Below are 55,280 nucleotides of genomic sequence, written 5' to 3'. Positions count from 1 at the left end.
CGCCGGCAAGGGGTTTGAAACCCTGGCCGAGCCGCTGCACCTGAGCGGTGGGCCGTACGCCAACCCGTACGAGCTGATGAGCTTCTACGACAACCACGACATGCCGCGGCTGCAGGCCAGCGACAACGGCTTCATCGATGCGCACAACTGGCTGTTCACCGCGCGCGGTATTCCGGTGGTCTATTACGGCTCGGAAACCGGCTTCATGCGTGGTCGCGCCGAGCATGCCGGCAATCGTGCCTACTTCGGTCAGCCGCGCGTGGACGCTGCCCCGCAGAGCCCGATCTTCGCGCCGCTGCAGCGCATCGCCAGGCTGCGCGCAGCCACCCCGGCCCTGCAGCGCGGCCTGCAGGTGAACGAACGCCTGCAGGGCGACGAGGCGGTGTTCTTCCGCGTGCTGCAGCAGGGCGACGTGGCGCAGACCGCGCTGGTGCTGCTGAACAAGGGCGACCAAGCCAGGACTCTCACCGTGGCGCGTTACGTCCAGGCCGGCCGCTGGCGTGATGCACTGGACGGCGGTTCGTTGCAGGTGGATGCCTCCCTGAAGGCCGACGTGCCCGCGCACGGCGTGAAGGTCTACGTGCTGGACGCCGCCGTGCAGCAGCCGGCATTGCAGGCCGAGCTGGACAAGGCGATGGCCGACCAGCGGGCGCGGGACCAGCGACTGTGACGGTAGTGCCGGCCGCTGGCCGGCAACCCATGAATCCATGGCACCTTCAGGTGCCGGCCAGCGGCCGGCACTACCTGGTTTGGCTGCATCCGGCACAATAGGCATCCCTCACGCCCCGCCGTACCGCCATGACCGACCTCGCCCCGCAGACCCCGATTGAAACCCTGCTGAAGGCGGCGATGGACGGGACGGTGCCGATCCGCGCCTTCATGGAGGCCTTCGTCGCCTCCGAGGTGGTGCTGCTGACCGGCAGTCTGGTCACCCCGGACGGCAGCGGCTTCGACCCGCTGCTGTTCGACAAGCAGGGCACCCTGCACGTGGCCGTGTTCACCGACCCGTCGCGGGTGGGCATCTACAGCCAGCAGGCCGAACACCAGATCCGCTGGCGGATGCTGGATGTACTGCGCCGCGTGCCGGGTGGCTATGGCGTGGTGATCAACCCGGGTACTTCGTTGGGCTTTGAGATCTCGCCCAGCGGCATCGGCGAGATCCTGAAGGACTTCGCCCAACGCTGAGCGGCCACCGCGCTATATTTGTAGTGTCGAGCCACGCTCGACTGCCTTTCGCGCAGTGCCAGATCAGTCGAGCAAGGCTCGACTCTACAGAACGCTTCCCCATCGAGGCATTGCCATGGAATTCAGGGTACTACCCGCCGATGCACCGGAACGGCAGCAGTTGGCCCGGTGGTACCACGCCGAATGGGGCCGCGACGCTGGCCTGTCGCTGGAACAGGAACTTCAGCGGCTGAACCCGCCACAGGATGCCGAAGGTTTCCCGCACCTGATCGCTGCCTTCGATGACGGTCAGGTGGTCGGTGCGGTGCAGCTCAAGCGCCGGGAGATGCAGGCCTTCCCGCAGTACGAGCACTGGCTGGGCAGCGTGTTCGTGGCCGATAGTCATCGCGGGCGTGGGCTGGCTGGCGGCCTGGTCGAGCAGGCAGCGGCGCAGGCGGTGTGGATGGGTGTGTCCGACCTGTATCTGCAGACCGAGGCCCTGGATGGTGGGCTGTACGCGCGGCTGGGCTGGAAGCCGCTGCAGGAAGCCGACAACCGCAGCTATCGCGTGCTGGTGATGGTGCGCAGGCTGGCCGCATGAGCGCCGCAACGGCCCGGCACTCCCGCTCCGCGCTGATCTTCCTGATCGCGGCCATCGTCGTCGCGCTGGTGTCCATGCCCGTGCTGCGCGCGATAGGCATGGTGCTGTGGCCGGTGTTCGCCATTGCCTGGCTGATCAACCTGGGCGCGGCCTGGCATCTGGCGCAGTGGGCACGTCAGCAGGGCCGTGCAGCGTGGGTATACGGATTGCCGGCAGCGCTCGGTACCGTCGCCTCGATCGTGGTCTATGTGCTGCTGGCGTTGCTGGGGCCGAAGGCAGCAGTGCGTTGAGACTGCGCGGTGGATGACGATGGTGTGCCGAGCATGGCTCGGCACTACAGCGGGGCGGGGTAGTAGAGCAGGGCAGAGCCGGCTTCCAGCGCTTCTTCGTAGAAGACAGCAAAGCCGCGGTAGGCATCGGTGTTGAGTACATCGACCTGCAGATGGCCACAGCGTAGATCCCGGATTTCATCGAAGCCGAAACGGAAGCATTCGGCCAACGCGAGGTCGAATGCATGGCGTTCATCGTCCTGCAGCAGGAACAGCATTGCCTGATGGTGTGCTCCGACGCTGGGTGCGTTCCACTCGAATTCGGCGTTGCCGGTGTATCGACCAGTGAAACCGTAGATCATGACCGGCACGGCAGTTCCCCACAGAGTCCATGTGCTCGAAGCAGCTCCGCCAGCGATGATGCCGGCCGCTCGACCGGCATCACCTCGTCCTTCACATCGTCACCTTGCGCCGGTTGTCATCGCTCACCCGGTCGATCAGCTTGTTGTACGGGTCGAAGCCCGCTTCATCCGGCTTTTCATCCACGGTTACCGTGATCTTCGGCGCGGCGCTGGTGATGTGGTGGCGCTGCAGGTACAGCACCTTCTGGTCGCGCTCCTTGCCCGACGGCCCGTTGGCGAACACGCCGATCTCGATCCAGTCATCCATCGTGCCGTCGCTCTCCTTGCCCTTGCCGTCGGCGTACTGCTTGGCGGCGTGCAGGTCCAGGGTCACCTCGTAGCGGCCGTCATCACGCTTGCGGGCGCTGGCGGCCATCACCCGGTTGTCGTAGAAGCTGATCTTCTCGAACAGGTCGGTGACCAGCTGCTGGCGGTCGGCCGGGGTCTCCGCCCGGATGTAGTCCAGCAGCTCGCGTGAGGTGGTGTACGGCGGTTGCTGATAGCCCTTGTCCTGCAGGAAGCGCTTCAACGCGCGGTTCAGCGCCTGCTCGCCGATTTCCTCGCGCAGCCGGTAGAACACCAGCGAACCCTTCTGGTAGTGGATGTACTGCTGGTTCTCCACGCGCTCCAGCGGCTGCTCCTCGATGGCCTCGCCACCGCGTCCAGACAGGTAGCCATCCAGCTCGCGCTTGAGGAACTGGCGCATGTGCTGGCGGCCGTACTCCTGCTCCATCACCATCAGCGCAGAGTACTGCGACAACGATTCGGACAGCACCGTCGCGCCCTGCACGTTGGCACCGATCACCTGGTGCGCCCACCACTGGTGCGCGATCTCGTGCGCGGTCACGTAGAACACGTAGTCCACCTTGTCCGGATCGCGCAGGTCGGCGATGAAGCCGATGGCCTCGGAGTAGGGGATGGTGTTGGCGAACGACTGCGCGAAACGCGCATAGCCCGGGAACTCGATGATGCGTACCTGGCGGTGCTGGTAAGGCGTGAAGTTGGCTTCATAGTAGGCCAGCGACTTCTGCACCGCTTCGATCATCCGGTCCACGTTGTAGCCGTGCGCCGGGTCGAAGTAGACCTCCACCGGGATGTCCTTGTACTTCGCCCTGCGCACCTCCCAGCGTGCCGACAGGTAGGCGTAGAAGTTCAACATCGGCCGGTCCATGGCGTAGCTGAAGCAGCGGCGGCCATTCACCGTGGTCTCCTTCTGCAGGTAGCCCGGCGCCAACGCCACCTGGTCCGGTGCGGTGCAGACCGTGGTGCGGAAATCGAGCCAGTCGGCGTCGTTGGAAATGTAGGTGTTGGCGCGCGCGGCTTCGTCTTCCAGCTTGGGCATGCGCCGCGGCTCGCCGAGGCCGCGCTTGCGGCGTTCGTTGCGGTCGCTGATCTCGGCACCCTCGTTGTAGCCGAAGGACGGCAGCACGCGGCTGTTGAAGAAGGTGCCGTTGTCGACGATGTTGCTTGGTGCCTGGCCGGCGGTGATGCCGTTGGGTTTCTGCACCACCCGGAAGTGGACGTTGCGGCTTTCACCCGGTTGCAGTGGCGTGGCCAGGCGGTAGATGCGGTAGCCAAGGTCGGCGTCGTGCATCGACAAGGTCTGCCCACCCAGGTCAACCGCGACCAGCTGCTTGTCGTCGCCCATCGAGACATGCACGTCCTGGATCGGCACGGCATGCGTGTTGCGCACCGTCCAGTTTGCATCGATCACCATCGACTGCGATTCGGGGAACAGGTCCACGCGGTTGTCCACCGCCACGATGCGAGGCTGCGGCAGAGAGCGGTACTTCGACAGTTCACGCTCGTAGCGCGCCTGCAGGTCCAGCTGTTGGTCGGGCGAGATGAACTCGTTGCGGATGTTGGTGCTCCAGTACAGCCAGCCGCCCACGCCGATGAAGGCCAAGGCCGCTACGCCAGCGAAGACGCCGGTCGGACCGCGCAGGCGGCGGCCGGCCAGGGCCAGGCGCTGGCGGAGCCCTTGGCTGACGCCGCGCACCCAGAATGCCGACGCCAGGCACATCAACGTCAGCAGGAACAACGCCCAGTAGCCCTGGAACGCCAGCTGACCGGTCAGGAAGTGGCCGTAGCCGTTCATGTCCGAATAGGGCGCGTTGGGCCAGCTGCCGAAGTTGTACAGGTTCTGCGTGTAGTCGAGCAGGCCGAGCACACCCTGGCCGATCATCACCACGATCAGCAGCGCGTAGCCGACGAACTTGTTGTTGGTGAGTACCTGCAGCACCAGCGCCAGGCCGCCCATCAGGATGTAGACCACTGAATCCAGCGCCAGGCTGCGCAGGTACAGCAGCGGCTCAAGATGCGTGTAGCCCTTGGCCAGCTGCACGCCCATCGCCGCCATCGCACCGGCGGCCTGGAAGCAGACGATCACCGCGAGTAGTGCGGTGAACTTGGCCAGCAGCGGCACCCAGTTCGGCACCGGCATGGCGTCCGTCACTTCGTTGATGCGCGCGCTGCGTTCCTTCCAGACCAGCTCGCCGGCGAAGAACAGCACGATGATCACCAGCAGCCAGCTGAAGGCGCCCTGCAGGCCCATGATCATCTGCGAGGTGACCGGCCAGATCGAGGTGCCGTACAGCGTCTGCCGGAACAGCGCGCTGGGCAGGAAGTTGGCCAGGCCCAGTACCAGCAGCACGATGAACGGCACGCTGCGCAGAACGCCGCGTGTATCGAAACGGACCTGGCGCAGGAACTGCTGCCACGCCGTGGTGGCAGTGAACGCCGGCACCACGCGCGGCAGCGGTGCGCGGGTGGGGCGGACTGCCACCGCATCAGCAACCGGAAGCACCTGCCTGCGGCCCCAGCGGCGGCGGCCACTGCCGCTGCGCTCGGTACGGAACAGCGCGAACGTGGCAGCGAACAGCACCGCCGCTACGCCGAGCCACAGGGCGCGGTTGGCCAGCAGATAGCCGGCCAGCTCAGGAATTCCACTGTTGCGCTCAGCGGTGGACCAGTAGCGGATCGTGCGGCTGAGTGCGCGCATGCCCAGCGGCTCGCTCAGCACTGCGATCCACGTGTTGTCGATGTCGCGCAGCAGGGCTGCACTGACGCCATACAGCACGAGGTAGGCCACCAGGCCGATGTAGACCCACAGGATCGAACGGGTCAGCGCCGCCAGCAGTGACAGCAGTGCCGTGGTGAACAACAGATTGGGAATGACGATGACCGCGAACGTCCAGGCATAGCCCTGCCAGCTGATCGGGCCCATGCGTTCGGGGTCGACCCACGGCATGAACGGCGCCAGCCACAGGCCGAACGCAATCACGACGTAGACCAGCACGCCGGCCGCCAGGGCGGCGGCGATGCGTCCGGCCAGGTAGTCGCGGCGCTTCACCGGGCTGGCGAAGATCAGTTCGGCGGTGCCGAGCTCGAAGTCACGCAGCAGCGCATTGCTGACAAACAGCGCAGTGACCAGCATGCCGAGCAGGGTGAAGATGCCCAGCATCTGCGCGATCACGGTGGGCGCGTTGCCGTGCACGTTGCCGCTGCCGCCACCGATCTGCACGGCGTCGCTGGAGGCGGCGGCGAAGGCGAGCAGGGCGAACAGCCCGGCCAGCAGCCACAGCAGCGGGGAACGCAGCTGTTCGCGCAGCTCGAATCGGAAGAAGTTGAGGATCATGGCGCGCTCCGCTCAGGCTGCCGCGCGGGCACGGGCCTGCAGGCGCAGGCGCTGGAAGTACACGTCCTCGAGGTCGGGCGCCACGGCCGCAAAGCCGTCACCGGGGTCGTTGGCGCTGTGCACGTGGATCACCGGGCGGCCACCGACCAGGCGCGTGGACAGCACCACGTAGCGCGCTTCGTGGTCGGCCAGTTCCGAAGGATCGACCTGCTTGCGCCAGACCTGGTGCTGCAGGGCGTCGATGGCCTCGGCAGGGCGGCCGGTCAGCAGTACCTGGCCCTTGTTCATGATCGCCATCGTCGGGCACAGGTCGGTCACGTCCTCGACGATGTGGGTGGACAGGATCACTGCCACGTTCTCGCCGATCGCCGCCAGCAGGTTGAGGAAGCGGTTGCGCTCTTCCGGGTCGAGGCCGGCGGTGGGTTCATCGACGATCACCAGCCGCGGGTCCCCCAGCAGCGCCTGGGCGATGCCGAAGCGCTGGCGCATGCCGCCGGAGTACGTGCCCAGCTTGCGCTTGCGCGCGTCCCACAGATTCACCTGCTGCAGCAGCCCATCGACCACCTCGCGGCGCTGGGCGCGCTGGGTCAGGCCCTTGAGCACCGCGAAATGTTCCAGCAGGTCCAGCGCGCTGACTTTCGGGTACACGCCGAAATCCTGCGGCAGGTAGCCCAGCCGGCGGCGCACCGCGTCCTTGTCGCGCAGCACGTCGATCGACGCTTCGCCCGGAATGCTGAGCGTGGCCGTGCCGCTGTCGGCTTCCTGCAGGGTGGACAGCGTGCGCATCAGCGACGACTTGCCGGCGCCGTTCGGGCCGAGCAGGCCGAACATGCCGCGCGGGATGTCCAGGGTGACGTTGTTGAGGGCATGCACGCCGTTGGCGTACGTCTTGGACAGCGAATCGATCTTCAGCATGCGACGTACACCTTTCCATGGGCGATGTCTGCGCGTTATCCGCGCATCAGCGTCCGTGCGCATCCGCCGTTGGTCATGGGGGGAGAATCCGGCCGTCGTGCGTTGGCAGGGGCGCCGGCCCTGCGGTGCCTACCCGCGCAGCGACGATTCCCGCACCACCAGCTTCACCGGGATGCTCTGGCTCTCCACCGGCTGCCGGCCGATCAGTGCCAGCAGGCGCTCCACCAGCAGCTGGCCGGCCTGCTTGGTGTCCTGCTGCACCGTTGTCAGCGCCGGGGACACAGAGGCTGCCAGTGGAATGTCGTCGAACCCGGTCACCGCGACGTCCTGTGGCACCTGCAGGCCGGCCTCGCGCAGGGCCCGCATCGCGCCGATGGCGATCAGGTCGCTGGCTGCGCAGATGGCGTCGATCGGCGCGTTGCGAGCCAGCAGGGCCTGGCAGGCTTCCTGGCCCGACGCCTCGGTGGTGATCGCATCGTGCTGCAGCGCCGGCTCCGCAGCCAGGCCGTGTTCCTGCAGGGCCGCGACATGGCCGCGGTAGCGCTCCTGGAACTCGGGGTAGTGGCTGGAGGCATGACCGAGGAAGGCAATGCGGCGGCAGCCCTGCTGCAGCAGGTGGGTGGTGATGTCGTGCCCGCCCTGGAAGTTGTCGCTGCCGATCGACACGCCGGGCTGGCCGGGCAGGGCGGCGCCCCAGCGCACGAAGTGCGTGCCCTGTTCGACCAGCCGCTGCAGGCGGTCGCGCGATTCGTGGTAGTCGCCGTAGCCGAGCAGGATGATGCCATCGGCCTTGTTGCTGTCCTCGTAATCGGCCTGCCAGTCGGTGGACAGCTGCTGGAACGAGACCAGCAGGTCCTGCCCGTGCAGCGCGCAGGCGCGGGTGATCGAGCCCAGCATCGAATGGAAGAACGGGTTGATCAGCGAGTCGTCGTTGGTCGGGTCTTCGAAGAACAGCAGGGCCAGCGTGCCGGCATTGCGCAGGCGCAGGCTGGAGGCGTTCTTGTCGACCTTGTAGTTCAGCTCGCGGGCGATGCGCAGGATGCGCTCGCGGGTCTCTGCGTTGACCATCGGGCTGCCCCGCAGGGCCCGCGACACGGTCGGCTGGGAGACCCCGGCCAGGTGGGCGATGTCCAGGGAGGTGGCTTTGCCTTTGATGGTCATGGGCACGCGGGAGGGGGCAGGGTGGAAGGTGCCTGGGCATGATGCCATGCGGTGGCTGCTGGCCGTCCTGACCGTCACTGCTTGTGGCCACGGTCGCGGTCGTGCGACGGTCAACACCATAGCCTGATGGAGCCAAGCGGTGACCTTTCGCCTGTACCCGGGTGTCCCCGACGATTTCGAGGCGCGGATCCGCATCCTTGCGCCAGAGGAGGGGGGGCGTCGCAGCCCCGCCCGGAATGGTATCCGCTGGGATTTTGCCTATGCCGATGACGCCGGGACACCCGAGCTGTTCATGATCTGGCCCGACTTCCGGCACGCTGAGGGCGACAGCTGGGCGACCGAGCTGCCGCTGCCGGTGGGAGAGTCCCTGTTGGCCGGCCTGACCGTGGTCAATGAGGTGCTGAGGGCGGGGCTGCACCGGGAGCGTATCCGGCCGGGCGTGCGCTTCCACTGCCATGAAGGGCCCAAGGTGGTGGCGGTGGGGGAGGTTACGCGGGTCACTGGCCTGCTGCTGGATCGCCCCATGCTTCGTTGAGGCCGGTTCCGACCCGTATCGGCCGGATTCCCGACGGGCCGGGGGCGAAGGGAATGGTAAGATGCCTCGTTCCGATATCCCCCATTCGCAACCGTGGGAGGTCCAGCGTATCGGCACCCCGTCGGGTGTGCTATCACTGGTCCAGCCCCGGACAACGGAAGAATCCATCTATGGCGCGCGGCATCAACAAAGTCATCCTGGTCGGCAACCTCGGCAACGACCCGGACGTGAAGTACACCCAGAGCGGCATGGCGATCACCCGCATCAGCCTGGCCACCACCAGCGTCCGCAAGGACAAGGATGGCAACCAGCAGGAACGTACCGAATGGCACCGCGTGGTGTTCTTCGGCAAGCTCGGCGAGATCGCCGGCGAGTACCTGCGCAAGGGCAGCTCGGTCTACGTCGAAGGCAGCCTGCGCTACGACAAGTACACCGGCCAGGACGGCGTGGAGAAGTACTCCACCGACATCGTTGCCGATGAAATGCAGATGCTGGGCGGCCGTGGTGAAGGCGGCGGTGGCGGCGGTGGTGGCAACTACGGTGGCGATCGCCCGCAGCGCCAGCAGGCCCCGCGCCAGGAGTACGGCGGCGGTGGCGGCGGCCAGCGTGGCGGCCAGGGCGGTGGCTATGGCAACCAGGGCGGCAACCAGGGCGGCGGTTACGGCAACCAGGGTGGCAACCAGCGTCCGCAGCCGCAGCAGGCGCCGCCGATGGACGACTTCGCTGACGACGATATTCCGTTCTGATCGGACGCTCGCCTGCAGCACAAAAGAAAGCCCCGCTCATGCGGGGCTTTTCTTTGTCCGCGATTCCTGCGGAGTTGTGCCCCGCAGCATTGAATTTTCGTGCACCGCGACTTGCAATCAGGCAATTTCCTCCCCTATGGTGCAATCGATTGCATTGCGGTGAATCGTTGCGTTTGATACCGGTTGGGAGGCCGGCAGGTGGATGTCCATCCATTCGATCAGACCGGCTCCGGCGACGGGCCTCACGCGGCGCGATGCGTTGCGCATGGCGGTTGCTGGAGGCGTAGCTCTGGGTACTGCGGGAGCGTTGCCTGCATTCGCCGCCACCGCAGCGCTCAAGGGCAACCTGAAGCACTCCGTGGCCCGCTGGACCTTCCCGCAGCTGTCGGTCGCCCAGCTCTGCACGACGGTAAAGGACATCGGTTTTGCCGCCATCGATCTGGTCGGCCCGGAAGACTGGCCCACGCTGAAGGCCAATGGCGTGTACAGCTCGATGTGCAACGGCGCGGAGCTGGGCCTGACCAAGGGCTTCGCCGGCCGCGAATTCCACGGCCAGCTGGTGGAGCGCTACACGCAGCACATCGACCTGGTGGCTGACGCCGGCTACCGCAACCTGATCTGCTTCTCCGGCAATCGCAACGGCATGGACCCCGCCGAAGGCATGGCCAATGCCGAGGCCGGCCTCAAGCGCATCCTCGGGCATGCCGAGAAGCGCGGGGTGGTGCTGGTGATGGAACTGCTGAATTCCAAGGTCGATCATCGCGACTACCTGTGCGACCACTCGGCCTGGGGCGTGGAGCTGTGCCAGCGGCTCGGCTCGGACAACTTCGGCCTGCTCTACGACATCTACCACATGCAGATCATGGAGGGCGACATCATCGCCACCATCGGCAAGCATCACGCCTGCTTCAAGCATTACCACACCGCAGGCGTGCCTGGCCGGAACGAGATCGGAGACCAGCAGGAGCTCCACTATCCGGCCATCTGCCGCGCGATCCGCGATACCGGTTTCAAGGGGTATCTGGCGCAGGAGTTCACGCCTGCAGCGCCCGATCCCGTTGCCTCATTGCGCGAGGCGATCCGCCTCTGCGACGTCTGAAACGATATCCACCCAGGTGAGAAACCCATGGCAGATAATCACTACGACGCCATTGTTGTTGGCTCGGGAATCAGTGGCGGTTGGGCGGCGAAGGAGCTGACCGAAAAGGGCCTTAAGGTCCTGATGCTGGAGCGCGGGCGCAACATCGAGCACGTCAAGGACTACGTCAATGCGATGAAGGAAGCGTGGGACTTCCCGCACCGCAACCGGCCAACGCAGGCGATGAAGGCCGAGTTCCCGGTGCTGATGCGCGACTACGGACTGGCCGAGAACCTGGAAGGGATGTGGGCCAACGAACAGGACTCGCCCTACATCGAGACCAAACGTTTCGACTGGTTCCGTGGCTACCACGTGGGCGGCCGCTCGCTGCTGTGGGGACGGCAGAGCTATCGCTTCTCCGACCTGGACTTCGAGGCGAACCTCAAGGACGGTATCGCCGCTGATTGGCCGATCCGCTACGCCGACATCGCGCCATGGTACGACCATGTGGAAAAGTTCGCCGGCATCGCCGGCACGCGCGAAGGACTGGACGTGTTGCCGGATGGTGAGTTTCTGCCGCCGATCCCGTTGAACATCGTCGAGAAGGACGTAGCTGCACGGATAAAAAAGGCGTTCGGCGGTACCCGGCACATGATCCACTCGCGCACCGCCAACATCACCAAGCCGATGCCCGAGCAGGGGCGCGTCAACTGCCAGTACCGCAACAAGTGCATCCTTGGCTGCCCCTTCGGTGCCTACTTCTCGACCCAGGCGGCGACGCTGCCGGCGGCGATGAAGACCGGCAACCTGACCTTGCGGCCGTTCTCGATCGTCAAGGAAGTGCTCTACGACAAGGACCGCAAGCGTGCCCGCGGCGTGGAGGTCATCGACGCCGAGACCGGCCAGACCTACCAGTACACGGCCAAGGTGATCTTCCTCAACGCGTCGTCGTTCAACTCGACGTGGCTGTTGATGAACTCGGCCACCGATGTGTGGGAGGGCGGGCTGGGGTCCTCGTCGGGCGAGCTCGGGCACAACGTGATGGACCATCATTTCGGGGCGGGCGCCTCGGGCCGGGTCGAGGGCTATGAAGACAAGTACTACTTCGGCCGTCGTCCCTGCGGCTTCTACATTCCGCGTTTCCGCAACGTTGCGGCCGACAAGCGCGGCTACCTGCGCGGGTTCGGTTACCAGGGTGGTGCCAGCCGCACCGGCTGGTCGCGCGAGATCGCCGAGCTGAACATCGGTGCCGACCTGAAGGAGGCGCTGACCGTGCCCGGTGACTGGCGCATCGGCATGACCGGGTTCGGTGAAATGCTGCCGCACCACGACAACACGATCCGCCTGGACCGCGACCGCAAGGACAAGTGGGGGCTGCCGGTGCTGGCGATGGACGTTGCCATGCGCGCCAACGAACTGGCGATGCGCAAGGACATGGCCGCCGATGCCGCCGAGATGCTGGAGGCGGCCGGCGTCAAGGACGTGAAGATGCACGACAACGACTACGCCCCGGGCAAGGGCATCCACGAAATGGGGACCGCGCGCATGGGACGTGATCGGAAGAGCTCGGTGCTGAACCCGCACAACCAGGTCTGGGATGCACCCAACGTCTATGTGACCGACGGGGCCTGCATGACCTCCAGCGCCTGCGTGAATCCTTCGTTGACCTACATGGCGCTGGCCGCGCGCGCGGCCGACCACGCGGTGCGCGAACTGAAAGCGGGGAACCTCTGATGGATCGCCGCGAACTGCTGAAAATGATCGTCGCCGCCACCGGTGCGGCCATGGTCGGCCTGCCTGCGCTTGTGCAGGGGCAGGCACCGGCCGCCGCCACCAAGATTCATTTCTCCGATGCCGATGTCGGCACGCTGGACGAGATCGCAGAGACCATCCTGCCGCGGACCCGGACGCCAGGGGCGAAGGATGCCGGTGCCGGCCTGTTCATGGCGACGTTCGTCAGCGACTGCTATACCGCCCGGCAGCAGGCGACGTTCCGCGCAGGGCTGGCCGACATCGACAAACGCGCCGGCGGCCGCTTCGCGTCGCTCACGCCGGAAGCCCGCACCGAATTGCTGCGCACGCTGGACGCCGAAGCCAAGGCACGCCATGCCGATGTGACCGAAACCGGTACGCCTGAAGAGGGCGAGGCGATGCCGCATTACTTCACGATGCTCAAGCAGCTGGCCATCTTCGGCTTCTTCACCTCCAAGGTCGGCGCGACCGGAGTGCTGCAGTACGTTGCGGTGCCGGGGCGCTACGACGGCGATCTCGCCTATGTTCCCGGCACGCCCGCCTGGGGGACCAGCTGATGGAGCGCAACAGAATGATCAAGCCGCTGCTGATCGCGGCCACCGCGCTGGCCGCCGCACCCGTGTTCGCGCAGAACGGTGCCGACGCCGCGCGCGACCCGAAGAAGACCGAGGTGTGGACGCCGGTGCCTGCGACCGTGGCTACGCCGCCAGGCAAGGCCCCGTCCGATGCAATCGTGCTGTTCGATGGCAAGGATGTCTCCGCGTGGGAGTCGGAGCAGGGCGGACGCGTGCCCTGGAAGGTTGCCGATGGCGCCATGACCGTCGTGCCCGGCAGCAAGGGCATTCGCACCAGGCAACGCTTCTGCGACGTCCAGCTGCATGTCGAGTGGCGCACGCCCACCGACACGAAGGGCTTCGACGGACAGAACCGCGGCAACAGCGGCATCTTCCTGCAGGAGCTGTACGAGCTGCAGGTGCTCGACAGCTACAACAACCCGACCTATGCCAATGGCCAGGCGGGCTCGATCTACAAGCAGGCCATGCCGTTGGTGAACGCCTCGCGCGCACCGGGACAGTGGCAGGCCTACGACATCCTCTGGAAGGCGCCACGTTTCTCGCAGGGCGGCGGGCTTGTGTCGCCCGCGCGCATCACGGTGCTGCACAACGGCGTGCTGGTGCAGGACGACACCGTGCTGGCAGGCAGGACCGAATACATCGGTGCGCCTTCCTACGCGCCGCATGCGTGTGCGCCGCTCTATCTGCAGGAACATGACGCCAGGGTCAGCTACCGCAACATCTGGGTGCGCGAGTTGTAGTGGCAGGCGGCCAGCGTGGTCGCCGGCCGCTTACTTCGCCAGGTAGCTGGCGATGTCATTGATCTCCTGCTGTGACAGCTGGGAGAAGGGCGGCATCAGCCCACCGCCCTTGCTGATCTTCTCCTTGATCTGCGCAGGTGCCATGCGCTTGCCGATGTCGGTGAGCGCCGGGAACGCGCCCGGCATGCCCGCGCGATCGGCGCCGTGGCAGGCCACGCAGTTCGCGGTGTAGAGCTTTGCACCCGCAGCCGGATCGTCCTTGCACCAGGCGGTTGTCGCAGCGCTCATGCCGCCCAGGGCCACCGCCATTGCCAGGATCATTTTCATGTGGGGCTCCTTGATGCGTCAGCGCCGCGCACGGGCGGGCACGCGGGTGGTCAGGTGTTCACGCAGATAGTCCGCACCGGTCTGGATGACCTTGGCCGGATCGCGCGGCTGGTCGTGCTCGATGATGTACCAGTGCACGCCGGCGGCTGCCGCAGCAGGCAGGATCGCGTTCCAGTCCAGCACGCCCTGGCCCACCGCAGCGAATCCGCCTTCGTCTTCGGCCTGGCCCTTGGGCGCATTGTCCTTGGCGTGCACCGCGAATACGTGGCCGCGGAACTTTGCCAGCATCACCGCCGGGTCCAGGCCCGCACGCGCGACCCAGGCCAGGTCCAGCTCGGTCTGCAGGTCGGGACCGGCGGCGGCGAACAGCAGCTCCAGTCCGGTCCTGCCGTCGAAGTCGGCCAGTTCGAAGTCGTGATTGTGATAGGCCAGGCGCATGCCCTTGCCACGCACCTGTTTTGCGATGCGGCCCAGTTCCTGGCCCAGGGCGGTCCAGCCGGCGGCATCGATCGGGCGATCCTTCTTGTCCAGGTACGGCACCACCAGCGTCGTGTTGCCGATCGACCGGTTGAAGGTCACCACCCCGTCCAGATTGCTGCGCAGCTCGGCCAGCGGCACATGCGATGAAACCGCCCTGATCGAATACCGGTCCAGCAGCTGCTTGAGTTCGGCCGCGCTGGTGTTCTGCGTGCCGACCGTTTCCACCGCATGGACGCCTGCGTCGTGGACGATCTTCAACTGCTGCTCGAGCGAGCCGGCATCGCGCAGGGTGTACATCTGCACCGCGATCGGTTGCTGCGTGCTGGCGGCTTCGACTGCGAAAGCGGGCAGGGCGGCGAGCAGCAGGACGAGGCTTGCAGTTCCATGGACAAGGGCTTTCATCAACAGATCCTCCCGGGATTCAACCGATGGCAGTCCAGGCGCGCGACCTGGCCGATGCAATGACACGATCGACGATCTGCGCCGAGCGCACGCCGTCCTCGAAGGTGGGCAGGCCCTGCGGTCGCTCGCTGCCGATGGCGCGATAGGTGTCGGCGACAAACGCTTCGAAGCACTGGGCGTAGCCCTGCGCGTGCCCGGCCGGCAACACCGACAGCCGGCGCTGTTCGGCACCGCCGGCGCCCGGTCCGCGCACGAAGATCTCCTCGCGCTGGTCGGGCAGGCCGATCCACAGCCGCTCGGCATCCTCCTGGTTGAAGGCCACGCTGGCCTTTGCGCCATCGATCTCGAACCAGAGGCGATTGTGGCGTCCGGCCGAGACCTGGCTGACCGTCAGAGATGCCAGCGTACCGGCACCGGTCCTGAACATCGCCGCAGCCACGTCCTCGCTCGTTACCTCCTGCATTGCGCTGGCTGCGGTTGGCGTGCTGAAGCTCTGTCCGCTGACGGCGCCGCGCTCGGCGATGACCGTAGAGAACGCCGCGCTGACCTCGACGAAGCGTTCGCCGCTGACCCATTCCACCAGGTCGCACCAGTGCGAGCCGATGTCGGCGAATACGCGCGACGTGCCGCCCAACGCCGGGTCCACGCGCCAGTTGTTGCTGGCCGGGTCCAGCAGCCAGTCCTGCAGGTAGCTGCCGTGGATCAGGTGCAGCGGCCCCAGATCGCCTTGGGCGATGCGTGCGCGCGCTTCGCGGATCACCGGGTGGTAGCGGTAGACGAAGGGTACCGTGGCGACGAGTCCGTTCGACGTGGCCAACGCCGCCAGCGCCTGCGCATCGTCCAGCGTGGTCGCCAGCGGTTTCTCGCAGATCACGTGCTTGCCGGCTTCCAGTGCGGCCTGCGCCATCGCGCGGTGCAGATGGTTGGGCGTGCAGACATGCACGACCTGCACCTGCGGATCGGCGATCACCTCTTCGATATCCCGATAGGCGCGCGGGACATTCCACAGCTGCGCCATCTCACGCGCGCGCTGCGCTGACGAAGCGGCAACGCCGCGTACCTCGGCACCGGCGAGCAAGGCCGCGCGGCGGTGCACGGCGCCGATCATGCCGGCGCCGACGATGGCGATTCCAAGCGTTGGCATCGGCTCGAATCCTCAGCGTGTGGAAGATGCGGCGGCCACGGCGGGCCGGTCGCGGAACAGCAGCAGGAAGGCGATCAGAACCACCAGCGCGACGCCAGCCGGGAACAGCCAGATCTGCTGCCAGTCGGGGCCGGCCTCGGTGGTGAAGTGCTCCACCACCGCGCCGGACAGGAAGGTGCCGATCAGCATGCCCACGCCGTACGTGGCCAGGGTGATGAAGCCCTGCGCGCTGCTGCGCACGGCGGGGCCGGCATGGGCATCGGTGTAGATCTGGCCGGTGACGAAGAAGAAGTCGTAGCAGATGCCGTGCAGCACGATGCCGATCACCAGCAGCGGGAAGCCGCTGCCCGCATCGCCGAAGGCGAACAGGACATAGCGCACCACCCACGCCGCCATGCCGACCGCCAGCATGGTCTTCACCCCCAGCCGCACGAACAGGAATGGCATGGCCAGCATCAGCAGCACCTCGGAAACCTGGCCCAGCGACTGCAGGCCCGCGGCGCCGCGCACGCCCAGGTCGTTGAGATACGGATTGGTGAAGTTGTAGTAGAACGACAGCGGGATGCAGATGGCGATGGAGGCCAGGAAGAACACCAGGTAGGCGCGCGACTTCAGCAGCCGCAGCGAGTCCAGCCCCAGGATCTGCCCCAGCCCGGCATCGCGCTGCTGTGCCAGTGGCGGCGTGTGCGGCAGGGTGAACGCATACAGGCCCAGTACCAGCGATGCCAGCGCCGCCATGCGGAAGGTCAGCTCAAGCCGATGGGCCTGCTCCCACCCCAGCCAGCCGATCAGCACGCCTGCGACGATCCAGCCGATGCTGCCGGCCACGCGTACCAGCGGGAACTGTTTCTCGGGCGACTGCATGTGCCGCATCGCCACGCTGTTGGCCAGTGCCAGCGTCGGCATGAACAGCAGCATGTAGCCCATCACGCAGGCCGAGAACACACTGAAGCTGGTGGCGGTGGACGCCAGCCACATCAGTACCGCGCCGGCCAGGTGCAGCACCGCGAGGATGCGCTGCGCGGCGAAGTAGCGATCGGCGATCAGGCCGACCAGGAACGGCGCCACGATCGCGCCGATCGACTGGCTGAGGAAGGCGGTGGCCACCTGGCTGGCGCTGGCCTGCAGCGGGCCCTGCACCAGGTACGTCCCGAGGGTCACGAACCACGCTCCCCAGATGAAGAACTGCAGAAACATCATCGCGCCCAAGCGCGACATGGCGTGCGACATGGCTTGCCCTCCCGGGGCGGTAATGGCTCAGATTCCCAGCATGTGGCGCAGTGATGCGGCGTCCGTGCCACTGTCGGCAAAGTCATCGAAGGCGCGCTCGGTCACCCGGATGATGTGGTCGCGGATGAAGGCGGCACCTTCGCGTGCGCCGTCCTCCGGGTGCTTCAGGCAGCACTCCCATTCCAGTACCGCCCATCCGGGGAAGTCGTACTGGGCGAACTTGGAGAAGATCGCCTTGAAGTCGATCTGGCCATCACCGGGCGAACGGAACCGGCCCGGGCGATCGATCCAGTCCTGGTAGCCGCCATACACGCCGCTGCTCGCGCTGGCGTGATACTCGGCGTCCTTGACGTGGAAGATGCCGATGCGCGCGTGGTAGCGGTCAATGAAACCCAGGTAGTCCATCTGCTGCAGCAGCAGGTGGCTGGGGTCGTACAGGATCTTCGCGCGGGGGTGATGGTCCACCACGTCGAGGAAGCGTTCGAAGGTCACGCCGTCGTGCAGGTCCTCACCCGGGTGGATCTCGAAGCACAGGTCCACGCCGCAGGCGTCGAACGCATCCAGGATCGGGCGCCAGCGGCGGCCGAGTTCGGCGAAGGCTTCTTCCACCAGTCCCGGTGGACGCTGCGGCCAGGGATAGAAATAGGGCCAGGCCAATGCGCCGGAGAACGTGGCATGCGCGGTCAGCCCCAGGCGCTGGCTGGCTTTGGCGGCCAGCAGAAGCTGCTCGACTGCCCAAGCCTGGCGGGCAGCCGGATCGCCGCGCTTGTCCGCCGGCGCGAATCCGTCGAACAGGCTGTCGTAGGCCGGATGGACCGCGACCAGCTGCCCCTGCAGATGGGTGGACAGCTCGGTGATCTGCAGGCCATGACCGGCCAGCATGCCGGCGACGTCATCGCAGTACGCCTGGCTGCGCGCGGCCTCGGGCAGGTCGAACAGGTGGGGCGCGCTGGTGGGGACTTGTACGCCAGAATAGCCCAGGCCCGCGGCCCACCCGGCCAGCGTGTCCAGCCGATCAAAAGGAGTCGTGTCGCCGATGAACTGCGCCAGGAACAGCGCTGGACCCTTGAGCGTCTTCAACGTGATTCGCCCTCGATGCAATCGATTGCATTATCCTAGCAGGGGCTCACGCAGGACCTGTTGTGCACTGCACAGCAGACAGGAGAACTAACGCCATGGCCACCATCTACGACATCGCAAAGCACGTCGGCGTCTCCGCAGGCACCGTGTCGCGGGCGCTTTCGCGACCGGACAAAGTGCTGCCCGCCACCCGCGCGCGCATCGAGCAGGCCGCTGCCGCGCTGGGGTATGTGCCCAACACGGTGGCCCGCACGCTGAAGACCCAGCGCAGCGGCAAGATCCTGGTCACCGTCCCGGACATCGCCAATCCGTTCTTCGCGCAGATCCTGCAGGGCGCGGAGGACGCCGCACAGGCGGTCGGCTACGCAGTGCTGCTGGGCGATACCCAGCATCAACCCGATCGCGAGGAGCGCTACGCGCAGATGCTCCGGCGCAACGAGGCCGACGGCATGATCGTGCTGGGGCACCGGCTGCCGCCGACGGCGCGCGAGATCGTCGAGCAGCGCGGTGCCGCCGCGCCGGTGATCAACGGCTGCGAGTTCGACCCCGCGCTGGGCATTCCCAGTGTCCATATCGATAACGCCGCGGCCGCGCGCGTGGTCATGGAACATCTGTATGCGCTGGGACACGAGCGGATCGCCGTGGTCGGCGGACCGCCGGACAATCCGCTGCACCAGCAACGGCTGGAAGGGGCACGGGCGGCCGGCAAGGTGCGTGGCCGCCTGCGCCAGCTGAGCATCGTGCCGGGGGATTTTTCCGTGGAATCCGGCCATGCGGCTGCCATGGCGCTGCTGGACGGCAGGTCCGCACCAACGGCGATCTTCTGCTTCAGCGACCAGATGGCGCTGGGTGCGCTGGCGGCCTGCCGCGATCTGGGCATCCGCGTGCCGGAGGACCTGTCCATCGTCGGCTTCGATGATCTGGCATCTTCCCGCTACCTCACGCCGCCATTGACCACCATCCGGCAACCGATGCGGGAGATCGGTGAGCGGGCGGTCCATCTGCTGCTCGCCATCATCGAACATGTCGACATGCCGCTGCAGCAGACGCTGGATTTCAGCCTGATGCTGCGGGGTTCAACGGCGCCACCCAGGCGTGGGTGAGGCAGGGTGGCCGCCGTGAATCCTTGATCCCGAATTGACGCAGAGCTGTCAGACTCACCACAGGCCGCCCGGCAAGGGCGTGCGATCGCGCAAGGGGGTCGGCAATGCCGTTCTTGACGGACTCGACGGAAGTCGCGGTCGAAGGCATCGGCGCGGCACGTCGCATCGGCTGGATGCGCTTCGTCGGCAATGGCCTGGGCGCGATTCCCATCGCCTCGATCATTCTCGAACGCCAGGACGGTGTGTTGGCCTGGGCGTTGCTGCTGCTCAATGCGCTGGCCTGGCCGGCGCTCGCGCTGGTGCTGACCCAGCGCGCCCGCCTGCCCGCACAGGCGCAGTTCCGCTGCATGGTCGCCGACTCCTTCTTCGGCGGCGGCTGGATCGCCTTCATGGCGCTGAGTGCGGTTCCCAGTGCGCTGTTCGCCGCATTGCTGGTCGCCGACAAGATCGCTGCCGGCGGCGTGCGCCTGGCGATGCGGGCCACGTTGGCACTGCTGCTGGGTTTCGCGATCACCTGGTGGGCGCTCGGCTTCCCTTACCAACCCGTTTCCTCGCAGCGCACGATCGTGCTCAGCGTGCCGTTCCTGTTCGTCTACGGCATCGGGCTGAGCATCCTCAGCTGGCAGCTGGCGCGCCGGGTCAAATCGCAGAACCGGCAGCTGCAGCGGCTGAGCCGGATGGATCCGCTGGTGGAGCTGGCCAACCGCGGCTTCCTGATCCTTCGCGCGCAGCAGGTGCTGGACAGGGCGCAGGGGCAGGGGGGCCTGGCCTGCCTGCTGATGCTTGATGTGGATGATTTCAAGCACATCAATGATTCACACGGCCACCGCGCCGGGGATGAGGTGTTGCGCCAGATCGCTGCCACATTGCGCGAATTCGCGCGCCCCGGCGATACGCCTGCGAGGCTGGGCGGCGATGAGTTCGTCGTGCTGCTGCGCGACTGTGCGCCCAGTGACGCGATGCATGTGGCCGAACGGGTCCGCCTGCACCTGCTGGAAGCCGCGCGACAGGCGACGCCGGGTATCGAGTTCAGCGTCAGCATCGGCATTGCGGCAACGCCGGGCCAGGGCAGTGTGGAAGACTGGCTGGCCACGGCAGACAAGGCTCTCTATCACGCCAAGCGGCAAGGCAAGAACACCGCCAGCTGGGGGGACTGACGCGCAGCCGTGCGTGGCATGCGCACGTGGCGGCTGTCAGAGCGCCCGTTCCCAGACCTGGCCGAGCAGGTCATGGCCAAAGCTGTGGTGGGGGGCTTCCTGTACAAGCTGGAAACCGGCACGTTCGTACAGGCGCCGGGCATCGGCCAGCACGCTGTTGGTCCAGAGCGTCATCCGCGTGTAGCCGACGGACACCGCAAACGCGATGCACTCCTCGACCAGGCGGGCACCGATGCCCATGCCGCGTGCGGTGGCATCCACATAGAGCAGGCGCAGCTTGGCGGTGGTGTCGTCCTGCCGGACCACGAACACCGAGCCGACCATGTCGCCGTCCTTCTCGGCAATCCAGCAGCGTTCGCGCGCCGGGTCCAGCTCGCGCAGGTACTTGGCGACGATTTCCGATACCAGTGCTTCGTACTCCGCGTTCCAGCCGAATTCGCGGGCGTACAGCGCGGCTTGCCGCGAGACCACCAGCCCCATGTCGCCCGGCCGCGGGTCACGCAGCAGGTACGAGGGCGGGCTGTCGCCCAGCACGCTTTCGATCTGGCCCATGGCCGCAAGCAGTTTCACCTGCGCCATGTCGGGCAGCGCCGCCAGCAGATCGATCATCTCCTGCCGCGAGGTCTCTTCCAGCGGCGCGAACACGCTCTGCCCCAGCGCCGTCAGGGTCAGAACGACCACGCGCGCGTCCTCGGCCGAGCGCTCCTTTCGGAGGTAGCCCTGCCGCTCGAACCTGGCGGTTACCCGGCTCACGTAGCCAGCGTCCAGGCCCAGCTCGCGGCACAGGTCCGAGGGCGACAGCGGTGCATGGTGGGCCAGTTCGTACAGGATGCGGACTTCGGTGAGGGACAGGCCGCTGCGCAGCAGTGATTCCTGCAGCACGCCGATCTGCCGCGTGTAGAAGCGGTTGAAGCGCCGCACCGCGTCGGCGCGTTCGGAAAGGGTGCCCGTCGACATGGCAGGTCCATATATTTGACTTGGGCAAATAATTGCTTGCCAAAGTCAAATAATCAAGCGCCGGGCCGATCTTTGCTGGCGGGGTCGTCAGGACATGGCTGCGCTTGCCCGGTGCCACCTGCGCAGCGAAGGAGCGCGGCTGCCAGTGCGGGATGCTGGCTGCGCACGGCCAGCTGCAGCGTTGTGGTCGGCATCCCCAGCTGCAGCGCCACGAAGGCGAGGCCGGGCCGGTGCAGGTTCTGCATCGAGGCCGGCACGATGGCGATGCCCAATCCGGCGGCGGCGAGATTGATGGCGGAGGCGACCTGCGGCGCTTCCTGCTGGATGGTGGGCGTGAAGCCCTGGCTGCGGCAGGCCGCGACCACGTCTGCACTCAGGCCATAGCCTGATTTCCGCGAGAAAAGAATGAAGCGCTCGTCGCGCAGCTCGGCCAACGCGATGCTCCCGCGGCCGGCCAACGGGTGGTCGGCGGGGAGTACCGCCACCAGGGGCTCGGCACTGAGCTGCTGGATCACCAGTTCGCCAGGATGCGAGTACGGTGGACGCATGATCGCCGCGTCCAGTTCGCCGTCATCCAACCGCCGGACCAGCGATTCACTGCCATCTTCGACCAGCTGCAGCTGCACGGCGGGATGCGCCTGCTTGAACCTGCGCAGCAGTGTGGTCACTGCTTCATTGAACGAGGCCGATTCGGTCAGGCCCAAGGTCAGGATGCCGGCCTCACCATGCGCGGCGCGCAACGCATCCTCCTTGGCGCGGTCGACACGGGCGAGGATGTCGACTGCCGCTGACCAGAACACGCGGCCCGCATCGCTGAGCACGACGCCGCGCCCCTGGCGATGGAACAGCGGCGTACCGATCTCCTCCTCCAATGCACGGATCTGCTGCCCCAGCGGCGGCTGGGCAATGTGCAGCGCCTCGGCTGCCCGGGTGAAGCTCTGCAGCTGGGCAGTCATGACGAAGTAGCGCAGGTGCCGCAGTTCCATTGGAACCTCAAACGTTCTGGTGCTGTACGAACACGGTATTGGACGGTCGCCGGTGGCGGCAACATCATCGGTATCCCACGACAGAAGTCCAACGACAAGGGAGACCCCATGAAAAAGACACGTCGGCTGCGCGATCTGCTCCGCCAGGGCAGCGTGATTGCGCCGGGCGCATTCGATGGATTGTCAGCACGCCTGGTGGAGCTGGCCGGCTTCGATGCGGTCTATGCCAGCGGCGGGGCCATCGCGCGTTCGGCCGGTGTGCCGGACATCGGCCTGCTCGGTCTCAGCGAAGTGCTGGCACAGGTTGAGCGGATCGTCGATGCCTGCGACCTGCCGGTGATCGCCGACGCTGACACCGGCTTCGGCGGCACGGCGAATGTTGAACGCACGGTGCGCGCATTTGAAAGAGCAGGCGTCGCCGCCCTGCATATCGAGGACCAGGCCTTCCCCAAGCGCTGTGGTCACCTGGATGACAAGATGCTGATCGACGCGGGTGAGATGTGCACCAAGATCCGCGTCGCCTGCCAGTCGCGGATCGATCCGGAACTGATGATCGTCGCGCGTACCGACGCCATCGCCTGCGAGGGCCTGGGGGCGGCGATCGCCCGCGCTCGGGCGTATGTCGAGGCGGGCGCGGACATGATCTTCGTCGAGGCACCGGAAACACTGGAGCAGATCGAGGTGATCTCGCAGCAGGTTCCCGGCCCGAAGCTGATCAACATGTTCCACAGCGGGAAGACACCGCTGGTGCCGGCGCAACGGCTTGCCGAACTCGACTACCGGCTGGTGATCATCCCCTCGGACCTGCAGCGGGCCGCGATCCGGGCCATGCAGCGCACGCTGCAGGAGATTGCCGCGACCGGCGACAGTGGGCGCATTGCCGGCGAGCTGGCCAGCTTCGGCGAACGTGAAACGATCGTGCGCACGGCGCGGTACCTGGCACTGGACCGGGCCTGATCCGGGCAGTGAACCCGTTGCGGCCGGTGCCGTAGCGTAATGGCCATTCAGGCTGCACGCGGAATCGTCCTGGCAATCCTCTACCATGGGCCACCCTGCCCGGACGTGCCGCCCATGCAAGACGCCCTCGTTGCCCAGCCCAAGCCCCCTGTTCCGAGGATCGCGGCCTGGCTGATGATGCTGCTGGGCATGTGGCTGGCGCTGAAACTGGGCCTGGTGGTGACCCTGCTGTCCGGCCTGCTGGTGTTCCAGCTGACCCACCTGCTGGCCTCCACCGTGGAAGGCAGGTTGCCGCCGGGCAGAGCACGGGCCATCGCGGTGATCGTGCTGTCGGCGGTGATCATCAGCGCGCTGGTGCTGGCCGGGATCGGCGTGGCCTCGTTTTTCCGCAACGAGACCGGCGGCCCGGACGCGTTGCTGGCGCGGCTGATGGACATCCTCAATTCGTCCCGGCACCAGGTGCCCGCGCTGCTGCAACCCTATATTCCTGAAGACATGCCGGCGCTGCGCACGGCGCTGAACGACTGGGCCGCCGAGCATCAGCGCCAGCTGGGCGTGGCCGGTACCTCGGTGGTGCAGGTGGGTGTACGCGTACTGATCGGTATGGTGCTGGGCGCGATGATCGCGCTGTATGACGAACTGCCGCTGCCGAAGATGGGACCATTGGCGCAGGAGCTGATCGGGCGTACCAGCCGCCTGGCCACCGCGTTCCGCCAGGTGGTGTTCGCGCAGGTGAAGATCTCGCTGCTCAACACCGTGTTCACCGCCATCTTCCTGCTGGGCGTACTGCCGTTGTTCGGCGTGCACCTGCCGCTGTCCAAGACCCTGGTGCTGATCACCTTCATCGCCGGCCTGCTGCCGGTGGTGGGCAACATCATTTCCAACACCATCATCACCATCGTTGCGCTGTCGGTCTCGTTCTACGTAGCCGTTGCGGCACTGCTGTACCTGATCGTGATCCACAAGCTGGAGTACTTCCTCAACGCGCGCATTGTCGGTGGCGAGATCCAGGCGCGTGCCTGGGAGCTGCTGCTGGCGATGTTGGTGATGGAGGCGGCGTTCGGCCTGCCGGGCCTGGTTGCCGCGCCGGTGTTCTACGCCTACGTGAAGCGCGAGCTGGTGGACCAGCGCTGGATCTGACGCGGCGCGATGTGACGCAATTGCCACGGTGAGGTCGCCGCGTCCATCTTGTCGGCGCGTTCGCAATGGCTGGGGTATATGCAGGGGCGGGGTGCACGTGGCGCTGGCTTGGCACTGCCGGAACCGCTCAGTACAGTTGTCCGCACGTCAGGGGAAATTTGAATGGCCGGCAAGGCATCACCCATCGGGTTGCGGACCTGGGTCTGGATCCTGGCGGGGCTGTTCGTGGTCTGTACGCTGCCGTTGATGGCCATCGCCCTGATCCAGGGCACGCTGCGCTATTCCGCCGCCGAGGACAACCTGGTCAGCCTGCGCCAGCTGCGGCAGACCTTCGATCTCGCCAACCTGGTCTCTGCCGAGCGCGGCCCGGCCAACAGCCTGCTCGGTGCCGACCCGGCCGATGCCGGCGAGCATGCACGGCTTGGCATGCAGCTGGCCGTGGCGCGCAGGCGTGTGGACACCGCGCTGCAGCAGCTGGATACCGTGTTCAAGGCCGATCCGGGCGTGGTGGATGAGCATGGAATGCTGGCCGATGCACAACGTCGCCTGCAATCGGCACGTGCAGGCGTGGACCGGGTGGCGGCGCAACCGCGTGACGCGCGGCGCGTCGAAGACGTTGAACGCGCGATCAGTAGCATGTTCGCCGTGGTCGATCGCCTGCACCTGCTGACCTCGGCGCAGATCAACGTACTGGTCCGAGCGGACCGCGAAGCGGCGATTCCAGCCATGCAGGGCCAGGTGCTGATCGACCTGCGCGAGCACGGGGGGCGTCTGGCATCCAACGTGATGGCACCGGTGGCGGTACCGGGGGCCTGGCGCAACGAGCAGGTGCGCGCGGCGCTGCAGACCGAGGGTCGCCTGCTGGAGCTGTGGCGGTTGGCCGGCAGCCACGAGTCGGTGTTCCGCAGTGATCCTACGCTGTCCTGGCATTGGGACATGGCGCGACGGCAGTTCTTCGGTGAGTCGCTGCCGATGATCGAACAACTGATCGAAGACGGACGGCGTGGCCTGCCGCCGCCGTGGACCGCTGCCGAGTTCACCCGGCGCTACGTGCCGACCCTGCAGTCGCTGGAAGCGCTTCGCGACGGTTACCTGAGTGTGTCCATCGCCCGGTTCGAACGCACCCGCAACCGCGAGGCGACACGGCTGGCGGTGCTGGTGGCGACGGCACTGGGGACTCTGGTGGTGCTGGGCGTGGCGCTGCGCATCGCGCACCTGCAGATCCTGCGGCCTCTGCTGCAGGCACAACGGCAGGTGATCCAGATCGCCTCTGAAGCGCCGGGACCGGAGCAGCACGTCACCCATCCGCTGGCCGAGATGCAGCGCCTGTTCGATGCCATCGAGGTGCTGCGCGAGAAGTCGCGCGAGCGTTCGGCGCTGACCAGCGAGCTGCGCCAGCTGGCCGGTACCGACGAGCTGACCGGTCTTCTGAACCGGCGTGCGCTGGACGAGGTGGTACAGCAGCGGCATGCCGAGGGCGGCGCCAGTGCGGTGGTGATCCTGTTGGACGTTGACCGTTTCAAATCGATCAATGATGGCCATGGCCATGATGCCGGCGACGAAGTGCTGGTGCAGGTGGCACAGCTGCTGCAGCGCCACCTCCGTCGCAGCGACAGCATTGCCCGCTACGGTGGCGAGGAGTTCCTGGTGCTGTTGGCCGACGGCGACCTGGCGGGTGGCCGCCAGCTGGCCGAATCGCTGCGGCTTGCATTGCAGCAGCTGGATATCGTGGTGGCCGGCGGCACCGCGTTGCGGGTGACCGCCAGCTTCGGCGTGGCCGAGGGTGGCACCGATGCGCTGGGCTGGCGGACCTTGATGCGTGCTGCCGACACTGCCATGTACCAGGCCAAGGCACAGGGCCGCGACCGCGTGCGGGTGGCAGGCGGAGGCCGCATCACGCGCTGACCCGCGATGTTCATCACCGGCGCACGTGGCGCCCCCTAGACTGGGTGTCCGACCGCTGCTGGAGTCCGCCATGACCGTGCGTCCCATTGCCACCGCCGTGCTGCTCGTTGGGCTGCTTGCCGGCTGCGCTACCCCCGCATCAAAGACCGTCGCCGACCCGCCGCGTCATCCTTCCATTGCGGCCGGCATGAGTCCGGTGCCTGCCTTCACCGGTGGCGGGGCGGGTTGGAGCATCGAGATCGCTTCCACCGGCCAGGGCAACCACGATGCCAGCCTCAGCGCTGACGGCCGCACCCACAAGGGCAGTCTGCGCTATCTCGGCCAGCCGGCCGATGCGCCGAGTTCGCTGATCGTGCTCAACGGCGAGCTTGGCAGGCAGCCGGCCATTGTCGAGATCAAGCGCGAGTCGTGCCGCAATGCCGAGGGTGTGGACACCATGGCCAGTGTGCAGGTGACGATGGAAGGACAACCGCAGCGTCGTGGCTGCGGCCACCTGGCCGTGTACTGAGTCGCTGCCCAACATGCTCGAGATTCCTACCCTGCACACCGCACGCTTGCGGCTGCGCCCGCAGCAGCTGGATGACTTCAGCGTCTACGCGGCGTTCCTGGCGTCGCCGCGCGCGCTGGGCATGGGCGGACCGTTTGGCGAGGTGGCCGCATGGGGCCAGTTCTGCCACGACCTCGCCAGCTGGCATCTGTTCGGCCATGGCGCATTGATGATCGAGCGCGCCGACACGGGGGCCTGTATCGGCCAGGTCGGGATCAACCATGGCCCACTGTTTCCGGAGAAGGAACTGGGCTGGCTGCTGTATGACGGCCACGAAGGGCAGGGCTTCGCTACCGAAGCGGCCGGTGCATTGCGCGACTGGGCCTTCGTGGTGGCGCAGCTGCCGACCCTGGTCAGTTACATGGCGCCGGACAACCAGGCGTCGCAGGCAGTTGCACAGCGGCTGGGCGGCGTGCTCGATGCACAGGCGGTTCGCAGTGACGCGGAGGATCTGGTGTACCGCTACCAGGCATGACGCCTAGCGGCGGGTGGCCGGGGCCTGCACTGCGCGGCCAAGTGCCTTGGCGACGCCTTCGCGCTTCTCGATCAGGAATTCCATCAGGGCGCGCACCCGCGGTGGCATCTGCTCGCGCGAAGGCACGTACAGGTAGAAGCCGGGGAACGGTGCCGACCACTCCGGCATCAGGCGGACCAGACGCCCGTCCGCCAGCATTGGCTGCAATGACAGATCGATGTGCTGCATCACGCCGAGTCCCTGCAGCGCGGCGCGGATCATCCCTTCATCGTCGTTGGTGACATAGCGTCCGCGCGGTTCCACTTCAAAGTCATGACCGGGCTGGCCCGGCGTGCTGAACTCCCAGGCATAGACGCTGCCACTGCCGGTCTGCCGGTAGCCCAGGCACTCATGGGCGGCCAGTTCAGCGGGCGTAGTGGGCGTGCCATGCTGGGCCAGGTAGGCCGGCGAGGCGACGACGACCATTTCCAGCATCGGTGTGACTGGAACCGCAATCATGCCTTCGGCCAGGCGTTCACCTAGGCGGATGCCGGCGTCGCAGCCGTCGGCAATGATGCTGGACAGGCCGTCGTCCATCACCAGCTCGATGCGCAGCTCGGGGTAGCGCGCGAAGAACTCCGGCAGATGCGGTTCGATCAGCGTCTTGGCGGTCAGGCGCGCGGTGTTGATGCGCAGCAGGCCAGAAGGTACATCGTGGCTGGCGCGCAGGTTGTGCACGGCTGCCTCGATGGTGCCCAGTGACGGCCGCAGTGCGTCGAACAGGCGCTGGCCTTCTTCGGTCAGCGACATCTCACGGGTGGTCCGGTGCAGCAGGCGCACGCCCAGCTGCCTTTCCAGGGTCTTCAGGTTCTGCGACAGCGCTGGACGCGAGATGCCCAGCTCTTCGGCGGCCCGGGTGAAGCTGCGGTGGTGGGCAATGTGGGCGAAGCCGGCCAGGTGCGGCAGCAGGGCGGGGCTGAATGGGGTGGCTGGATTCATCGGGAAAGCCCCTGCTGACTGGTAATTCCAGCTTACTACTGTGGTCAGCATTGTCGGCTTTTTCCGGTCCAATGCCAGGCCTATCGTGTTGGCAACGGCGACACCCGGTCGCCCTTTCGCCGCGCAGAGGAAACGCTCATGGAAACCGTCAGCATCCAGAATCCGGACATGGCCTGGCAGATTGCCGCCGACCTGTATTTCCCGCCGGGCTTCGATCGCCAGCGCAGCTATCCTGCCATCATCAGCATGCACCCGATCGGCAGCTGCAAGGAGCAGACCTCGGGCAACATCTACGGTGAGGCCCTGGCTCGCGAGGGCTACGTGGTGATCGCCTATGACGCCAGCTTCCAGGGCGCCAGCGGCGGCGAGCCGCGGCGGATCGAAGACCCGACCCAGCGCGTGGAGGATGTACGCCGGGTGGTCGACTATCTGGTCACCCTGCCGTACGTGGACGCCGAACGCATCGGCGTACTGGGCATCTGTGGCGGTGGTGGCTACGCGATCAACGCCACCATGACCGAGCGCCGCATCAAGGCGGTCACCAGCATCACCGGAGTCAACTTCGGCCGGCTCAGTCGTGAGGGCTTTGGCGGTTTCGATCCGATCGGCACGCTGGAGGCCATCGCTGCCCAGCGCACCGCCGAGATGCGCGGCGGTGAGGCCCGTGTGGACCTGTTCCTGCCGGCTTCGGTGGAACAGGGGCGCGCTGCCGGCATCACCGATATCGACGTGCTGGAGGCCACGGACTATTACCGCACGCGCGGGCCGCAGCCCAATGGCGTGGTCAGTGCGTTGTTTTCGCATCGCGGTGCAGCGGTGGGCTGGGATGCCTTCCACCTGGCCGAAGTCCTGCTGACCCAGCCGCTGCTGGTGGTGATCGGCGACAAGCCGGGCGGCTTTGGCGCCTACCGCGATGGTCTGGAGATCCATGGCCGTGCGGCGTCGAAGCACAAGCAGTTGAAGGTCGTGGAAGGCTGGTCGCACTACGATCTGTATGACAAGCCGGAGCCGGTGCATCAGGCGCTGTCGGCCATCATTCCCTTCTTTAGGCAGCACATCTGACGTCCTTCGAGGAGATCCTCCATGAGCACGATCACTTTCAGCAGCCGCAGCGGCCAGGACATCACGCTGGCAGCGGTGCTTGAGCTGCCGCCGGGCTTTGACGAGCACCAGCAATACCCAGCGGTGGTTGTTGCGCATCCGGGAGGCGGCGTGAAGGAACAGACGGCCGGCCTGTATGCACGCAAGCTTGCCGCGCAGGGACTCGTGGCCATCGCCTTCGATGCCTCCTACCAGGGCGAAAGCACCGGCATGCCGCGGCAGCTGGAGAACCCGTACATCCGCACCGAGGACATCAGCGCGGTGATCGATTACCTGACCACGCTGCCATATGTCGACAACGCGCGTATCGGAGGCATGGGCATCTGCGCGGGCGGAGGCTACATCGCCAACGCCGCGATCAATGATCGTCGCCTGAAAGCGATCGCCACGGTCAGCGCGGTCAACATTGGTTCGATGTTCCGCAATGGGTGGGACAACTCGCTGACTGATGCAGCAGCGATTCCCGCATTGCAGGGTGGCTCTGATGCACGAACGGCAGAGGCCGGCGGTGCCGATACCGTGAGGATTCCGTTGGCCCCGATGCGCCGCGAGGATGCGCCCAACCAGGAGCTGGAAGAGGCGTGGGAGTACTATCACACGTCGCGTTGCGCGCACCCCAATGCTCCGGGTTTCGCCACCGCACGCAGCCTCAACCAGATCATCACCTACGACGCCTACAACAGGGCCGAGGCCTTCCTGACCCAGCCGCTGCTGTGCATCGCCGGCAGCATGGCCGGCAGCAAGTGGATGAGTGACGATCTGTTCGCGCGTGCGGCCAGCCAGGACAAGCGCTTCCACATCGTGGAGGGGGCCAATCACATGTCGTTGTATGACGTGCCACAGTTCGTGGACGAAGCGGTGGCGCAGCTGGTGCCGTTCTTCAACGACGTACTGTAGGTCCCGATGGTGCCGGCCACCGGCCGGTGTCATCCATGTGTACGCTGCACGGCCCAGTCATCGAGATCGGCCAGTTCCGGCGCCAGTGCATGTTCCACCGCCCGGCGCAGCAGCGCCGGTGCAACGTAGTGCCGGTGCGTGGCATCGATCAGCGCCATGTAGATGCGGCCGAACGCGTTGCGGGTCTGCACGCGCGAACCGAGGCTGATCTCGACGCCTCCATCCGCATGCAGCTGCACGCGCACGCTGCTGCGGAAACGCAGGTGGCGATCGTCGGCGCCGAGCAACACTTCGGCGCAGTTGTCCTCGGCATCGATGTGCGCATCCAGCACCGGGTAGCGGCCGGCGAACAACCGGCTGCGATCGGTGGACAGCAGCGACGATACCGGGCAGCCCAACGGGGAGGTGCGCAGCCGCAGCGGTGCTACCAGACGGTTGCGCAGTGCCATCAGGTGGCCCACGCCGGTGGGCGGATTGCGCAGGAAGCCTTCCAGTACATCGGCCAGCAGTACCGACGCGGAACGATGGGTGACCTGGGTGTTGTCCAGGCGCAGGGTGGTCAGATCCCGGTAGTGGCTGTGCGGCAGGGCCGCCAGCAGCAGGCCGTCGTTGGTGGCGGCCTGCGAGTGGACGGGATAGGCCGGCGTTGCGCGTTCGACGAAGCCGCGCAAGCGCCGCAATGAAATCCTGCGCAGCGGCCCCAACAGGGCGCGGGTACGTGCGCACAGGTGGGCGCACAGGCTGGGAGGTGCTGCCTGCAGCGACAGCTGCAGCAGGGGCGCGGCCGCGAGGCTTGCGGCCGTGGGCCAGTGTGGTTCGGGCAGTACGTCGGTCAGGCTGGGAATATCGGCGGCATTGCGTTGCACCTGCGCGCGGGCCTGCTCGCTCATCGCACCGGCCAGTTCATTGCTGTGGCAGGACAACGCGAACAGCGCCGGATGTGCGCGATGGTTCGATGCGAACTGGTGCCACGTCCCGCCACCGAAGCGCACCGTGAACAGGCAATCCGGTGGGATACGGATGCGCCGCAGGGTGCGGGCGAAGGCGCCGGGATCGTTCGCCAGCTGCGCATCGGACGCGGTGGCGAAGCGCAGTTCGGCGCCCGCGCTGCCGGCGATGGCAGTGAACATGCGCGGCCCGGCATGGCGATGGAAGGGATGGCCGCCGGCGCCGACAGTGAAGCTGTACAGCGACGAGGCGTCGCCATGCTGCAGGTGCATGCCGCCGAGCCGTGCCGAAGGCTCGTCCAGCGCGTCGATGAAGGCCGGGTGGTGGCGCTGGCGCTGGCTGGCGTCGGCAACCAGCGCATCGCCGGCGCCAATGCTGAGCTGTGCGATCAGCGTGACTTCGGTCGGGCTGCCACCCTCCTGTGCGGGAAGCTGTACGCCTGGAAACGAACGGCGGTCGCGGGTCGAACCAGGCATCGTCATGCTCCTTGGCAGGCAGGATCAGCGGGCAGGGGACTTGCGGCGGGCACGGGCTTCGCGCTTGAGCGGGCCACCGACCGGACAGACTTCGGCCGCCCAGGAAAACAGCGTGTTCGCCAGGCGGTCAGGCACCTGCCGGAAGTACACGAACTGGCCGCGCTTTTCGCGCTCGATCAGCCCGGCTTCCTCAAGGATGCGCAGGTGGCTGGACAGCGCGGGCTTGCTGAAGTCGAAGCGCTCGGCCAGCTCACCCGCACTGAGTTCACCGGCGCTGAGATAGGCCAGGATCTGGCGGCGGGCAGTGGAGGCGAGGGCTTCGAAGATGCGGTCCATGGCTAGGCAATTAGCTAATTCGTTAATTAATGGTCTTCCTGTGCAGGGCGGCTGTCAAGCGCCCGTTGCCTGCCGTGCTCGCGATTCAGCCTTTCACGCCGCATGTGGTATATCGTTTATCGATAAATCCACCCCGGGGCGGCGATGCTGCCTCAATGCCGGAGGCCGCTTGACCGCTCGTCCCGCCCGCGCCAGACCCGCGCGAGGCTTGTTCACCCTGGCCCAGGCCGCCGTACAGGCCGTCCGGGCGATGTGCTGGCTGGGCATCCTGGCCGCACTGCTGGCCGTGCCACTGGTCGCCCACGACCGCCGCTGGCTGCTCGACAGCGTGCACGACACCGCTGCCGCCGCCGCACATGGCAATGATCTGTTCCTGCATTTCTGCCTGGGCCTGGGCGCGATCGTCGCGTTGCTGGTGCTGTGCCTGCTGTTCCTGCGCCACCTGCTGCGGCTGCTGAGGTCGGCGGCGCGCGAGCGGCCGTTCACCCACGCCAATGCACAACGGCTGCAACGCATGGCGTGGCTGATGCTGGCAATGGAGCTGCTGTCGATCCTGATCGGCGCCTACGCGGCCTGGATGGGCCCGGACTTCACCTGGATGGAGGTGGGGGGCGGCATGTCGATCACCGGCCTGGTCGCGGTGCTGATGCTGTTCGTACTGGCCCGCGTGTTCGCGGTGGGTGCAGCGATGCGCGATGATCTTGATGGTGTCATCTGATGGCGATCGTCATCACCCTGGACCGCATGCTGCAGGAGCGGGGCATGACCCTGTCCGAGCTGGCCGGGCGTATCGACATCACCCTGGCCAATCTCTCGATCCTGAAGACCGGCAAGGCGCGCGCCATCCGCTTTTCCACGCTTGATGCAATCTGCCGCGAGCTGCAATGCACACCGGGTGACCTGCTGGGACATGACCCGACACAGGCGCAGGACGCTGACTGAGTGTTTCCCCTTCTCCCTTACCTACTGACGAAACGGACCTGAAATGGAATGGTTGGCTGACCCCTCGATATGGATGGGCCTTGCAACCCTGGTCGTGCTGGAGATCGTTCTCGGCATCGACAACCTGGTGTTCATCGCGATCCTGGCTGACAAACTGCCGCCGCACCAGCGCGACCGCGCGCGGGTGATCGGCCTGGCGCTGGCACTGCTGATGCGGCTGGTGCTGCTGGCGGCGCTGGCCTGGATCATGAAGTTGACCGAGCCGCTGGTCACCTTGTTCGACCACAGCTTCTCCGGGCGTGACCTGATCCTGCTGGGTGGTGGCCTGTTCCTGCTGTTCAAGGGCACCATGGAGCTGCACGAGCGTCTGGAAGGCCGCGAGCACCACGAAGATGGCAAGAAGGTCTACGCCAGCTTCGCGATGGTGGTGGCACAGATCGTGGTGCTCGACGCGGTGTTCTCGCTGGACTCGGTGATCACCGCAGTCGGTATGGTCGACAACCTGGGCGTGATGTACGCCGCGGTGACCATCGCGATGGCGCTGATGCTGGTGGCCAGCAAGCCGCTGACCCGCTTCGTCAACAAGCATCCCACGGTGGTGGTGCTGTGCCTGGGCTTCCTGCTGATGATCGGCTTCAGCCTGGTGGCCGAAGGCCTGGGCTACAAGATTCCGAAGGGATATCTGTACGCGGCCATTGCCTTCTCGATCCTGGTTGAAGCCTTCAACCAGTGGGTGCGCTTCAATCGTGAGCGCAACGAGCGCCGCCAGCCGTTCCGTCAACGTACTGCCGACGCCGTACTGAGGATGCTCGGCGCGCGGCCGGCCAACGGCCATCACGACGAAGAGGCCAGCGAGCAGGTGGATGCTGAAGAGCGCCTGCAGCCGGCCGAGCACGAGATGATCCGCAGCGTGCTGGGCCTGGCTGATCGCCCGGTGTCGAGCGTGATGACCGTGCGTGCCGACGTGCAGTGGATCGACTTGGCACGTGGGCAGGAGGACGTGGTGGCGCGCTTGGTGGCATCGCCGCATACCCGCCTGCTGGTCGGCGACGGTGATCTGGACAGCCTGCGCGGCGTGGTGCAGAGCCGCGACCTTCTGGCCGACCTGCTGCAGGGCAGGCCGCTGCAGCTGGAGGGCAACCTGCGCGAGCCGCAGTACGTGCTGTCCAGCGCCAGCGCACTGCAGGCGCTGGAGCTGATCCGCCAGCACCCGGTGCCGCTTGCGGTGGCGGTGGACGAGTACGGCAGCGTGGAAGGCCTGGTGACCGCCAATGACCTGCTGGCGGCGATTGCCGGTGATCTCGTCGATACCCAGGATGAGCGCTATGGCGTGGAGGCGCAGGGCGAGAACCAGTGGGAGGCCGACGGTGCGCTGACCCTGGACGACCTGCAGCGCCTGGCCGGCGTCTCGCTGCCGCGCAGTGCCGACTACATGACCATCTCCGGTCTGGTGCTGGAGCGTCTGGGGCGCCTGCCGGACATCGGTGACACGGTGGAGATTGCGGATGTACGCATCACCGTACTGGCAATGGAGAAGCGTCGCATCGCCCGCCTGCGGGTGGAACGCATCGGGCTTTCGTAGAGTCGAGCCATGCTCGACTGGCCCTCTGTAGAGTCGAGCCATGCTCGACTGGCCCTCTGTAGAGTCGAGCCATGCTCGACTGCTTCCTGAGCAGCCGGGTACGGGCCCGGCTCTACACAACACTGCCGGCAACCGTCACCATGGCAGGCCCGTTTTCTTTCCAGGATGGTTGCAGTGCTGAGTACGATCGGTTTGTTGATGGGCCTGTACGTGGCCTGGCGCCTGTTCTGGCCGCTGCGCATGCCCGCCGCATTGAAGGTCGTGCTGTCGCTGCTGCTGGTGGGCGTTGCCGTGCAGCTGCGCATCGTCGCCACGTTCTGGGGCACGACGGCGTCGCCCGAGATACCGAAGCTGGCCATCGCCACGCTGGCCACCGGCTCCACCGCGGTGTTGCTGCTGGCGCTGGTGATGCTGGTGCTGGACGCCGGCCTGCTGCTGTCGCGCCTGTTGCGCTGGCCGCGTACTGTATCGGTCCTGCGCGCACCGAAGCTGCGGCCGACGGCAGGTCTGCTGGCCCTGCTCGTGAGCGGTTATGGCGTCAGCCAGGGCATGGCCGTACCCAAGCCCCGGCAGATCGAGGTGAGCATTGCCGGGCTGCCGGCCGCGTTCGACGGCTATCGCGTGCTGCAGTTGACCGACATTCATGCCAGCCGCCTGCTGACCGGCGACTGGGTACGCAGGGTGGTGGACGAGAGCAATGCAATGAAGCCGGACCTGATCGTGATCACCGGCGACCTGATCGATGGCAGTGTCGAGGCCCGGCGCGACGACGCGCGTCCTCTGGTCGATCTGCAGGCACCGGATGGTGTCATCGCCATCACTGGCAACCACGAGTACTACGCGCAGTACCAGGCGTGGATGCAGGCGTTCCGCGCGCTGCACATGCAGGTGCTGGAGAACAGCCACCTGCAGGTGCGGCGCGGCGATGCGGCGCTGACCATCGCCGGCGTCACCGATCCGGTGGCGGCACGCTATGGCCTGCCGTTGCCGGATCTGGAGACCGCGCTGGCCGGTGCCGATCCCGCCGCGCCGGTGATCCTGCTCGATCACCGCCCGCGCAATGCGCGCGAGGCGGCCGCGCGTGGCGTGAAGCTGCAATTGTCCGGGCATACCCACGGCGGGCAGATCATCGGCATGGACCAGCTGGTGAAGCGTGCCAACGGTGGCTATGTCTCCGGCCGCTACGAGGTGGATGGCATGACCCTGTACGTGAGCAATGGTGCAGGCCTGTGGGCCGGATTCCCGGCACGCATCGGCGTGCGTTCGGAAATCACCCTGATCACCCTGCGCCGCGCCCCGTGACCGGAAGTGGGGTCAGATCCCTTTCCCGCAGGGAAGGGGATCTGACCCCTGACAAACCACGTGGAAGGAACCATGTCCCATCCCCGCGCACCGATGGAGCGCCTGATCCGCGCCAATGCCGATGAGATCAACCGGCTCCGCCAGCTGATCCGCGATACCGCTGGCGCGCGCTGGCGTGGCCCGGAAGAAATGCAGCGGCATGCGGCAGCCTGCGCGGAATACAACCAGCGCTATGAACAGCTTGCTTTCCCGGGTGGCTACGCCAACGCGCTGAAGCAACTTGCCGAACACGATCCAAATACGCTGGAAGTCGCGCTGACCTTCCTTGAGGTGCGGCCGTATTTCTTCCGGTCTGGATACATGTGGAAGACGCTGCTGAAGCGCGTGCAACGGGTATCCATGGGAACGAAGCAACACGCACGGCTGCAGAAGATCCTCGATGCCTACGCCGCTTACCGGGCGGGAAGCCGGCATACCGGGTAGCTCCACGCCATGCCTGGAGGTCATGCCGCACCCAGCGCCCCAGCCGGCCCCGGGATCGGCGATCATCTGCAGCGAGTGTTGAAACCAGGGAGCACCACGCAATGCAGGGAACGCATCATTCAATCCGGCGCCCACGCCACGCTGCACTGCTGATCGCCGCGCTGCTGCTGGCGGCCTGCCAGCGCACGCCTGAGCTGCCGGACGAGGCACCCACTGCAGACACGCCGGTTGTCGCGCCAACGGCCGCCATCGATCTCTCCGCGCTGCTGGATGCCCTGCCGACCTGCGCGCTGGACGGCTGGTACATCGATCAGCAAACCGCTCGCCCGGCCCACCCCTGGTTGGCTGCGAACGCACCGAAGCCCTGCAAGGAGGACGAGGAGAACGAGATCGCCACGTTCTGCGTGCAGGGGCAGTGGAAGGGGCTGCCGGTGGAAGAGGTGATCCTGCCGACGATGACGTTCGTCTCGTTCCGTGGGGCCAGGATCGGCCTGCCGCTGGAGAAGGCGCGTTCAATCGCCCGCCAGCACCTGGGGCAGGACTTCCCGGGGGGCGCGGCTTACGAAGCGGGCCGTGAGCCGAAGCTTCTGGCTGACCCGGAGGATGCTCAGCGTTCGTGGTTGCTGTGCAGCACCCCGGAACTGGGCCACGACGTGGACAGCGAAGGGAGCATCAGTTATTCCGGCATGAACCTGCCCTACGACCACGACGGTTGCAGCTACCGCTACAGCCCGGTCGACTTCTGCGATGCGCGGCACCGCGCCGCCATCGAAGGTGCCCTCCAGCACCAGAAACCCAATTTCAACCAGCACTATCTGCTGGTGCAGGTTGATGATCGTCCCGAGTACTTCCAGCGCACGCTGGTGCTGGTCGATACCCGCACGGGCAGGGCGACGCCATTGCCGTTCGATGCCTTCACCGGGCCGGCGGGGAAGGGCGGTGATGCCACCGGCTACGGGACCCTGGAAACGGGCGTGGACCGGCAACAGTTCTGCCTCGATGGCGCGTTGCTGGTCTACCGCGTGTTCGAGGAAGGCCGTTTCTGCTTCGGCTTTGACGGCGAGCGTTTCACCGGCCATGAAACCCAGTACATGCAGGCGACGGACAGCCGATGACCGGTATTTCACCCCGGCCATGCCACCCTGCTTCGAACCTGCGCAACCGGGATCGAGGCTGTTGAAGGCGAATACGCAATGATCGCGGCGCGGCAGCGCTCGATGTGGGTGGCGGGCCTGTCCACGGTGGTGGAGTGGTACGACTTCACCCTGTACCTGTACTTCGCCACGGTCTTGTCGCGCGTGTTCTTCGGCGGTGGCGAGCAGGCGCTGCTGGTCACCCTGGCCGGCTTCGCGGTGTCTTACCTGATGCGCCCGCTGGGCGCACTGTGCTTCGGCCACCTGGGTGACCGGCTGGGCCGGCGCTGGATGTTGCTCGCGTCGATGGCCTTGATGGCAGCGGCGATGCTGGCCACTGCATTGCTGCCGACAGCGGCCACGGCGGGCACTACGGCGGGCGTGCTGCTGTTGGTACTGCGCTGCGTGATGGCGTTTTCGGTGGGCGGCGAGTACACCGGTGTGGTGGCGTATCTGCTGGAAAGCGCGCCGGTGCGGCGACGTGGCCTGGTGACCTCGCTCGCTTCGGCAGCCAGTGAAGTGGGCGCGCTGCTGGCGGTAGCGATCTCCGCGCTGACCGTGGCGCTGCTGCCCATCGCGCAGCTGGACAGCTGGGGCTGGCGCATTCCGTTCTTCGTCGGTGCCGCGCTGGCACTGGTGATCCTGGTCGCGCGCTCGGGCATGCACGAGTCGCCGGAGTTCGAGCGGCAGCGCCGTGAGGGCAGCATTCCGGCTACACCGCTTCGCCACGTACTGCGCAACCATCCGCTGGCGGTGGCACGCACGTTCGCGATCTCGGCGCTGGGCTCGATCACTTATTACGTTGGCATCACCTATGTGCCGGCCTTCCTGCATGCGCAGGGCCATGACGAAGGTGACGCACTGTGGCTGTCGACGATTGCGGCGGTGGCGGTCATCGCGATCACGCCGCTGTGTGGTGCCTTGTCCGACCGCGTCGGGCGGCGGCCGATGCTGCTGGGCCTGACGGTGCTGGCAGCGCTGTTGCCGCTGTCCCTGTTCGCCTGGATGGCACAGGCGCCGCCGCTGGGCATCGCGCTGGCCGCGGTGCTGCTGGCCTGCGTGGCCGGTGGGGTAAGTGCCGTTGCTGCGCCGGCCACGGCCGAACAGTTCCCAGGCGAAGGCCGGGTCAGCGGGCTGGCACTGGGGGTGACCATGGCCACCGCCTTTTTCGGCGGCGCAACACCCTGGCTGGCGCAATGGTGGGTGGAACGCAGCGGCTGGGCAGCGGCACCGGGCGCGATGATCGCGCTGGTGGCGGTGCTGGTGCTGCCGGTGCTGTGGACCCTGCCCGAGACGGTCCCGGGCAGGGCCAAGCGCTAGCGGGTCAGACCTTCAGGGTCTGCTCGATGTCGGCCAGTACGGCGGCCGCATCCACGCCGATGGCAATCGACTGCACCACGTGGCCGTCCCACACGCTGGGGCCGAACGCCAGGCCTTCCGGCTTGGGAATGGTCATGCCGCGGGCGACGCCGTCGGTGGCCACGCGCACGCTGGCGCGCTCGAACTGGAACAGCTCCGGGCGGGTCAGCGCGATGCACGCGCAGCAGTCATGCACGACCATGCCCTTGTGGCCGGCCTGCAGGTAGAAGTCCACGTAATCCTGCGACAGCGCACGCACCAGTTCGGCATCGGCACCGCCGATGGCCGCCAGCTTGTCCAGGCCGTCACGGTCCATTTCCACGCGGGTGGTCACGTCCAGGCCGATCGCGGTGACCGGCCAGCTGGCGGTGAACACCACGTCGGCGGCTTCGGCGTCGCCCCAGATATTGGCCTCGGCGGCCGGGGTGATGTTGCCGTTGACGTGGAAAGCGCCACCCATGATCACCACGCCGCGCACCAGGCCGGCGATGTCCGGGGCCTGCTGCAGGGCCAGGGCCAGGTTGGTCATGCGACCGACCGCGACCAGGGTCACTTCGCCCGGATGTGCGCGGACCAGGTCGATGATCAGCTGGTGGGCCGGGCGCGCATCGGCGGCCACGTCCAGGCTGGCCGGCACCGGGTGGTTGCCCAGGCCGTTGTGGCCATGGATGTGCACCGGCCAGGCTTCCGGGGTGGCTTCCGGCTGCAGCGGGCCGCCGGCACCGCGCGCGACCGGAGCGGCAAAGCCCCAGGCCTGCTTCAGGTACAGCGCATTGTGGGTGGTCGACTCCACCGAGGCGTTGCCGAAGGTGGTGGTGACGCCGATCAGGTCGATCTGGGCGTGCTTGTGCAGGTACAGCAGGGCCAGGGCGTCGTCGACGCCCGGGTCGGTATCGAAAATGACTTTCAGCATGTTGTTGTTCTTCTTCTTCCGTGTGGTGCGGGGGGCGCCAGCGGCCCGGAGGCAGGCCGGCGCGCCCTACATTGTCCCATCTTCATGACAGGCAGGGCCAACATCGGGGTGGAAGGCCATAATGCCTCCAGTCCAGGCACGGAGTCGCCGAATGCTGATCGTTGCCCTTCTGCTGGTCCTGCTGGTGCTGGGCCTGAACGTGGTGGCTACCGTGGTGATCGTCAGGCGCGATGGCCTGTCGGCCGGGGGGCGGGCGGTGCAGCTGCTGCTGGTCTGGCTGCTGCCGCTGGTCGGCGCGATCCTGTGCATGGCGGTGGCCACGGCCGATGGCTCGGGCAGCCGGGGGGATGGCGGCGCAAGCCATGACAGCTCAGGTGGCTATTCCGGTGACAACCACAGCCATCACGGCCACAGCAGCTCCGACTGCAGCAGTGATGGTGGTGGGGGTGACGGCGGCAGCTGCGGTGGCGGCGATTGATGAGACGTCCCAGGGGGCCGGCCAAGGTCACGTCCTGGTAGTGCCGGCCGCTGGCCGGCAACCTCAACAGCTCAGCCGCCGCCTTCGGTCGGCAACGGCGCCGGTACGTTCAGCAGCCCGCCTGCCGCCACATAGGCGGCCAGCGCCTGGCCCTGGCTCAGCAGATGGCGTTCCATGGTGCGTTCGGCAGCCTGCGCGTCGCGGCGGCGGAAGCACTCCATCAACTCGCGGTGTTCGGCCAACGACTGCGCGGTGCGGCCCGGCGTCAACAGCTGGCGGCCACGGTGCATTTTCAGGATGCGGTGCAGGTCGTGGGTGATGCGGATCAGCCACGGGTTGCCCGCGTAGTGCTGCACGGTTTCGTGGATCAGGTAGTTGTTGCGGTAGTACTCGGCGATGTTGCCCTCGGCCGCCGCTGCTTCCATCGCTGCATGCAGGTCTTCCAGCTGCTGCACGCCGGCATCGTCGATGTGCTTCACCGCCTCATGCGCGCAACGGCCTTCCAGCATCGCCATCACCGGGAACAGCTGGTTGAGGTCTTCCAGCGTCAACCGGGTGACCCGGCTGCCACGACCGGCATCGATCTGCACCAGGCCTTCGGCGGCCAGCAGTTTCAGCGCCTCGCGCAGGGGCGTGCGGCTGATGCCCAGTTCTTCGCACAGCGCGGGCTCGTCGATCCATTCTCCCGGCGGCAGCCGGTAATCGTAGATGCGCTCGCGCACGTGTTCGGCCACCTCTTCGTACAGGGGGGCGCGCTTCTTCGGTGACCGCGGGGCAGGGGCAATGGCCATGGTGGAAGTGTACCGCCAGGTAGTGCCGGCCGCTGGCCGGCAACCCATGATCGCTGGATGGCTTCATGAGATTGCCGGCCAGCGGCCGGCACTACCGTTGGGTGGTTACATCCAGCCCGGTACCACGAACACCAGCCAGGCCAGTAGCGGTCCCAGGGCCACCACCAGTCCGCTGTAGACCAGGAAGCGGCGGAACAGGGTCTCGCGTTCTTCCTTCGCGGCCGAGGCCACCACCAGTGCGCCATTGGTCGAGAACGGGCTGACATCGACGATGGTGGATGACACCGCCAGCGCGCAGATCACGCCAGCGGCGCTGAGGTGGCCCTGCATCAGGAACGGCACCGCCAATGGGATCGTCGCGCCGAGTACCGCTGCCGACGAAGCGAATGCGGAGACGATGCCGCCGACGTAGCAGACCAGCAGTGCACCGAGCAGCGGGATGCCGATGTCGGAGACACCGTTGCCGATGAAGTCCACCGCGCCGGCATGTTCCAGCACGCCGATGTAGGTCACCACGCCGCAGATCAACAGCACGGTGGACCAGCTGATGCCATCGACCGCACCCTTCTGGCTTTGTGGCGACAGCAGCGCCAACGCGACCGCCACGGTGATCGAGACCAGGCCGACGTTGAGGTTGTAGATCAGCGCCGCCACGCCCAGGCCGAGCAGGCCGATCAGGGTGAACAACCGCTCGCGGGTGAGGTTCACCGCATCCAGTGCCGCCGGATCATTGCTGAGCGTGCCGCCACCTGCCGCGACCAGCGCGCCATGACCTTCGATCGCGAACTGGCGCGACGAGGCCTGTGGGCCACCGGCCATCGCCAGCTCGGCAGTGCCGAGCATTCCTGCTGCGGTGATCGAGCCACGGCGCAGCAGGGCGATGCCACCAAAGGCGAAGAAGCAGATCGTCGCCATCATGAAGTTGAAGCCCAGACTGGTCAGGAACACCGCCATCTCGGTCACTTCCAGCCCGGCCTTCTGCACCACGCCATTGGTGATGCTGCCGTACACGCTGATCGGCGAGAAGCCGCCCGCCTGCGCGCCATGGATCACCAGCAATCCCATCATCAGCGGATTGATGTTGTACTGCTTGGCGAAGCGCAGCGCGACCGGGCCGATGATCGCGACCGCCGCCGGGCCCAGCGCACCGAACGCGGTGAGGACTGCGGTGATCACGAACATCACCCACGGAATGGCCACGATATGGCCGCGCACCGCTTTCACTGCCCAGTGCACCAGCAGGTCGATGGTGCCGTTCTTCTGCGCGATGGCGAACAGGTAGGTGATGCCGACCAGGGTCAGGAACAGATCGCCTGGAAAGCCGGCCAGGACTTCCTTGCCCCCCATGTCGACCCACAGCCCGCCGATGATGAAGGCCAGCGCGAAGGCGACGGCTCCCATGTTGATCGGCATCGCGGTGGCAACGATGAACATGATCACCAGACCGATGATCGTTGCGATTTGTGGACTCATGCGCCCTCCCAGACACGTGACTCACGTACAGCGCGGATGGAGACCCGCCATCCCGGGGTAAGGCGACGTACGGCGTGTTGCGTGACACGTACTGCTCGAACCCGTTACTGCAGCCGTTCCAGCGCACTGCGGACCCAGCCCGCGGCGCCTTCAAGGCTCTGGAACTCTTCCACCGCGCGCACCTCGCAGCACGGATAGGCCGGCGCGACCATGCGCGCCAGTGCATTGCCCGGGCCCAGCTGCAGGAACACCCGCGCGCCACGCTCGAAGGCCTGGCGCATCACCTGCGCCCATTCGATGGTCTGTGCCAGTTGCGCCGACAGCGTGTGCACCACTGCAGCGCGATCCCGCACCGGGCGGGCATCGACGCCGGCCAGCAGGGGCAGTCGCGGTGCCTGCACCTGCGCAGCGTCCAGTGCGGCGGCAAACGGTGCCACTGCGCTGGCCAGCAACGGCGTGTGCGCGGGGACATGGACCGGCAATGGGCGGATTTCCGCGCCGCACGCCTGCGCGTCTGCCGCCAACGCGTGCAGCGACCGCCATGCACCACCCACGATGAAGTGGTCGTGGCCATTGGCGATCGCGATGAAGGCGCCATGCGTATCGCACAAGCGCTGCGTGGCAATGCGGTCCAGTCCCAGGACTGCCTGGAGCCCGGCATCTTCCGGGGTTGCGGCATCCATCAGGCGCGCGCGCTGCGCGGACAGTGCCAGGCAGGTGGTGGCATCGAAGCTGCCGGCGATGGCATGCGCGGCGAGCTCACCGATGCTGTAGCCCGCGATCACCGTCGGCGTTGGCAAGACGTCGCGCAGGCCCTGCCAATGCGCCAGGCTGGCCGCGCACAGCAGGGGCTGGGCCTGCACATTGTCGAAACGGTCGTCGGCCGCCGCGGCGGCGAATACATCGCGGCCCAGCAGTTCGCCCGTGGCATCGAGCAGCGGCCGCGCGCCGGCAAGGTCGCGCACGCGATCGAACATCGCCGCATGTTGCGCGCCTTGCCCGGGGCAGAGCAGGGCAAGGCTCATGCGCCCTCCTGCTGCAACAGGAACAGGCTGCAGGCAAGCAGGTCGGCGCTGCCGCCGGGGCTCAGGTGACGCGCAACGAAGGCATCGGCAATGTGCTGCAGGCGTGGCTGCCAATCGTGCGCGAAAGCCCCACCTTCGGCCAGGAAGCGGTGGGCCTGCTGCCGCGCCCAGCGCAGGCCTTCCGCACCACCGCGATGCAGCAGGTTGAGGTCGTCGGTGTGGGCGACCAGCTGCATCAGCGTGTGGCACATCGCGGCTTCGCGTGGCAGGCCACTGGCCAGCGCGTGGCGCAGGCTGGGCAGCGCCACCTCGCGCAACAGCGGGTAACCGGCGGCGGCCTGTTCGCGCACGCCTGGCACCTTGTGCAGGGCGCGCGCGCGCTGGCCGGGGCTGCCTGCATCCAGTGGCGCGTGCGCGAAATCCGCAGCCCAACGACGTACCTCCAGGCAGACCTGCTCACCCGTGGCGGCATGGCCCAGGCGGGAGCGGCAGGCCGCGGCGGCCGCTACCAGCAGGCCGAGGCTGAAGATCGCGCCACGATGGGTATTGATCCCGGCGGTCGCGCGCAGCATCGCGGCTTCGGCGGCGATGCCACGTCGGCGCAGGGCACCGAAGTCCGCCCCAGCGGCACCGAGGTGTGCCACGGCAGCGAAATAGTGGCGCAGCGCGAACAGGCTGCGCAGGAACGTGCCGGCGTCCATGTCGTGATGGCTGCCGCGGTTGAAGGGTGTGACCAGCCCGGGCTTGGGTGCCAGTGCCAGTTCCGCATGCAGGCTGGCGACGGCGAGGCGGCCCAGGCGCGCGCTGTCCACGGCAGCTGCCGGCCTGACCGCCGGTTGCACGACGGCGTTCATGCGCTCACCCCGGCGGGGGCGAACAAGCACTCGCGCAGTTCCAGTGCAGCGCCTTCGGGGCGCTTGACCAGTACCTCGCGGCTGCGTCCCGCGTATTCCCGCCAGTTCACGGCGGCGTCGCCGGCCAGGCACAGCTCGCCATCGACCCGCCGGCCGTGTTCGGTCTCCCATGCCTGCAGCCGTGCGACCAGGGCATCGGCCTGTGCGGCGGTGTCGATCCGCCACAGCAGATCGATGTCCGAGCGCGCGTGCACATAGTGCAGGCCCGTGAGGTGCTGCCATGCGAAGGCACCGAATACGCGCGCTGCAGCGATGTCCTGCAGCGCCTGCAGCGGGTGCTGCCAGTCCTGCACAAGGTCGCCTTCCAGCACCGCCTGCAGCGTCGGTGGCGGCGCGGTGCGCAGCACATCGTGTGCCGGCACGCGCAGGGCCAGGCGCAGTTTGCCCTCGGCGGGTGGCAGCGGCACGCCGAGGCGCAGGCGGGGATCGGCATCGTCGGCGGCACGCCGGGCGACGATGGCGGGCAGCCCCTGCGCAAACCAGTCGCCCAAGCGTGGCTCATGCGCGGCGATGTCCGCCTGCCAGCGGGCGTGCGCTGGCAACCAGACCAGCGTATGGCGTGGCAGCCGCTCAGGCATCGCCCTGGCTCACGGCTGCAGCCACGCGTGCGGCCAGCATGCGACCGCCACGTTCGGCACCCTGCACGGCGCGGCGGTCGCCATCGGTGGGCGTACGCAGCGCCTGCAGCAGGTGTGCGGCGAGGTCGCCGCTCCAGATCGAATCCACCGCGCCCATCGCCACGTAGTTTTCCACGCCCGGTGCGAACACCGGCGAGGTCTGGCTCAGCGCCTGCAGTTTCTCCAGCGGCTGCTTGGTCACCCGCGCCATCGCGCGCAGGTCCATCACCCGCACCTGGGCGTCGGGCAGGGCATGGATGTGGTCGGCCATCAGCCCGAACGAGAGGAAGCCACCACTGACCGATTCACCGTAGACCAGCGTGACCAGTCGCGCACCCCGTCGGCGTGCCAGATCCAGCGTCTGCGCCAGGTGCGCGAAACAGCCATTGATGCCGAGCAGTTCGTCGCGGCGCGCCAGGCGCTGGCCGGCGGTGTCGACCAGCATCACGATCGGTCGCCGTGGATGCGCGGCGGTGCTGGCCAGCACCGTTTCGGCCAGCGCCAGTGCGTGGTCCACGCCGACTTCGAGCTTGTCGGCGGTGCCGATCACGGTCACCTCGCCGTCGTCGGTGATGGCGGTTCCGGTCAGTACCGAGTCCTCCACGTCAACGGCGTGGCCACGCGGGAACAGGGCATCGAGCAGCGCGTGCAGCGGAATACTCATGGCAGGCTCCGATCGGCGGTGGCGGCGAGGAAATCGTCGGTGTCCAGCAGCGGCAGCCGCTGGGGTTCGGCGATGCCAAGCAACGCCCAGATCTCAAGACCATCGCGGCACCCGCCCCAGGCCTGCACGCGCGCTTTCAGTGCAGCATGGCGTCCCTGCAGCGCATCCAATGCGGCATCTGTATCGGTGCTGGCCGTGTCCGGCTGCAGCGCATCGAATGCCGCCTGTGCGAACGCCTCGATGGCATCGGGCACCAGCACCTGTGCCTGGTCGATCAGGTAGCGGTGCTTGCCCCCCGTTACGCGCCAGACCAGCGCACGATCGCGGGAATCGAACTCTTCCACGCCACGCACGGTCTCGATCACTTCCGGCCCGGACAGCGACAGCCGGCCTTCCTCGGACATGATCACCGTGCTGCAGCAGCGGGCGACGATGCCCATGCCACCGAATGCGCCGTTGCCGCTGCCGATCAGCGCCACCACGGGGACGCCTGCAGCGCGCGCATGCAGCGTGGCGCGCATGATCTCGGAAATGGCGATCAATCCCGCGTTGGCTTCGTGCAGGCGCACGCCGCCGGTATCGAGCAGCAGCAGTACGCCTTCGGGCCGGGTCGCGGCTGCGCGGCGCAGCAGGCCAGTGAGCTTGGCGCCGTGCACCTCGCCCACGCCCCCGCCCATGAATTCACCCTGCTGTGCGGCCAGCAGTACGCGTTTGCCGCGCAGCGTGGCTTCACCGACGACGATGCCATCGTCGAATGCCGCGGGCTGGTCGAGCTGGGCCAGGTGTGGGCTCATCATCCGCCGTGCCGGGCCGAGGAATTCACGGAACGAACCGGCGTCGGCCAGGCCGGCGATACGCTCGCGCGCGTCGGCTTCGTAGTAGCTGTGGCGCTGCGTCCGGTTCATCGTGGATCTCCAGCAAGCAGCGTTTCCACCGCCTGGTCCAGGCGCAGGCTGACCACCGCCGGCGTGGCGCCGGCATCGTTGATCGAGATGCGTACATCGCGCAGCGGATGGCGCTGTGCGAAATCGCCGATCACCGCTTCCCAGACGCGGCCAAAGCCCTGTGCGGCGGTGATGATGCGCACCGTCATCGCGCCGTCCAGTGCGGCCGGCTCCAGCAGGATTTCCAGGTTGCCCGAGGCCAGTACGCCGACCAGTACCGCATCGCGCGGGAACTGCACCGGGGTGCGTCCTTCGAATCGATAGTCGAGGGTTTCCATGCTCAGCCCCTTACCAGTTGCGGAAGCGCTTGGGTGGGTCGTACAGACCGCCGGACCAGCGCACCAGATCCTTCACCGAACGTGCCGCCAGCAGGTCGCGGCTGGCATCGCGTACGGAGATGCCGAGGTCATCGGGACGGCGGATCACGCCGCGGTCGCGCAGGTTCTCCACCATCGCGCGGTCGCGGCCCAGGCCCACGGCGGTGTAGCCGGACACGCCGCGGATGGCCTGTTCGCGTTCTTCCGGGGTGCGGCACAGCAGCAGGTTGGCGATGCCTTCCTCGGTCAGCACATGGCTGACGTCGTCGCCGTAGATCATCACCGGCGGCAGCGGCATGCCGGCGCGCTCGGCCAGGTCCCAGGCATCGAGGCGATCGACGAAGGCTGGCGCCATGTGCTCGCGGAACGTCTCCACCATCTGCACCACCAGCTTGCGCCCGCGTGGCATGTCACCGGGGCGTGCGGCCTGCTGGCCGGCCTTGATCCAGGCCTCGCTGGCATGGCGGCGGCCACGTGCATCGGAGCCCATGTTCGGTGCGCCACCGAAGCCGGCGATGCGGTCGCGGGTGGCGGTGGAGCTGTTGCCCTGCAGGTCGATCTGCAATGTCGAACCGATGAACATGTCGCAGGCATACAGGCCGGCGGTCTGCGAGAACGCGCGGTTGGAGCGCATCGAGCCGTCGGCACCGGTGAAGAACACATCGCTGCGTGCGGCGATGTACTTCTCCATGCCCAGTTCGGAGCCGAACGAATGCACCGACTTGACGAAGCCCGATTCGATCGCCGGAATCAGCGCGGGGTGTGGATTGAGCGCCCAGTGCTGGCAGATCTTTCCCTTCAAGCCGAGCGATTCGGCGTAGGTCGGCAGCAGCAGTTCGATGGCCGCCGTGTCGAAGCCGATGCCATGGTTGAGGCGGTTCACACCGTACTCGGCGTAGATGCCCTTGATCGCCATCATCGCCATCAGCACCTGGATCTCGGAGATCTGTGCCGGGTCGCGGGTGAACAGCGGTTCGATATGGTTCGGCTTCGGCGCCTGCACCACGAAGTTGACCCAGTCAGCGGGAATGTCGACGCGGGGCAGGGTGTCGACGATCTCGTTGACCTGTGCGATGACGATGCCGCCACCGAACGCGGTGGCTTCGACGATCACCGGGGTGTCTTCGGTGTTCGGGCCGGTGTAGAGATTGCCGTGGCGATCGGCGGCCTGGGCGGCGACCAGCGCCACGCGCGGGGTCAGGTCGATGAAGTAGCGGCCGAACAGTTCCAGGTAGGTGTGGATGGCACCGATCTGGATGCGCCCTTCGGCCACCAGGTTGGCCAACCGCACCGATTGCGGGCCGGAGAACGAGAAGTCCAGTTTCGACGCTATACCGCGTTCGAATACATCCAGGTGCGAGGGCAGCGACAGCACCGACTGCACCATGTGCAGGTCATGCACCCGCGCGGGGTCGAGTCCGGCCAGGGCCTGGGCGAGGAAGTCGGCCTGTTTCTGGTTGTTGCCCTCCAGGCAGACCTTGTCGCCTGGCTCCAGCAGCGCATGCAGCAGCTCGCCCACGTTGGTGGCGGCGACCTCACGTCCCCGGGCCCACGGCGCGGCACGTTCCAGGCGGGCCTGGCGGCTGCGTTCCAACGTATCCCAGCTCGGGTTCATCGACCGGCTTCCGATTGGCGTCGATGTAATTACGGCATAATTACAGATGGGTATGCAACCCGCACTGCAGCAAAAAGAAGGGCCCGCGCGGAGGCGGGCCCATTCAGACTGAAATGGAAGATGACCCGTACCGATCCGGGTAGTGCCGGCCGCTGGCCGGCTCCTCGTCATCGATACATCGAATGGAGCCGGCCAGCGGCCGGCTCTACCGTTTCCGGTTGCTCAGAACTTCCAGCGCAGGCTGGCCGACACGAAGCGTGGTTCGCCGTAGTTGTTGTAGTCCAGGTTGGCCCAGTAGGTCTTGTCCAGCGCGTTGCGCACGCTCAGGGTTGCCGTCCAGTTGTCGCTGATGCGGTAGTTGGCGTTGAACTGCACCAGCGTGTACGCCGGCTGGTTCACCGTCACCGTGCCGCCCAGCGGGTAGGCGATGTTGTAGCCCTGCACCTTGCTCTGCCACTGCACGCCACCGCCAATGCTCAGGCGTTCCAGCGCGCCGCGCAGCTGCAGCTGGGTGTTGAGCTGCAACAGATCCTTCGGCGGGTTGGCGTACAGCAGATCGGTGGCGGCGCGGGTCACCTTGACGTGGGTGTAGCCGGCATTGACCGTCCAGCCCGGCAGGATCTCGCCGTTGACGTCCATTTCCCAGCCGCGCGCCTTGGTGCCGTTGACGCCGATGTAGGCGGAGGTGCCATCGCTCAGCGAACCCTCCGGCACGCCCATGTCACGCACCGCGTAGTTGTCCTGCTTGGCCTCGAACACGGCGGCATTTGCGGTCAGGCGGCCATCGAGCCATTGGGTCTTGATGCCCGCTTCCAGGTTCGAGCCCTGTACCGGTGCCAGCAGGTTCTCGTTGCGGTCCTTGAAGTTCTGCGGATTGAAGATCTCGGTGTAGCTGGCATACGCCGAGACGTTCGGGGTGATGTCGTAGACCAGGCCTACGTACGGGGTGACTTCATCACTCACCTTGTACGCACCGCTGGTGCCGGTATAGGCGCCTGCGGCGTTGTAGGAGCGGCTGAGGGTTTCCCAGCGGCTCAGGCGCGCGCCGGCAATCAGCGACAGCGGATCGGCCAGGCGCAGGCGGGTGGCCAGGTAGACACCACTCTGCGTGGTCTTGGCCACGCGGCGCGCGCCGGTGCGGCGGTAGGTCACCTCGGAGATGTCGCCGTTCCAGTTGTACACGTTGGGGATGTAGTAGCAGCGCTCGCCGCCGCAGCGTGCCCAATCGTTCGGGAAGTTCAGCGCCAGGGTGTTGGTGGTGCCTTCCAGGTCCGACCACTGTGCGCCGAGGGTCACGTCGTGGTCACGGCCGAACAGATCGAAGCTGCCGGTCAGGTAGGCATCGACGTTGCGGCGGGTGTCCTTCGAATCACCGGCGGCAGCACGCAGGAAGATGCCCGAGCCGGTCACCGGGTCCGGGTTGCCGGTGCCGTACAGGCGCACGTTCTGCACGTTGCCGCGGGTGTAGGCGGTGTTGATCTTCAACAGCCAGTTGTCGCCGAAGCGCTGTTCCAGGTTGGCGAAGGCGGTATTGCTCTCGCGCTTCCAGTAGCTCCACTTCGGCGACAGGTTGGTCGAGCGCGGCAGATGCGCGAAATTGCCCTGGTTGTCGAAGAACGGCACGGTGCCCCAGGTCGAGCCGGTGGGGTTGTTGTCCTGGCTCTGGTAACCCAGGGTGATCGTGGTGCTGTCGGTGAGGTCGCCCTCCAGTACCGCCATACCGGCCATCTTGTTCTCGTCGTAGCGGTCGTAATACAGCCCGCGATCGGTATAGGCGGCGACCACGCGGCTGCGGAAGCGACCATCGGCGGTCAGCGGTGCGGTCACGTCGGCCTCCATGCGGCGGTAATCCCAGCTGCCGGCACTGACCGCGAACGACGCATCGAATTCCTTGCCCGGGCGCTTGCGCAGCAGGTTGACGGTGGCCGACGGCACGCCGGCGCCGCTGAGCAGGCCGTTGGCACCGCGGATCACTTCGATGCGGTCGTAGAAAGCGGTGTCGTATTCCTGGTTGGTGGAACCGCTGTAGGTGGGAATGCCATCGACCTGGAAGTCGGTGATGGCGAAGCCGCGTGCGTAGTACAGCGGGCGCTGGGTGTCATAGAAGGACACGCTGACGCCGGTCACGTTGCGCATCACATCGTTGATGCTGAACAGCGATTCGTCCTGCAGGCGCTTCAGGCTGATCGCGGTGGCCGACTGCGGGGTTTCCTGCAGGGTGATCGGCAGACGGGTGGTGCTGGCAGGCGGCGCCGACTGATCGGCACGCACGCTGACCCGGTCCAGGGTCTTGGCATCGGCAGCGCCGTCGGCGGCAGCGAATGCGCTGGGCGCGGCCAGCAGGGTCAGCGACGAAAGCAGGGCAGCCGGCAGCAGCGCGCGGCGGGGCAGGCGGGTAGGGCGGATCAGGGACATGGTGGGCTCGAAGCGTGGAGGCGGGAAGGGCGGCAACAGTCGTCCAGCACCCGGGGCGGCGGCTTCGGGCACAGTCAGGTCCATCTGGGAGAGGCGCGGTCACTGCGCAGGATGCAAATGTAAATAATTCGTAACAACATTACAATTCGCGTCGTTGTGCAGGGGCTTTCCGGCGCAGAGCAGTGGCGGGCCGGGATCGGATCCCGTTGCCGTAGGCAATGGGCTCTGACCCCATCGTCGGCGCACAAGCGCAGGTCAGAGCCCTCCCGTGCGGGGGGGATCCGACCCACCTCGCACAAAAACAAACGGCCACCCGAAGGTGGCCGTCCGTCTGCATCGAAAGGAACGCGCGGACTTACAGCGCCTGCAGTTCCTCGTCGGCATTGCGCTTTTCCTTGGCCGGTGCCGGAACCGCTGCAGGCACCACCGCCGGGGCAGGAGCCGCCGCATTGGCGTCCACCGGCACCTCCAGGTACGGCAGGTGCAGGGTCTGGCTGGTCAGCGTGCGGATCTCGTTGACCAATGCCGCGTTGTCGTTGAGCTTGCGCCCGTACGAGGGCACGATCTCGCGCAGGCGGGTTTCCCAGCCGGCCTTCATCTGGTCCGGGAAGGCCTTGGCCATCAGGTCCAGCATGATCGGCGGCGAGGTCGACGCACCCGGCGAGGCACCGAGCAGGGCGGCGATGGTGTGGTCCTTGTCGGTCACGATCTCGGTACCGAACTGCAGCACCGGGCCCTTCAACGGATCGCGCTTGATGATCTGCACGCGCTGGCCGGCGGTGACCAGCTTCCAGTCGCCCGGCTTGGCATTGGGGAAGTACTTGACCAGTTCGGCCTGGCGATCGGCATCGTTCAGGCGTGCCTGGGCCATCAGGTACTGCACCAGGTCCAGGTTGTCCTTGCCCACTTCCAGCATCGGGCCAACGTTGTTGTGGGTGACCGAGGAGTACAGGTCCCACCACGAGCCGTGCTTGAGGAACTTGGTGCTGTACAGCGCGAACGGCCCGAACAGGACCACCGGCTTGCCGTCCAGCTTGCGCGCATCCAGGTGCGGCACCGACATCGGCGGCGAACCGGTTTCGGCCATGCCGTAGGCCTTCACGCCATGGCGCGAGGTCACGTCCTGGCCCTGGAAGGCGAGGAACTGGCCACCGACCGGGAAGCCGGCGTAGTCCTTCGATTCCGGAATGCCCGACATCTGCAGCAGTTTCAGCGCGGCGCCACCGGCACCGATGAACACGAAGCGGGTGTGGGTGGTGGTCTCGGTGCCGGCCTTGAGGTCCTTCACCGTCACGTTCCAGCTCTTGTCGGCGTTCTGCCGCAGTGCGGTCACTTCATGATTCAGGTGCAGGCTGAAGTTCGGGCTGCGCTGCAGGCCGGTGGTCAGCTGCCGGGTAATCACGCCGAAGTTGACGTCGGTGCCGAGCGGCATCCAGGTCGCGGCGACCTTCTGCTTCGGGTCACGGCCTTCCATCAGCAGGGGGGCCCACTGCTGGATCTGCTTCGGATCCTCGGAGTACTGCATGCCGTAGAACAGCGGGTTCTTCACCAGGGCCTGCTGGCGCTTGTGCAGGTAGGCGATGTTGTCATCACCCCAGACGAAGCTCATGTGCGGGGTCGGGTTGATGAAGTCGCTGGGCTGGCTCAGCCGGCCTTCCTTCACCTGGTGCGACCAGAACTGGCGCGAGACCTCGAACGATTCGGCGATGCCGACCGCGCGCTTGGTCTCGATGCTGCCGTCGGGCAGTTCCGGGGTGTAGTTCAGTTCGGCGAATGCCGAGTGGCCGGTGCCGGCGTTGTTCCAGCCATCGGAGCTTTCACCGGCGACGCCGTCGAGGCGTTCGTAGACCTGGATGTTCCAGTCCGGCTGCAGTTCCTGCAGGTAGGTGGCCAGGGTGATGCTCATGATGCCGGCGCCGACCAGCACAACGTCGACGGGCTTGTCGTTGCTGGCGGCGGGCACCGAGCGCTGAGTCAGTGGCCAGTACAGGAACAGCGCGGCGGCCAGCAACAGCAGCACGAGCAGGGCGAGCAGGGCCTTGCCAAATTTCTTCATGGGGGCGGGATCGTTGGCGGAGGGGAGGAGTTCAGGATGCGCATCAAGCAGGGAAAGGGCGTGAAGAAACAACGCGTTGCGCCATCCTGGCGACGATTCTAACCGGAACCGGTCCTGTTTTTGTGCAATGCATCATCCTGTGGCCGGAGCTGTCCGGGTACACTTGGTGGTTGCTTCCACACAAGACACGGCCATGGAGGGGCCGAATGACGATGTCACGGATGCTGATCGTGGTAGGTGACGCCCTGCAGACGGGCGGTTCGGTGCTTACGGGTTCACCGCACACCGACATCGAAGGCCGTGCAGTGGCACGGGTTGGCGACCGGGTGATCTGCAGTCGCCACGGGCCGGGCTCCATCGTGTCCGGCGACAGCACTCTGGTCATCGACGGCCAGCCGGTGGCCCGCGATGGCGACAAGGCCAGCTGTGGCTGCACGCTGATGGCCGGCAAGCAGCAGCGGGCGCATGTGGCGGGCGGTGGTGGAGGCAGCGGCGGCGGCGCGGCGATGGCTGCGGTGGCCTCGGCGGCCAAGATGCTGCTGAAGAAGCCGCAGCTGCAGACGCCAAGCTTCGCGCCTCCGGGTACCCAGGCACCGCAGTGCTGGGTGAAGGATCATTCCACCCAGGTGTCGCAGTCGCCGGACGGACGCTACTTCGAAGGCTATGCGCCTGATGGCGCCCGGTACGAGTATGAGCTCCACGCCAGCTTCCGCGTCGACGTGCCGCTCAAGAGCGGCGGCGACATCGTAGTGACCAGCCGCTTCCGGGTGACGACCAAAGGGCGCGTCAGTGCCGCCCAGGTGGCAGAGGCGAAGCAGCGCCTGCGCGACGGTATCAAGCGGCACTGGAACAACCAGTTCACCATCACCGTGGCCGATCCCCAGTGCGGCACGCGGACCTTCCCCGTGCGTTATGACATTGATTTCGTCGACAGCGGGCAGGACTATTCGGTGCTGCTGCACGATGTCTACGAACGTGAGATGGTCAGCGACAGCGTCCTCTATGCGTCGGTGGACACGACGCCGTGGACCTATGCGCATGAGTACGGGCACTGCCTGGGGCTGCCGGACGAATACGATGATGCGGCCGTGGCAAACGATGGCATCGTGAAGTTCTTCCTTCCCAGCGGTACGCTGGACACCGAAGAGGTGCATGCGCCGGAATTCCGCGAAGACAGCGACCCGCTGGCGACCATCATGTCCAGCGTGGACTGCAGCGTGACCCGGCCGCGCCACTGTTACAACATCGGACGCGAGGTACAGGAGCTGCTGACCCGCGAGATCGCCCGGGAGATCACATGCACCGTCTCATGATGTCGCTCGCCCTCGTGCTTGCCGCCATGCCTTTCACCGCATCCAGCCAGGAAACGCCCACCATGATCGAACTCCACGTGCGCTGCATCGACAATGCTCCCTGCCATTTCCTCGGCGAGGACATCCGCGTGGAACTGGAACTACGCAATGCCGGCAGCGAGGACGTGCAGGTGCCGGCCGAGTTCTACCGCCGGCGCGGGCCCAGCGTGAAGCTGGTGGACCGCCATTCCGGCAAGGAAACGTCGCTGGCCATCAACCCGCCCGATGCGCGCCTGTTGAAGTCACCGCAGACGCTGCGGCCGGGGCAGTCCTTCCGGTTCCCATGGCGCATCCTGCCGTCGGAAATCAGCGGTTTCGCCCTGCGCCCGATCGATGTGTCGGCGGTGTTCAGCGTCAACCTGACCCCCGGTGTGCGCGGCGGGCAGGCCCGCATCGTCAGCAGCGAGCTGCACATCACCGACCCGGCCGGCAGCACGCCGCGCTGAGTCTGCCAGCTCCGACCTTCGGTATGTTGCTGGTGTTCGACGCGCCAGATCAGGATCGGACAGCAGGCGGTTGAGCCTGGCGGGACGGCATCCGGCCACCTTCATGGCCGGGTGTCAGGGCAGTTCGAGAATCTCATCGCCGGCGTCATCGATCTGCCCGGTCGGGCGCCAGCCCAGCCGGCGGTAGAAGCCGTGCGAGCGCGAACGCGGGTCGGCCGAGCAGGCCAGGAATAAGCGTTGGTGGCCGGCATCGCGGGTC

The 55,280-nt window shown here is 66.7% G+C and carries 57 protein-coding genes (2 of these 57 only partly in view); 29 read left to right on the top strand and 28 right to left on the bottom strand.

Annotation, left to right across the window (positions count from 1 at the left end; all coding sequences use genetic code 11):
- From D5301_RS17645 to D5301_RS17630, 4 genes are all read left to right on the top strand, one after another.
- A protein-coding gene (locus tag D5301_RS17645) for an alpha-amylase family glycosyl hydrolase (RefSeq protein ID WP_153856438.1) crosses the window boundary here: on the top strand, window positions 1-670 show its end. Its footprint begins 1,040 nt before the window's first position; 670 of the gene's 1,710 nt are visible here — the last part of the coding sequence; its start codon lies off the left edge, out of view; its stop codon occupies window positions 668-670.
- Between the two features lie 128 nt (window positions 671-798).
- Window positions 799-1,185, top strand: a complete 387-nt coding sequence (locus D5301_RS17640; protein ID WP_153856437.1) for an SseB family protein — start codon at window positions 799-801, stop codon at window positions 1,183-1,185.
- 115 nt (window positions 1,186-1,300) lie between these two features.
- Window positions 1,301-1,765 (top strand): GNAT family N-acetyltransferase, encoded by a 465-nt coding sequence (locus D5301_RS17635; protein WP_153856436.1) that lies wholly within the window; start codon window positions 1,301-1,303, stop codon window positions 1,763-1,765.
- Window positions 1,762-2,055 carry a hypothetical protein gene (locus tag D5301_RS17630; protein ID WP_153856435.1) on the top strand — a complete coding sequence of 98 codons (294 nt, stop codon included), beginning with the start codon at window positions 1,762-1,764 and terminating at the stop codon, window positions 2,053-2,055. Before D5301_RS17635 ends, D5301_RS17630 begins: the two co-directional genes overlap by 4 nt.
- A 44-nt stretch (window positions 2,056-2,099) precedes the next feature.
- On the opposite strand, the gene D5301_RS17625 is transcribed toward D5301_RS17630, so the two are convergent.
- The 4 genes from D5301_RS17625 to D5301_RS17610 form a co-directional block, all read right to left on the bottom strand.
- Complete coding sequence (locus tag D5301_RS17625; RefSeq protein ID WP_153856434.1) at window positions 2,100-2,405, bottom strand: hypothetical protein; 306 nt, start codon at window positions 2,403-2,405, stop codon at window positions 2,100-2,102.
- Window positions 2,406-2,487: 82 nt separating this feature from the next.
- Window positions 2,488-6,072, bottom strand: a complete 3,585-nt coding sequence (locus tag D5301_RS17620) for a M1 family aminopeptidase (protein ID WP_153856433.1) — start codon at window positions 6,070-6,072, stop codon at window positions 2,488-2,490.
- A 12-nt stretch (window positions 6,073-6,084) separates the two neighbouring features.
- Window positions 6,085-6,987, bottom strand: coding sequence for an ABC transporter ATP-binding protein (locus D5301_RS17615; protein WP_110711511.1), 903 nt, complete (start codon window positions 6,985-6,987; stop codon window positions 6,085-6,087).
- Between the two features lie 129 nt (window positions 6,988-7,116).
- A complete protein-coding gene (locus tag D5301_RS17610; RefSeq protein WP_153856432.1) occupies window positions 7,117-8,148 on the bottom strand; it encodes a LacI family DNA-binding transcriptional regulator in 1,032 nt (343 codons plus the stop codon).
- A 139-nt stretch (window positions 8,149-8,287) separates the two neighbouring features.
- Here D5301_RS17610 and D5301_RS17605 point away from each other — a divergent pair, with 139 nt between their 5' ends.
- Together D5301_RS17605 and D5301_RS17600 are read left to right on the top strand one after the other, a co-directional pair.
- Window positions 8,288-8,683: a hypothetical protein gene (locus D5301_RS17605; RefSeq protein ID WP_324187344.1), complete on the top strand. Its 396-nt coding sequence runs from the start codon at window positions 8,288-8,290 to the stop codon at window positions 8,681-8,683.
- A 170-nt stretch (window positions 8,684-8,853) separates the two neighbouring features.
- The gene (locus D5301_RS17600) at window positions 8,854-9,429 is read left to right on the top strand and encodes a single-stranded DNA-binding protein (protein WP_010483495.1); all 576 of its coding nucleotides are present in this window, start codon (window positions 8,854-8,856) and stop codon (window positions 9,427-9,429) included.
- Between the two features lie 117 nt (window positions 9,430-9,546).
- On the opposite strand, the gene D5301_RS24070 is transcribed toward D5301_RS17600, so the two are convergent.
- On the bottom strand, window positions 9,547-9,696 hold the full coding sequence (locus tag D5301_RS24070) for a hypothetical protein (protein WP_180858989.1): 150 nt from the start codon (window positions 9,694-9,696) through the stop codon (window positions 9,547-9,549).
- Between D5301_RS24070 and D5301_RS17595 the strand changes: the two genes are divergently transcribed.
- The 4 genes from D5301_RS17595 to D5301_RS17580 are packed head-to-tail and all read left to right on the top strand — an operon-like array spanning window position 9,632 to window position 13,574.
- Complete coding sequence (locus tag D5301_RS17595) at window positions 9,632-10,528, top strand: TIM barrel protein (protein WP_153856431.1); 897 nt, start codon at window positions 9,632-9,634, stop codon at window positions 10,526-10,528. The genes D5301_RS24070 and D5301_RS17595 overlap by 65 nt on opposite strands.
- A gap of 27 nt (window positions 10,529-10,555) precedes the next feature.
- Window positions 10,556-12,241: a GMC family oxidoreductase gene (locus D5301_RS17590; protein ID WP_153856430.1), complete on the top strand. Its 1,686-nt coding sequence runs from the start codon at window positions 10,556-10,558 to the stop codon at window positions 12,239-12,241.
- Complete coding sequence (locus tag D5301_RS17585) at window positions 12,241-12,816, top strand: gluconate 2-dehydrogenase subunit 3 family protein (RefSeq protein ID WP_153856429.1); 576 nt, start codon at window positions 12,241-12,243, stop codon at window positions 12,814-12,816. The genes D5301_RS17590 and D5301_RS17585 overlap by 1 nt, the downstream gene beginning before the upstream one ends.
- 14 nt (window positions 12,817-12,830) lie before the next feature.
- Complete coding sequence (locus D5301_RS17580) at window positions 12,831-13,574, top strand: DUF1080 domain-containing protein (protein ID WP_228756439.1); 744 nt, start codon at window positions 12,831-12,833, stop codon at window positions 13,572-13,574.
- A gap of 30 nt (window positions 13,575-13,604) precedes the next feature.
- Here the strand turns inward: D5301_RS17580 and D5301_RS17575 are convergent, their stop codons facing one another.
- Genes D5301_RS17575 through D5301_RS17555 form a run of 5 tightly spaced genes read right to left on the bottom strand, consistent with a single transcriptional unit; the run spans window position 13,605 to window position 18,237 of the window.
- Complete coding sequence (locus D5301_RS17575) at window positions 13,605-13,901, bottom strand: cytochrome c (RefSeq protein WP_153856428.1); 297 nt, start codon at window positions 13,899-13,901, stop codon at window positions 13,605-13,607.
- Window positions 13,902-13,919: 18 nt separating this feature from the next.
- Window positions 13,920-14,783: a sugar phosphate isomerase/epimerase gene (locus D5301_RS17570; protein ID WP_153856427.1), complete on the bottom strand. Its 864-nt coding sequence runs from the start codon at window positions 14,781-14,783 to the stop codon at window positions 13,920-13,922.
- A gap of 19 nt (window positions 14,784-14,802) precedes the next feature.
- Window positions 14,803-15,927, bottom strand: a complete 1,125-nt coding sequence (locus D5301_RS17565; protein WP_153856426.1) for a Gfo/Idh/MocA family oxidoreductase — start codon at window positions 15,925-15,927, stop codon at window positions 14,803-14,805.
- A gap of 12 nt (window positions 15,928-15,939) precedes the next feature.
- Window positions 15,940-17,157: a nucleoside permease gene (locus tag D5301_RS17560; RefSeq protein ID WP_153856425.1), complete on the bottom strand. Its 1,218-nt coding sequence runs from the start codon at window positions 17,155-17,157 to the stop codon at window positions 15,940-15,942.
- A gap of 27 nt (window positions 17,158-17,184) precedes the next feature.
- The gene (locus tag D5301_RS17555; RefSeq protein WP_153856424.1) at window positions 17,185-18,237 is read right to left on the bottom strand and encodes a sugar phosphate isomerase/epimerase family protein; all 1,053 of its coding nucleotides are present in this window, start codon (window positions 18,235-18,237) and stop codon (window positions 17,185-17,187) included.
- Window positions 18,238-18,332: 95 nt separating this feature from the next.
- Here D5301_RS17555 and D5301_RS17550 point away from each other — a divergent pair, with 95 nt between their 5' ends.
- A complete protein-coding gene (locus D5301_RS17550; RefSeq protein WP_153856423.1) occupies window positions 18,333-19,340 on the top strand; it encodes a LacI family DNA-binding transcriptional regulator in 1,008 nt (335 codons plus the stop codon).
- 104 nt (window positions 19,341-19,444) lie between these two features.
- A complete protein-coding gene (locus tag D5301_RS17545) occupies window positions 19,445-20,497 on the top strand; it encodes a sensor domain-containing diguanylate cyclase (RefSeq protein ID WP_153856422.1) in 1,053 nt (350 codons plus the stop codon).
- Between the two features lie 36 nt (window positions 20,498-20,533).
- On the opposite strand, the gene D5301_RS17540 is transcribed toward D5301_RS17545, so the two are convergent.
- Together D5301_RS17540 and D5301_RS17535 are read right to left on the bottom strand one after the other, a co-directional pair.
- Window positions 20,534-21,454 (bottom strand): bifunctional helix-turn-helix transcriptional regulator/GNAT family N-acetyltransferase, encoded by a 921-nt coding sequence (locus D5301_RS17540; protein ID WP_153856421.1) that lies wholly within the window; start codon window positions 21,452-21,454, stop codon window positions 20,534-20,536.
- Window positions 21,455-21,507: 53 nt separating this feature from the next.
- On the bottom strand, window positions 21,508-22,440 hold the full coding sequence (locus tag D5301_RS17535) for a LysR family transcriptional regulator (protein WP_228756438.1): 933 nt from the start codon (window positions 22,438-22,440) through the stop codon (window positions 21,508-21,510).
- Between D5301_RS17535 and D5301_RS17530 the strand changes: the two genes are divergently transcribed.
- The 5 genes from D5301_RS17530 (at window position 22,426) to D5301_RS17510 (ending at window position 27,464) form a co-directional block, all read left to right on the top strand.
- Complete coding sequence (locus tag D5301_RS17530; RefSeq protein ID WP_248859607.1) at window positions 22,426-23,397, top strand: isocitrate lyase/PEP mutase family protein; 972 nt, start codon at window positions 22,426-22,428, stop codon at window positions 23,395-23,397. The genes D5301_RS17535 and D5301_RS17530 overlap by 15 nt on opposite strands.
- A 114-nt stretch (window positions 23,398-23,511) precedes the next feature.
- On the top strand, window positions 23,512-24,537 hold the full coding sequence (locus tag D5301_RS17525) for an AI-2E family transporter (protein ID WP_153856420.1): 1,026 nt from the start codon (window positions 23,512-23,514) through the stop codon (window positions 24,535-24,537).
- 162 nt (window positions 24,538-24,699) lie between these two features.
- A complete protein-coding gene (locus D5301_RS17520; RefSeq protein WP_153856419.1) occupies window positions 24,700-26,442 on the top strand; it encodes a GGDEF domain-containing protein in 1,743 nt (580 codons plus the stop codon).
- Window positions 26,443-26,512: 70 nt separating this feature from the next.
- On the top strand, window positions 26,513-26,950 hold the full coding sequence (locus D5301_RS17515) for a hypothetical protein (protein WP_153856418.1): 438 nt from the start codon (window positions 26,513-26,515) through the stop codon (window positions 26,948-26,950).
- Between the two features lie 13 nt (window positions 26,951-26,963).
- Window positions 26,964-27,464 (top strand): GNAT family N-acetyltransferase, encoded by a 501-nt coding sequence (locus tag D5301_RS17510; RefSeq protein WP_110714277.1) that lies wholly within the window; start codon window positions 26,964-26,966, stop codon window positions 27,462-27,464.
- 3 nt (window positions 27,465-27,467) lie between these two features.
- Here the strand turns inward: D5301_RS17510 and D5301_RS17505 are convergent, their stop codons facing one another.
- Entirely contained in the window at window positions 27,468-28,442 is a 975-nt protein-coding gene (locus D5301_RS17505; RefSeq protein WP_153856417.1) for a LysR family transcriptional regulator, read from the bottom strand.
- Window positions 28,443-28,580: 138 nt separating this feature from the next.
- Between D5301_RS17505 and D5301_RS17500 the strand changes: the two genes are divergently transcribed.
- The gene (locus D5301_RS17500; RefSeq protein WP_110711545.1) at window positions 28,581-29,504 is read left to right on the top strand and encodes an alpha/beta hydrolase; all 924 of its coding nucleotides are present in this window, start codon (window positions 28,581-28,583) and stop codon (window positions 29,502-29,504) included.
- 21 nt (window positions 29,505-29,525) lie between these two features.
- Window positions 29,526-30,440 carry an alpha/beta hydrolase gene (locus tag D5301_RS17495; RefSeq protein WP_153856416.1) on the top strand — a complete coding sequence of 305 codons (915 nt, stop codon included), beginning with the start codon at window positions 29,526-29,528 and terminating at the stop codon, window positions 30,438-30,440.
- A gap of 29 nt (window positions 30,441-30,469) precedes the next feature.
- Here D5301_RS17495 and D5301_RS17490 read toward each other — a convergent pair whose 3' ends face one another.
- Both D5301_RS17490 and D5301_RS17485 read right to left on the bottom strand, forming a co-directional pair.
- Window positions 30,470-31,864 (bottom strand): DUF2867 domain-containing protein, encoded by a 1,395-nt coding sequence (locus D5301_RS17490; RefSeq protein ID WP_153856415.1) that lies wholly within the window; start codon window positions 31,862-31,864, stop codon window positions 30,470-30,472.
- Window positions 31,865-31,888: 24 nt separating this feature from the next.
- Window positions 31,889-32,200, bottom strand: a complete 312-nt coding sequence (locus D5301_RS17485) for a metalloregulator ArsR/SmtB family transcription factor (RefSeq protein ID WP_004147836.1) — start codon at window positions 32,198-32,200, stop codon at window positions 31,889-31,891.
- Between the two features lie 250 nt (window positions 32,201-32,450).
- Here D5301_RS17485 and D5301_RS17480 point away from each other — a divergent pair, with 250 nt between their 5' ends.
- From D5301_RS17480 to D5301_RS17450, 7 genes are all read left to right on the top strand, one after another.
- Window positions 32,451-32,918, top strand: a complete 468-nt coding sequence (locus tag D5301_RS17480; protein ID WP_110714278.1) for a DUF2975 domain-containing protein — start codon at window positions 32,451-32,453, stop codon at window positions 32,916-32,918.
- Window positions 32,918-33,142 (top strand): helix-turn-helix transcriptional regulator, encoded by a 225-nt coding sequence (locus tag D5301_RS17475; protein WP_010483459.1) that lies wholly within the window; start codon window positions 32,918-32,920, stop codon window positions 33,140-33,142. Before D5301_RS17480 ends, D5301_RS17475 begins: the two co-directional genes overlap by 1 nt.
- 43 nt (window positions 33,143-33,185) lie before the next feature.
- Window positions 33,186-34,724, top strand: a complete 1,539-nt coding sequence (locus D5301_RS17470) for a TerC family protein (protein WP_153856414.1) — start codon at window positions 33,186-33,188, stop codon at window positions 34,722-34,724.
- 165 nt (window positions 34,725-34,889) lie between these two features.
- Window positions 34,890-36,026: a metallophosphoesterase gene (locus D5301_RS17465; protein ID WP_153856413.1), complete on the top strand. Its 1,137-nt coding sequence runs from the start codon at window positions 34,890-34,892 to the stop codon at window positions 36,024-36,026.
- A gap of 72 nt (window positions 36,027-36,098) precedes the next feature.
- Window positions 36,099-36,509, top strand: a complete 411-nt coding sequence (locus D5301_RS17460; RefSeq protein ID WP_153856412.1) for a hypothetical protein — start codon at window positions 36,099-36,101, stop codon at window positions 36,507-36,509.
- Between the two features lie 101 nt (window positions 36,510-36,610).
- Window positions 36,611-37,624 (top strand): hypothetical protein, encoded by a 1,014-nt coding sequence (locus D5301_RS17455; protein ID WP_110711557.1) that lies wholly within the window; start codon window positions 36,611-36,613, stop codon window positions 37,622-37,624.
- A 78-nt stretch (window positions 37,625-37,702) separates the two neighbouring features.
- Window positions 37,703-38,962, top strand: a complete 1,260-nt coding sequence (locus tag D5301_RS17450) for an MFS transporter (RefSeq protein ID WP_110711558.1) — start codon at window positions 37,703-37,705, stop codon at window positions 38,960-38,962.
- A gap of 4 nt (window positions 38,963-38,966) precedes the next feature.
- On the opposite strand, the gene D5301_RS17445 is transcribed toward D5301_RS17450, so the two are convergent.
- A complete protein-coding gene (locus D5301_RS17445) occupies window positions 38,967-39,914 on the bottom strand; it encodes a nucleoside hydrolase (protein WP_004147861.1) in 948 nt (315 codons plus the stop codon).
- 151 nt (window positions 39,915-40,065) lie between these two features.
- Between D5301_RS17445 and D5301_RS17440 the strand changes: the two genes are divergently transcribed.
- Window positions 40,066-40,392: a hypothetical protein gene (locus tag D5301_RS17440; RefSeq protein ID WP_153856411.1), complete on the top strand. Its 327-nt coding sequence runs from the start codon at window positions 40,066-40,068 to the stop codon at window positions 40,390-40,392.
- Window positions 40,393-40,463: 71 nt separating this feature from the next.
- On the opposite strand, the gene D5301_RS17435 is transcribed toward D5301_RS17440, so the two are convergent.
- The 11 genes from D5301_RS17435 to mqo form a co-directional block, all read right to left on the bottom strand.
- Window positions 40,464-41,183: a GntR family transcriptional regulator gene (locus D5301_RS17435; protein ID WP_012510388.1), complete on the bottom strand. Its 720-nt coding sequence runs from the start codon at window positions 41,181-41,183 to the stop codon at window positions 40,464-40,466.
- Between the two features lie 105 nt (window positions 41,184-41,288).
- Window positions 41,289-42,656: an SLC13 family permease gene (locus tag D5301_RS17430; RefSeq protein ID WP_153856410.1), complete on the bottom strand. Its 1,368-nt coding sequence runs from the start codon at window positions 42,654-42,656 to the stop codon at window positions 41,289-41,291.
- A gap of 104 nt (window positions 42,657-42,760) precedes the next feature.
- Entirely contained in the window at window positions 42,761-43,681 is a 921-nt protein-coding gene (gene mdcH / locus D5301_RS17425) for a malonate decarboxylase subunit epsilon (RefSeq protein ID WP_153856409.1), read from the bottom strand.
- Window positions 43,678-44,535, bottom strand: a complete 858-nt coding sequence (gene mdcB / locus D5301_RS17420; RefSeq protein ID WP_153856408.1) for a triphosphoribosyl-dephospho-CoA synthase MdcB — start codon at window positions 44,533-44,535, stop codon at window positions 43,678-43,680. Before mdcB ends, mdcH begins: the two co-directional genes overlap by 4 nt.
- Window positions 44,532-45,173, bottom strand: coding sequence for a malonate decarboxylase holo-[acyl-carrier-protein] synthase (gene mdcG / locus D5301_RS17415; RefSeq protein ID WP_153856407.1), 642 nt, complete (start codon window positions 45,171-45,173; stop codon window positions 44,532-44,534). Before mdcG ends, mdcB begins: the two co-directional genes overlap by 4 nt.
- Window positions 45,166-45,870 (bottom strand): biotin-independent malonate decarboxylase subunit gamma, encoded by a 705-nt coding sequence (mdcE, locus tag D5301_RS17410; protein WP_324187356.1) that lies wholly within the window; start codon window positions 45,868-45,870, stop codon window positions 45,166-45,168. The genes mdcG and mdcE overlap by 8 nt, the downstream gene beginning before the upstream one ends.
- Window positions 45,871-45,872: 2 nt before the next feature.
- Window positions 45,873-46,781, bottom strand: a complete 909-nt coding sequence (locus D5301_RS17405; protein WP_153856405.1) for a biotin-independent malonate decarboxylase subunit beta — start codon at window positions 46,779-46,781, stop codon at window positions 45,873-45,875.
- Complete coding sequence (gene mdcC, locus D5301_RS17400) at window positions 46,778-47,098, bottom strand: malonate decarboxylase acyl carrier protein (RefSeq protein WP_110711573.1); 321 nt, start codon at window positions 47,096-47,098, stop codon at window positions 46,778-46,780. Before mdcC ends, D5301_RS17405 begins: the two co-directional genes overlap by 4 nt.
- A gap of 10 nt (window positions 47,099-47,108) precedes the next feature.
- Window positions 47,109-48,752, bottom strand: a complete 1,644-nt coding sequence (gene mdcA / locus D5301_RS17395) for a malonate decarboxylase subunit alpha (protein WP_153856404.1) — start codon at window positions 48,750-48,752, stop codon at window positions 47,109-47,111.
- Window positions 48,753-48,974: 222 nt separating this feature from the next.
- The gene (locus D5301_RS17390; protein ID WP_153856403.1) at window positions 48,975-51,167 is read right to left on the bottom strand and encodes a TonB-dependent siderophore receptor; all 2,193 of its coding nucleotides are present in this window, start codon (window positions 51,165-51,167) and stop codon (window positions 48,975-48,977) included.
- Window positions 51,168-51,522: 355 nt separating this feature from the next.
- Entirely contained in the window at window positions 51,523-53,223 is a 1,701-nt protein-coding gene (gene mqo / locus D5301_RS17385; RefSeq protein ID WP_153856402.1) for a malate dehydrogenase (quinone), read from the bottom strand.
- A gap of 206 nt (window positions 53,224-53,429) precedes the next feature.
- Between mqo and D5301_RS17380 the strand changes: the two genes are divergently transcribed.
- Together D5301_RS17380 and D5301_RS17375 are read left to right on the top strand one after the other, a co-directional pair.
- On the top strand, window positions 53,430-54,536 hold the full coding sequence (locus tag D5301_RS17380; RefSeq protein ID WP_228756437.1) for a PAAR domain-containing protein: 1,107 nt from the start codon (window positions 53,430-53,432) through the stop codon (window positions 54,534-54,536).
- 62 nt (window positions 54,537-54,598) lie between these two features.
- On the top strand, window positions 54,599-55,021 hold the full coding sequence (locus D5301_RS17375; RefSeq protein WP_153856401.1) for a hypothetical protein: 423 nt from the start codon (window positions 54,599-54,601) through the stop codon (window positions 55,019-55,021).
- A 114-nt stretch (window positions 55,022-55,135) separates the two neighbouring features.
- Here D5301_RS17375 and D5301_RS17370 read toward each other — a convergent pair whose 3' ends face one another.
- A protein-coding gene (locus tag D5301_RS17370) for a GNAT family N-acetyltransferase (protein WP_110711578.1) crosses the window boundary here: on the bottom strand, window positions 55,136-55,280 show its end. The gene runs 302 nt beyond the window's last position; 145 of the gene's 447 nt are visible here — the last part of the coding sequence; its start codon lies off the right edge, out of view; its stop codon occupies window positions 55,136-55,138.

This window comes from Stenotrophomonas sp. MH181796 (genome assembly GCF_009659995.1).
Classification (GTDB): domain Bacteria; phylum Pseudomonadota; class Gammaproteobacteria; order Xanthomonadales; family Xanthomonadaceae; genus Stenotrophomonas; species Stenotrophomonas riyadhensis.
This window is presented reverse-complemented; position numbering and strand designations above follow the sequence as displayed.

Bases quoted from the DNA above. Each gene is read 5' to 3' on its own strand.
- D5301_RS17540 (WP_153856421.1), bottom strand. From the start codon at position 21,454: ATGTCGACGGGCACCCTTTCCGAACGCGCCGACGCGGTGCGGCGCTTC.
- D5301_RS17630 (WP_153856435.1), top strand. From the start codon at position 1,762: ATGAGCGCCGCAACGGCCCGGCACTCCCGCTCCGCGCTGATCTTCCTG.
- D5301_RS17450 (WP_110711558.1), top strand. From the start codon at position 37,703: ATGATCGCGGCGCGGCAGCGCTCGATGTGGGTGGCGGGCCTGTCCACG.
- mdcC (WP_110711573.1), bottom strand. From the start codon at position 47,098: ATGGAAACCCTCGACTATCGATTCGAAGGACGCACCCCGGTGCAGTTC.
- D5301_RS17620 (WP_153856433.1), bottom strand. From the start codon at position 6,072: ATGATCCTCAACTTCTTCCGATTCGAGCTGCGCGAACAGCTGCGTTCC.
- D5301_RS17595 (WP_153856431.1), top strand. From the start codon at position 9,632: ATGTCCATCCATTCGATCAGACCGGCTCCGGCGACGGGCCTCACGCGG.
- D5301_RS17490 (WP_153856415.1), bottom strand. From the start codon at position 31,864: ATGCCTGGTTCGACCCGCGACCGCCGTTCGTTTCCAGGCGTACAGCTT.
- D5301_RS17550 (WP_153856423.1), top strand. From the start codon at position 18,333: ATGGCCACCATCTACGACATCGCAAAGCACGTCGGCGTCTCCGCAGGC.
- D5301_RS17460 (WP_153856412.1), top strand. From the start codon at position 36,099: ATGTCCCATCCCCGCGCACCGATGGAGCGCCTGATCCGCGCCAATGCC.
- D5301_RS17485 (WP_004147836.1), bottom strand. From the start codon at position 32,200: ATGGACCGCATCTTCGAAGCCCTCGCCTCCACTGCCCGCCGCCAGATC.
- D5301_RS17640 (WP_153856437.1), top strand. From the start codon at position 799: ATGACCGACCTCGCCCCGCAGACCCCGATTGAAACCCTGCTGAAGGCG.
- mdcG (WP_153856407.1), bottom strand. From the start codon at position 45,173: ATGCCTGAGCGGCTGCCACGCCATACGCTGGTCTGGTTGCCAGCGCAC.
- D5301_RS17510 (WP_110714277.1), top strand. From the start codon at position 26,964: ATGCTCGAGATTCCTACCCTGCACACCGCACGCTTGCGGCTGCGCCCG.
- D5301_RS17475 (WP_010483459.1), top strand. From the start codon at position 32,918: ATGGCGATCGTCATCACCCTGGACCGCATGCTGCAGGAGCGGGGCATG.
- D5301_RS17615 (WP_110711511.1), bottom strand. From the start codon at position 6,987: ATGCTGAAGATCGATTCGCTGTCCAAGACGTACGCCAACGGCGTGCAT.
- D5301_RS17445 (WP_004147861.1), bottom strand. From the start codon at position 39,914: ATGCTGAAAGTCATTTTCGATACCGACCCGGGCGTCGACGACGCCCTG.
- D5301_RS17470 (WP_153856414.1), top strand. From the start codon at position 33,186: ATGGAATGGTTGGCTGACCCCTCGATATGGATGGGCCTTGCAACCCTG.
- D5301_RS17375 (WP_153856401.1), top strand. From the start codon at position 54,599: ATGATCGAACTCCACGTGCGCTGCATCGACAATGCTCCCTGCCATTTC.
- D5301_RS17580 (WP_228756439.1), top strand. From the start codon at position 12,831: ATGATCAAGCCGCTGCTGATCGCGGCCACCGCGCTGGCCGCCGCACCC.
- D5301_RS17515 (WP_153856418.1), top strand. From the start codon at position 26,513: ATGACCGTGCGTCCCATTGCCACCGCCGTGCTGCTCGTTGGGCTGCTT.
- D5301_RS17500 (WP_110711545.1), top strand. From the start codon at position 28,581: ATGGAAACCGTCAGCATCCAGAATCCGGACATGGCCTGGCAGATTGCC.
- D5301_RS17520 (WP_153856419.1), top strand. From the start codon at position 24,700: ATGGCCGGCAAGGCATCACCCATCGGGTTGCGGACCTGGGTCTGGATC.
- D5301_RS24070 (WP_180858989.1), bottom strand. From the start codon at position 9,696: ATGCGCAACGCATCGCGCCGCGTGAGGCCCGTCGCCGGAGCCGGTCTG.
- D5301_RS17380 (WP_228756437.1), top strand. From the start codon at position 53,430: ATGACGATGTCACGGATGCTGATCGTGGTAGGTGACGCCCTGCAGACG.
- D5301_RS17610 (WP_153856432.1), bottom strand. From the start codon at position 8,148: ATGACCATCAAAGGCAAAGCCACCTCCCTGGACATCGCCCACCTGGCC.
- D5301_RS17405 (WP_153856405.1), bottom strand. From the start codon at position 46,781: ATGAACCGGACGCAGCGCCACAGCTACTACGAAGCCGACGCGCGCGAG.
- D5301_RS17590 (WP_153856430.1), top strand. From the start codon at position 10,556: ATGGCAGATAATCACTACGACGCCATTGTTGTTGGCTCGGGAATCAGT.
- D5301_RS17430 (WP_153856410.1), bottom strand. From the start codon at position 42,656: ATGAGTCCACAAATCGCAACGATCATCGGTCTGGTGATCATGTTCATC.
- D5301_RS17570 (WP_153856427.1), bottom strand. From the start codon at position 14,783: ATGAAAGCCCTTGTCCATGGAACTGCAAGCCTCGTCCTGCTGCTCGCC.
- D5301_RS17585 (WP_153856429.1), top strand. From the start codon at position 12,241: ATGGATCGCCGCGAACTGCTGAAAATGATCGTCGCCGCCACCGGTGCG.
- D5301_RS17565 (WP_153856426.1), bottom strand. From the start codon at position 15,927: ATGCCAACGCTTGGAATCGCCATCGTCGGCGCCGGCATGATCGGCGCC.
- D5301_RS17505 (WP_153856417.1), bottom strand. From the start codon at position 28,442: ATGAATCCAGCCACCCCATTCAGCCCCGCCCTGCTGCCGCACCTGGCC.
- D5301_RS17440 (WP_153856411.1), top strand. From the start codon at position 40,066: ATGCTGATCGTTGCCCTTCTGCTGGTCCTGCTGGTGCTGGGCCTGAAC.
- D5301_RS17535 (WP_228756438.1), bottom strand. From the start codon at position 22,440: ATGGAACTGCGGCACCTGCGCTACTTCGTCATGACTGCCCAGCTGCAG.
- D5301_RS17390 (WP_153856403.1), bottom strand. From the start codon at position 51,167: ATGTCCCTGATCCGCCCTACCCGCCTGCCCCGCCGCGCGCTGCTGCCG.
- D5301_RS17495 (WP_153856416.1), top strand. From the start codon at position 29,526: ATGAGCACGATCACTTTCAGCAGCCGCAGCGGCCAGGACATCACGCTG.
- D5301_RS17465 (WP_153856413.1), top strand. From the start codon at position 34,890: ATGGTTGCAGTGCTGAGTACGATCGGTTTGTTGATGGGCCTGTACGTG.
- mqo (WP_153856402.1), bottom strand. From the start codon at position 53,223: ATGAAGAAATTTGGCAAGGCCCTGCTCGCCCTGCTCGTGCTGCTGTTG.
- D5301_RS17435 (WP_012510388.1), bottom strand. From the start codon at position 41,183: ATGGCCATTGCCCCTGCCCCGCGGTCACCGAAGAAGCGCGCCCCCCTG.
- D5301_RS17575 (WP_153856428.1), bottom strand. From the start codon at position 13,901: ATGAAAATGATCCTGGCAATGGCGGTGGCCCTGGGCGGCATGAGCGCT.
- D5301_RS17600 (WP_010483495.1), top strand. From the start codon at position 8,854: ATGGCGCGCGGCATCAACAAAGTCATCCTGGTCGGCAACCTCGGCAAC.
- D5301_RS17455 (WP_110711557.1), top strand. From the start codon at position 36,611: ATGCAGGGAACGCATCATTCAATCCGGCGCCCACGCCACGCTGCACTG.
- D5301_RS17635 (WP_153856436.1), top strand. From the start codon at position 1,301: ATGGAATTCAGGGTACTACCCGCCGATGCACCGGAACGGCAGCAGTTG.
- D5301_RS17525 (WP_153856420.1), top strand. From the start codon at position 23,512: ATGCAAGACGCCCTCGTTGCCCAGCCCAAGCCCCCTGTTCCGAGGATC.
- mdcH (WP_153856409.1), bottom strand. From the start codon at position 43,681: ATGAGCCTTGCCCTGCTCTGCCCCGGGCAAGGCGCGCAACATGCGGCG.
- D5301_RS17545 (WP_153856422.1), top strand. From the start codon at position 19,445: ATGCCGTTCTTGACGGACTCGACGGAAGTCGCGGTCGAAGGCATCGGC.
- D5301_RS17560 (WP_153856425.1), bottom strand. From the start codon at position 17,157: ATGTCGCACGCCATGTCGCGCTTGGGCGCGATGATGTTTCTGCAGTTC.
- D5301_RS17480 (WP_110714278.1), top strand. From the start codon at position 32,451: ATGTGCTGGCTGGGCATCCTGGCCGCACTGCTGGCCGTGCCACTGGTC.
- mdcA (WP_153856404.1), bottom strand. From the start codon at position 48,752: ATGAACCCGAGCTGGGATACGTTGGAACGCAGCCGCCAGGCCCGCCTG.
- mdcB (WP_153856408.1), bottom strand. From the start codon at position 44,535: ATGAACGCCGTCGTGCAACCGGCGGTCAGGCCGGCAGCTGCCGTGGAC.